Origin of the sequence: Ferribacterium limneticum (assembly GCF_020510625.1) — a bacterium.
Classification (GTDB): domain Bacteria; phylum Pseudomonadota; class Gammaproteobacteria; order Burkholderiales; family Rhodocyclaceae; genus Azonexus; species Azonexus limneticus_A.
Map to the genome: position 1 here is coordinate 782,889 of NZ_CP075191.1, position 54,443 is coordinate 837,331.

62 protein-coding genes and 1 pseudogene (2 of these 63 cut by a window edge) are annotated in these 54,443 nt (G+C 60.0%); 38 read left to right on the forward strand and 25 right to left on the reverse strand.

All coding sequences use genetic code 11. The annotated features are described in order from the left end of the window. Together KI617_RS03730 and KI617_RS03735 are read right to left on the reverse strand one after the other, a co-directional pair. Positions 1-162 carry the 5' end (the start) of a phasin family protein gene (locus KI617_RS03730; RefSeq protein ID WP_226450683.1) on the reverse strand. The gene continues 432 nt to the left of window position 1, outside the view, so the window shows 162 of its 594 coding nt (coding positions 1-162); it begins with the start codon at positions 160-162; its stop codon lies off the left edge, out of view. A gap of 78 nt (positions 163-240) precedes the next feature. After that, the gene (locus KI617_RS03735) at positions 241-804 is read right to left on the reverse strand and encodes a phasin family protein (RefSeq protein ID WP_226450684.1); all 564 of its coding nucleotides are present in this window, start codon (positions 802-804) and stop codon (positions 241-243) included. Between KI617_RS03735 and KI617_RS03740 the strand changes: the two genes are divergently transcribed. After that, a complete protein-coding gene (locus KI617_RS03740) occupies positions 803-964 on the forward strand; it encodes a hypothetical protein (protein ID WP_226450685.1) in 162 nt (53 codons plus the stop codon). The two genes, KI617_RS03735 and KI617_RS03740, sit on opposite strands and share 2 nt — an antisense overlap. Positions 965-1,037: 73 nt before the next feature. Here the strand turns inward: KI617_RS03740 and lptA are convergent, their stop codons facing one another. From lptA to KI617_RS03760, 4 genes are read right to left on the reverse strand one after another with little or no spacing between them, the layout of a single operon-like run. After that, the gene (gene lptA, locus KI617_RS03745; protein WP_226450686.1) at positions 1,038-1,640 is read right to left on the reverse strand and encodes a lipopolysaccharide transport periplasmic protein LptA; all 603 of its coding nucleotides are present in this window, start codon (positions 1,638-1,640) and stop codon (positions 1,038-1,040) included. After that, on the reverse strand, positions 1,637-2,218 hold the full coding sequence (gene lptC, locus KI617_RS03750) for an LPS export ABC transporter periplasmic protein LptC (protein WP_226450687.1): 582 nt from the start codon (positions 2,216-2,218) through the stop codon (positions 1,637-1,639). Before lptC ends, lptA begins: the two co-directional genes overlap by 4 nt. Next, a complete protein-coding gene (locus KI617_RS03755) occupies positions 2,215-2,742 on the reverse strand; it encodes a KdsC family phosphatase (RefSeq protein WP_226450688.1) in 528 nt (175 codons plus the stop codon). The genes lptC and KI617_RS03755 overlap by 4 nt, the downstream gene beginning before the upstream one ends. After that, positions 2,742-3,740 carry a KpsF/GutQ family sugar-phosphate isomerase gene (locus KI617_RS03760; protein WP_226450689.1) on the reverse strand — a complete coding sequence of 333 codons (999 nt, stop codon included), beginning with the start codon at positions 3,738-3,740 and terminating at the stop codon, positions 2,742-2,744. The genes KI617_RS03755 and KI617_RS03760 overlap by 1 nt, the downstream gene beginning before the upstream one ends. A 53-nt stretch (positions 3,741-3,793) precedes the next feature. Here KI617_RS03760 and KI617_RS03765 point away from each other — a divergent pair, with 53 nt between their 5' ends. After that, positions 3,794-5,752: a monovalent cation:proton antiporter family protein gene (locus tag KI617_RS03765; protein ID WP_226450690.1), complete on the forward strand. Its 1,959-nt coding sequence runs from the start codon at positions 3,794-3,796 to the stop codon at positions 5,750-5,752. A 42-nt stretch (positions 5,753-5,794) separates the two neighbouring features. Here KI617_RS03765 and KI617_RS03770 read toward each other — a convergent pair whose 3' ends face one another. After that, positions 5,795-6,457 (reverse strand): type II secretion system protein, encoded by a 663-nt coding sequence (locus KI617_RS03770; protein ID WP_226450691.1) that lies wholly within the window; start codon positions 6,455-6,457, stop codon positions 5,795-5,797. 130 nt (positions 6,458-6,587) lie between these two features. Between KI617_RS03770 and KI617_RS03775 the strand changes: the two genes are divergently transcribed. After that, on the forward strand, positions 6,588-8,270 hold the full coding sequence (locus tag KI617_RS03775) for a histidine kinase (RefSeq protein WP_226450692.1): 1,683 nt from the start codon (positions 6,588-6,590) through the stop codon (positions 8,268-8,270). Here the strand turns inward: KI617_RS03775 and KI617_RS03780 are convergent. The 12 genes from KI617_RS03780 to KI617_RS03835 all read right to left on the reverse strand — a co-directional run bounded on the left by KI617_RS03780 (position 8,248) and on the right by KI617_RS03835 (position 22,696). Beyond that, positions 8,248-9,537: an adenylate/guanylate cyclase domain-containing protein gene (locus tag KI617_RS03780; protein ID WP_226450693.1), complete on the reverse strand. Its 1,290-nt coding sequence runs from the start codon at positions 9,535-9,537 to the stop codon at positions 8,248-8,250. The genes KI617_RS03775 and KI617_RS03780 overlap by 23 nt on opposite strands. 82 nt (positions 9,538-9,619) lie before the next feature. Continuing rightward, a complete protein-coding gene (locus KI617_RS03785) occupies positions 9,620-10,354 on the reverse strand; it encodes a type II secretion system protein (RefSeq protein ID WP_226450694.1) in 735 nt (244 codons plus the stop codon). Next, entirely contained in the window at positions 10,345-11,274 is a 930-nt protein-coding gene (locus KI617_RS03790; protein WP_226450695.1) for a hypothetical protein, read from the reverse strand. The genes KI617_RS03785 and KI617_RS03790 overlap by 10 nt, the downstream gene beginning before the upstream one ends. 2 nt (positions 11,275-11,276) lie before the next feature. Then, a complete protein-coding gene (locus KI617_RS03795; RefSeq protein ID WP_226450696.1) occupies positions 11,277-11,681 on the reverse strand; it encodes a hypothetical protein in 405 nt (134 codons plus the stop codon). After that, complete coding sequence (locus KI617_RS03800; protein ID WP_226450697.1) at positions 11,645-12,247, reverse strand: hypothetical protein; 603 nt, start codon at positions 12,245-12,247, stop codon at positions 11,645-11,647. The genes KI617_RS03795 and KI617_RS03800 overlap by 37 nt, the downstream gene beginning before the upstream one ends. Beyond that, positions 12,244-13,749 carry a hypothetical protein gene (locus KI617_RS03805; RefSeq protein WP_226450698.1) on the reverse strand — a complete coding sequence of 502 codons (1,506 nt, stop codon included), beginning with the start codon at positions 13,747-13,749 and terminating at the stop codon, positions 12,244-12,246. Before KI617_RS03805 ends, KI617_RS03800 begins: the two co-directional genes overlap by 4 nt. Then, on the reverse strand, positions 13,746-14,945 hold the full coding sequence (locus tag KI617_RS03810) for a type II secretion system F family protein (RefSeq protein WP_226450699.1): 1,200 nt from the start codon (positions 14,943-14,945) through the stop codon (positions 13,746-13,748). The genes KI617_RS03805 and KI617_RS03810 overlap by 4 nt, the downstream gene beginning before the upstream one ends. Positions 14,946-14,952: 7 nt before the next feature. Continuing rightward, complete coding sequence (locus KI617_RS03815; RefSeq protein ID WP_226450700.1) at positions 14,953-16,659, reverse strand: GspE/PulE family protein; 1,707 nt, start codon at positions 16,657-16,659, stop codon at positions 14,953-14,955. A gap of 7 nt (positions 16,660-16,666) precedes the next feature. Continuing rightward, the gene (locus tag KI617_RS03820; protein WP_226450701.1) at positions 16,667-17,920 is read right to left on the reverse strand and encodes a tetratricopeptide repeat protein; all 1,254 of its coding nucleotides are present in this window, start codon (positions 17,918-17,920) and stop codon (positions 16,667-16,669) included. Positions 17,921-17,929: 9 nt separating this feature from the next. Then, complete coding sequence (locus KI617_RS03825; RefSeq protein ID WP_226450702.1) at positions 17,930-19,726, reverse strand: type II secretion system protein GspD; 1,797 nt, start codon at positions 19,724-19,726, stop codon at positions 17,930-17,932. 106 nt (positions 19,727-19,832) lie between these two features. Then, the gene (locus KI617_RS03830; protein WP_226450703.1) at positions 19,833-21,212 is read right to left on the reverse strand and encodes an ExeA family protein; all 1,380 of its coding nucleotides are present in this window, start codon (positions 21,210-21,212) and stop codon (positions 19,833-19,835) included. Further along, positions 21,209-22,696, reverse strand: a complete 1,488-nt coding sequence (locus tag KI617_RS03835; protein ID WP_226452042.1) for a sigma-54-dependent transcriptional regulator — start codon at positions 22,694-22,696, stop codon at positions 21,209-21,211. The genes KI617_RS03830 and KI617_RS03835 overlap by 4 nt, the downstream gene beginning before the upstream one ends. Before the next feature lie 38 nt (positions 22,697-22,734). On the opposite strand from KI617_RS03835, the gene KI617_RS03840 reads away from it, so the two are divergent. The 15 genes and pseudogenes from KI617_RS03840 (at position 22,735) to KI617_RS03910 (ending at position 33,099) form a co-directional block, all read left to right on the forward strand. Then, complete coding sequence (locus KI617_RS03840; RefSeq protein ID WP_226450705.1) at positions 22,735-23,547, forward strand: ABC transporter ATP-binding protein; 813 nt, start codon at positions 22,735-22,737, stop codon at positions 23,545-23,547. Next, positions 23,540-24,331 (forward strand): lipid asymmetry maintenance ABC transporter permease subunit MlaE, encoded by a 792-nt coding sequence (gene mlaE / locus KI617_RS03845; RefSeq protein ID WP_226450706.1) that lies wholly within the window; start codon positions 23,540-23,542, stop codon positions 24,329-24,331. Before KI617_RS03840 ends, mlaE begins: the two co-directional genes overlap by 8 nt. Continuing rightward, the gene (gene mlaD / locus KI617_RS03850; RefSeq protein ID WP_226450707.1) at positions 24,331-24,801 is read left to right on the forward strand and encodes an outer membrane lipid asymmetry maintenance protein MlaD; all 471 of its coding nucleotides are present in this window, start codon (positions 24,331-24,333) and stop codon (positions 24,799-24,801) included. Before mlaE ends, mlaD begins: the two co-directional genes overlap by 1 nt. A 59-nt stretch (positions 24,802-24,860) precedes the next feature. Continuing rightward, the gene (locus KI617_RS03855) at positions 24,861-25,523 is read left to right on the forward strand and encodes an MlaA family lipoprotein (RefSeq protein WP_226450708.1); all 663 of its coding nucleotides are present in this window, start codon (positions 24,861-24,863) and stop codon (positions 25,521-25,523) included. 15 nt (positions 25,524-25,538) lie between these two features. Continuing rightward, positions 25,539-26,153, forward strand: a complete 615-nt coding sequence (locus tag KI617_RS03860) for an MlaC/ttg2D family ABC transporter substrate-binding protein (RefSeq protein ID WP_226450709.1) — start codon at positions 25,539-25,541, stop codon at positions 26,151-26,153. Further along, positions 26,150-26,431, forward strand: coding sequence for an STAS domain-containing protein (locus tag KI617_RS03865; RefSeq protein WP_226450710.1), 282 nt, complete (start codon positions 26,150-26,152; stop codon positions 26,429-26,431). The genes KI617_RS03860 and KI617_RS03865 overlap by 4 nt, the downstream gene beginning before the upstream one ends. Before the next feature lie 10 nt (positions 26,432-26,441). Beyond that, positions 26,442-27,104: pseudogene (locus KI617_RS03870) on the forward strand (ABC transporter ATP-binding protein); the annotation flags it as partial. 53 nt (positions 27,105-27,157) lie between these two features. After that, positions 27,158-27,910, forward strand: coding sequence for an ABC transporter permease (locus KI617_RS03875; protein ID WP_226450711.1), 753 nt, complete (start codon positions 27,158-27,160; stop codon positions 27,908-27,910). A gap of 2 nt (positions 27,911-27,912) precedes the next feature. After that, positions 27,913-28,158 (forward strand): BolA family protein, encoded by a 246-nt coding sequence (locus KI617_RS03880; protein WP_226450712.1) that lies wholly within the window; start codon positions 27,913-27,915, stop codon positions 28,156-28,158. Beyond that, positions 28,151-29,404, forward strand: coding sequence for a UDP-N-acetylglucosamine 1-carboxyvinyltransferase (gene murA, locus KI617_RS03885; RefSeq protein ID WP_226450713.1), 1,254 nt, complete (start codon positions 28,151-28,153; stop codon positions 29,402-29,404). Before KI617_RS03880 ends, murA begins: the two co-directional genes overlap by 8 nt. Positions 29,405-29,623: 219 nt before the next feature. Beyond that, complete coding sequence (locus KI617_RS03890) at positions 29,624-29,830, forward strand: cold-shock protein (protein WP_011289117.1); 207 nt, start codon at positions 29,624-29,626, stop codon at positions 29,828-29,830. Positions 29,831-30,060: 230 nt separating this feature from the next. Further along, positions 30,061-30,705 carry an ATP phosphoribosyltransferase gene (hisG, locus tag KI617_RS03895; protein ID WP_226450714.1) on the forward strand — a complete coding sequence of 215 codons (645 nt, stop codon included), beginning with the start codon at positions 30,061-30,063 and terminating at the stop codon, positions 30,703-30,705. After that, complete coding sequence (gene hisD, locus KI617_RS03900) at positions 30,706-32,007, forward strand: histidinol dehydrogenase (protein ID WP_226450715.1); 1,302 nt, start codon at positions 30,706-30,708, stop codon at positions 32,005-32,007. It begins immediately after the preceding gene. A 19-nt stretch (positions 32,008-32,026) separates the two neighbouring features. Then, a complete protein-coding gene (locus tag KI617_RS03905) occupies positions 32,027-32,584 on the forward strand; it encodes a chromate transporter (RefSeq protein WP_226450716.1) in 558 nt (185 codons plus the stop codon). Further along, complete coding sequence (locus tag KI617_RS03910) at positions 32,581-33,099, forward strand: chromate transporter (protein WP_226450717.1); 519 nt, start codon at positions 32,581-32,583, stop codon at positions 33,097-33,099. The genes KI617_RS03905 and KI617_RS03910 overlap by 4 nt, the downstream gene beginning before the upstream one ends. Positions 33,100-33,106: 7 nt before the next feature. Here the strand turns inward: KI617_RS03910 and KI617_RS03915 are convergent, their stop codons facing one another. Both KI617_RS03915 and hisC read right to left on the reverse strand, forming a co-directional pair. Then, positions 33,107-33,313 (reverse strand): hypothetical protein, encoded by a 207-nt coding sequence (locus KI617_RS03915; protein WP_226450718.1) that lies wholly within the window; start codon positions 33,311-33,313, stop codon positions 33,107-33,109. A 5-nt stretch (positions 33,314-33,318) separates the two neighbouring features. Next, positions 33,319-34,404: a histidinol-phosphate transaminase gene (gene hisC / locus KI617_RS03920; RefSeq protein WP_226450719.1), complete on the reverse strand. Its 1,086-nt coding sequence runs from the start codon at positions 34,402-34,404 to the stop codon at positions 33,319-33,321. 78 nt (positions 34,405-34,482) lie between these two features. On the opposite strand from hisC, the gene hisB reads away from it, so the two are divergent. From hisB to tatC, 10 genes are all read left to right on the forward strand, one after another. Beyond that, positions 34,483-35,070 (forward strand): imidazoleglycerol-phosphate dehydratase HisB, encoded by a 588-nt coding sequence (gene hisB, locus KI617_RS03925; RefSeq protein WP_226450720.1) that lies wholly within the window; start codon positions 34,483-34,485, stop codon positions 35,068-35,070. Between the two features lie 38 nt (positions 35,071-35,108). Further along, a complete protein-coding gene (gene hisH, locus KI617_RS03930) occupies positions 35,109-35,714 on the forward strand; it encodes an imidazole glycerol phosphate synthase subunit HisH (RefSeq protein WP_404826809.1) in 606 nt (201 codons plus the stop codon). Positions 35,715-35,748: 34 nt separating this feature from the next. Further along, positions 35,749-36,489, forward strand: a complete 741-nt coding sequence (hisA, locus tag KI617_RS03935) for a 1-(5-phosphoribosyl)-5-[(5-phosphoribosylamino)methylideneamino]imidazole-4-carboxamide isomerase (protein WP_226450722.1) — start codon at positions 35,749-35,751, stop codon at positions 36,487-36,489. Continuing rightward, on the forward strand, positions 36,489-37,247 hold the full coding sequence (gene hisF, locus KI617_RS03940) for an imidazole glycerol phosphate synthase subunit HisF (protein WP_226450723.1): 759 nt from the start codon (positions 36,489-36,491) through the stop codon (positions 37,245-37,247). The genes hisA and hisF overlap by 1 nt, the downstream gene beginning before the upstream one ends. A gap of 56 nt (positions 37,248-37,303) precedes the next feature. Next, entirely contained in the window at positions 37,304-37,642 is a 339-nt protein-coding gene (gene hisI / locus KI617_RS03945) for a phosphoribosyl-AMP cyclohydrolase (protein WP_264180072.1), read from the forward strand. After that, the gene (locus tag KI617_RS03950; RefSeq protein WP_011289102.1) at positions 37,639-37,965 is read left to right on the forward strand and encodes a phosphoribosyl-ATP diphosphatase; all 327 of its coding nucleotides are present in this window, start codon (positions 37,639-37,641) and stop codon (positions 37,963-37,965) included. The genes hisI and KI617_RS03950 overlap by 4 nt, the downstream gene beginning before the upstream one ends. Continuing rightward, positions 37,962-38,312, forward strand: coding sequence for a histidine triad nucleotide-binding protein (locus KI617_RS03955; RefSeq protein ID WP_226450725.1), 351 nt, complete (start codon positions 37,962-37,964; stop codon positions 38,310-38,312). Before KI617_RS03950 ends, KI617_RS03955 begins: the two co-directional genes overlap by 4 nt. Before the next feature lie 10 nt (positions 38,313-38,322). Next, positions 38,323-38,553 (forward strand): Sec-independent protein translocase subunit TatA, encoded by a 231-nt coding sequence (gene tatA / locus KI617_RS03960; protein ID WP_226450726.1) that lies wholly within the window; start codon positions 38,323-38,325, stop codon positions 38,551-38,553. A 75-nt stretch (positions 38,554-38,628) separates the two neighbouring features. Then, positions 38,629-38,991 (forward strand): Sec-independent protein translocase protein TatB, encoded by a 363-nt coding sequence (gene tatB, locus KI617_RS03965; protein WP_404826786.1) that lies wholly within the window; start codon positions 38,629-38,631, stop codon positions 38,989-38,991. Next, the gene (gene tatC, locus KI617_RS03970) at positions 38,988-39,815 is read left to right on the forward strand and encodes a twin-arginine translocase subunit TatC (protein ID WP_226450727.1); all 828 of its coding nucleotides are present in this window, start codon (positions 38,988-38,990) and stop codon (positions 39,813-39,815) included. The genes tatB and tatC overlap by 4 nt, the downstream gene beginning before the upstream one ends. An 8-nt stretch (positions 39,816-39,823) precedes the next feature. On the opposite strand, the gene KI617_RS03975 is transcribed toward tatC, so the two are convergent. Together KI617_RS03975 and KI617_RS03980 are read right to left on the reverse strand one after the other, a co-directional pair. Further along, positions 39,824-40,630, reverse strand: coding sequence for a class II glutamine amidotransferase (locus KI617_RS03975; protein WP_226450728.1), 807 nt, complete (start codon positions 40,628-40,630; stop codon positions 39,824-39,826). A gap of 3 nt (positions 40,631-40,633) precedes the next feature. Continuing rightward, positions 40,634-41,785: a Do family serine endopeptidase gene (locus KI617_RS03980; RefSeq protein ID WP_226450729.1), complete on the reverse strand. Its 1,152-nt coding sequence runs from the start codon at positions 41,783-41,785 to the stop codon at positions 40,634-40,636. 14 nt (positions 41,786-41,799) lie between these two features. Between KI617_RS03980 and KI617_RS03985 the strand changes: the two genes are divergently transcribed. Continuing rightward, complete coding sequence (locus tag KI617_RS03985) at positions 41,800-42,546, forward strand: Nif3-like dinuclear metal center hexameric protein (protein ID WP_226450730.1); 747 nt, start codon at positions 41,800-41,802, stop codon at positions 42,544-42,546. Between the two features lie 5 nt (positions 42,547-42,551). On the opposite strand, the gene KI617_RS03990 is transcribed toward KI617_RS03985, so the two are convergent. Continuing rightward, positions 42,552-44,324 carry a type IV pilus assembly protein FimV gene (locus tag KI617_RS03990; RefSeq protein WP_226450731.1) on the reverse strand — a complete coding sequence of 591 codons (1,773 nt, stop codon included), beginning with the start codon at positions 44,322-44,324 and terminating at the stop codon, positions 42,552-42,554. A 119-nt stretch (positions 44,325-44,443) separates the two neighbouring features. Here KI617_RS03990 and KI617_RS03995 point away from each other — a divergent pair, with 119 nt between their 5' ends. Further along, positions 44,444-45,145, forward strand: coding sequence for a fumarylacetoacetate hydrolase family protein (locus KI617_RS03995; protein WP_226450732.1), 702 nt, complete (start codon positions 44,444-44,446; stop codon positions 45,143-45,145). A 113-nt stretch (positions 45,146-45,258) separates the two neighbouring features. On the opposite strand, the gene paaK is transcribed toward KI617_RS03995, so the two are convergent. Continuing rightward, positions 45,259-46,554 carry a phenylacetate--CoA ligase PaaK gene (paaK, locus tag KI617_RS04000; protein WP_226450733.1) on the reverse strand — a complete coding sequence of 432 codons (1,296 nt, stop codon included), beginning with the start codon at positions 46,552-46,554 and terminating at the stop codon, positions 45,259-45,261. 148 nt (positions 46,555-46,702) lie between these two features. Between paaK and KI617_RS04005 the strand changes: the two genes are divergently transcribed. From KI617_RS04005 to KI617_RS04040, 8 genes are all read left to right on the forward strand, one after another. Further along, positions 46,703-48,043 carry an MATE family efflux transporter gene (locus tag KI617_RS04005; protein ID WP_226450734.1) on the forward strand — a complete coding sequence of 447 codons (1,341 nt, stop codon included), beginning with the start codon at positions 46,703-46,705 and terminating at the stop codon, positions 48,041-48,043. Positions 48,044-48,179: 136 nt separating this feature from the next. Continuing rightward, a complete protein-coding gene (gene sucC, locus KI617_RS04010; RefSeq protein ID WP_226450735.1) occupies positions 48,180-49,340 on the forward strand; it encodes an ADP-forming succinate--CoA ligase subunit beta in 1,161 nt (386 codons plus the stop codon). A gap of 11 nt (positions 49,341-49,351) precedes the next feature. Continuing rightward, positions 49,352-50,245 (forward strand): succinate--CoA ligase subunit alpha, encoded by an 894-nt coding sequence (gene sucD, locus KI617_RS04015; RefSeq protein ID WP_226450736.1) that lies wholly within the window; start codon positions 49,352-49,354, stop codon positions 50,243-50,245. Positions 50,246-50,309: 64 nt separating this feature from the next. Then, the gene (locus tag KI617_RS04020; protein ID WP_226450737.1) at positions 50,310-51,011 is read left to right on the forward strand and encodes a TerC family protein; all 702 of its coding nucleotides are present in this window, start codon (positions 50,310-50,312) and stop codon (positions 51,009-51,011) included. Between the two features lie 11 nt (positions 51,012-51,022). Beyond that, positions 51,023-51,976, forward strand: a complete 954-nt coding sequence (locus KI617_RS04025) for an ornithine cyclodeaminase family protein (RefSeq protein ID WP_226450738.1) — start codon at positions 51,023-51,025, stop codon at positions 51,974-51,976. A 206-nt stretch (positions 51,977-52,182) separates the two neighbouring features. Beyond that, positions 52,183-53,007, forward strand: coding sequence for a Stp1/IreP family PP2C-type Ser/Thr phosphatase (locus KI617_RS04030; protein WP_226450739.1), 825 nt, complete (start codon positions 52,183-52,185; stop codon positions 53,005-53,007). Between the two features lie 16 nt (positions 53,008-53,023). Continuing rightward, positions 53,024-53,728, forward strand: coding sequence for an FHA domain-containing protein (locus KI617_RS04035; RefSeq protein ID WP_226450740.1), 705 nt, complete (start codon positions 53,024-53,026; stop codon positions 53,726-53,728). Positions 53,729-53,947: 219 nt separating this feature from the next. Then, on the forward strand, positions 53,948-54,443 hold the 5' portion of the coding sequence (locus KI617_RS04040; RefSeq protein WP_226450741.1) for a 3',5'-cyclic-nucleotide phosphodiesterase. It continues 272 nt past the right edge of the window; 496 of the gene's 768 nt are visible here — the first part of the coding sequence; it begins with the start codon at positions 53,948-53,950; its stop codon lies beyond the right edge, outside the window.

Below are 54,443 nucleotides of genomic sequence, written 5' to 3' on the forward strand. Positions count from 1 at the left end.
CTGGGAGTTGGCGACGGAGTTGTTGAAGAATTCGCGGGATGCGGCGACGTTCAATGCGGTCAGGCGCTCGACGCTGTTGAAGGCGGTGCGCAGCAGGGCCAGCAGAACTTCAGCGTTGGCTTTTTGGGCGGCGGCCAGTTGTTCGATATTCGGGTTGCTCATCTTTTTCTCCTCGAGATTGGTGGGGACAGCGGATGAAACAAATACCCCCGCCGAAGCGGGGGTATGGGGTAAGGCGAATTACTTGCGCTTGGAAGCGGCGGTAGAGGCGCTGACAGCCTTGACGGTGGCGTTGGTGGCAGCAGCAACATTGGCTTCGGTGATTTCAGCAACTTGCTTGGCAGCCTTGTTCAGGTTGTCGAAAGCGGAGTTGGCAGCAGCGATGGCGCTCTTGACGGCAGCAACAGCAACGTCAGAACCGGCCGGGGCAGACTTGGCAGCCTTGTCCAGCAGATCAGCAACTTGCTTCTGGAAACCGCCGAATTGGGCTTCGATGCTCTTGGACAGTTCTTCCTGAGCCTGAGCGGATATTTCATAGACGCTACGCGAGTAGGCAACAGCCTTCTCGACGTTCGGCTGGGCCAGGGAAGCCTGGATGGACAGGGCTTCCTGGGCATCCTTGGCACCCATCAGGGCCTTGGCGCCGGAGACGGAATCTTCCAGAACGGAACGGGCGGTGTTCAGGTTCAGGGCAGCGATGCGCTCGGCGGAAGCCAGGGCAGCGTTGGCAACGGACAGCAGGGAATCAACGGTTGCCTTGTTGGCAGAGGCGAATTGTTCCGGGGTGGTGAAGTTGAAAGCCATGGGATATCTCCTGAATGAATTTGTGACGAACTGGGAAAAAACCGTTGCAGCGCGCTTTCATCAAGCAATGTTGCACCGCACCATGACCTTTATTATAGGGATGATTGTCATGTTGTCAACAATATTTTTGTGCAGTGCACAAAAATTAATTAAGCCATGAAAATCATGTGCTTGTCAGGTGCTGTGGGGCCTGTTCTGCTGCGGTTTTGCAGCAGTGCACGGCGCAAGATGCACTACTGGGGTGCGGTTTGCAAATCCAGCCCGCCAGAGCCCTTGAGCTCCAGGCGTTCGCCGCGGGTGGCCGGGCGTTGTGCTTCGCTATCCTTGTTCTTCGGTTGGATGACGGCGCGAACGCGGGGCGCCGGGCCTTTCGGGTCGCGGGTTTCGCCGGCGGTAACCAAATACTTTTCGCTAACGGCGTCGTACCAGATGTAGTCGCCCTTGACCTGGTCCTCGCCGCTCTTGACCCAGGCGCGGTGGAACAGTTCGGCGATTTCGCTGTTGGTGTTGTACTCGATGCGCTCTGCTTCGCCCTCGACGTACTCCTCCTTGCCTTCCCGCTTCTGCCTGAAAGTGGCGAGGCCTTTCTTGCCGCTGAAGGCGGTGCCCTTCTGGAAGCCGTACTGGTCTTCGGTGATGACGACGCGGTCGGCCTTCAGGACCATCGTCCCCTTGGTGATCACGACATCGCCTTCGAGGATCTGGATTTTCTTGGCGTCATCGATCGAGACGCGACTGGCTTCCAGCAGCATCGGCTTGTCGCGGTCGGCGCGCTCGGCGTGGGCGGGCAGCGTGGCGAACAGGCAAAGGGTGAGCGTGGCGAGGCGAATGATCATGGCGTGGCTCTGGGTCGGATGTATTGGCCTTTGACCTGCGATTGCAGAACGAAGGTGGAGTTGTTGTTGTCGATCTGGGCGCCAACGCCCGTCATCCATGACTGGCCCTGGGTAATCTCGACCGGGCTGTTGGTGAAGGCAAATCCGGCATCGGGCTGGGCGGTCAGGTCGGGCATCCGCGCCACCATTGCCAGGCGATCGGCGGCGCCGGCACGGGTGACGCTGACGTTATCCCAAAGATAGACGGTTTCGCCCTTTGAGGTGACTTTGGCGTGGTCGCCCTTGACGGTGATCGAGGGGGCGTCAGGACGGTAGCTGATCAGTGTTGGTGACTTGAGTTCCGACGAGTCGTCATCCGGGTAATGTTCGAGATAGGGGGCCGTCAGGCGATATTTGACCTGCCCGGTTTCGTCAAAACGACGAACCACGAAATTTTCGGCGATGGCATCCGGATCGTGGCGGAGCTTGCCGTTCGGTTTCCCGTTGCCGGCGTCGATCGTGCTCTGCAACCAGAAAGTCAGCCCGGCCAGGACGGCCAGCATGATGATCGGAAAGAGTTGGCTGGGCCAGTGCTTCATTGCGGATCGAGATAGGGCGCGAAAGCGGCGTCGAGCTTGCCCTGGGCGGCGAGGATGAATTCGACGGCTTCGCGCACGGCGCCATGTCCGCCAGCCGCTTCAGTGACGGCGTGGGCGCGTTCCTTGACGATGGGGCGGGCATTGGCCGGGGCAATGGCCAGGCCGCATTGGGCCATGGCCTTCAGGTCGATCAGGTCGTCGCCCATGAAGGCGAGTTCGGACCAGTGCATGCCGAGTTGTTCGAGCAGCTTGCCGGCCACGGTGCGCTTGTCGCCGACGCCATGGAAAACGTGTTCAATGCCGAGGTCTTTGGCGCGGCAGCTGACGACGTTGGAGGTGCGGCCCGTGATGATCGCCACTTCGATGCCGGCACGCTTCATCAGGACGATGCCGAGGCCATCCTGGACGTTGAAGGTTTTCAGTTCGTGACCGTCGTCGGTGTAGTGCAGGCCACCGTCGGTCATCACGCCGTCGATATCGAAAACGACCAGCTTGATGCGGGCGGCGCGGGCTTTGGTGTCCATCAGATGACCTTGGCAGTGAAGAGATCGTGCATGTTCAACGCGCCGATCAGGTGATTTTCAGCATCGACGACGAGCAGAGCGTTGATGCGCAGGCGTTCCATCATTTCGACGGCTTCGACGGCGAGGCGGTCGGGGCTGATCGTGCGCGGCTTCGGGTGCATGACCGAGGCGATGTCGCCCTGCTGCAGGTCGATGCGTTGTTCGAAAGCACGGCGCAGGTCGCCGTCGGTAAAGATGCCGAGGACGACATTGGCCGGATCGGTAATCGCGACCAGCCCGAGGCCGCCGCGCGACATGGCGATGATCGCATCGGTAATGGGCGTGGCTGGTGTTACGGCGGGAACCCTGTCGTCGGCGCGCATGACGTCGCGAACATGAGTCAGCAGGCGGCGGCCGAGCGAACCGCCGGGGTGCGAGCGGGCGAAGTCTTCCGGCCCGAAACCGCGGGCGTCGAGCAGGGCGACGGCGAGGGCATCGCCAAGTGCGAGCGCCGCCGTGGTGCTGGCGGTTGGCGCCAGATTGTGCGGGCAGGCTTCCTGTTCGACGCCAGCATCGAGGTGGATGTCGGCTTCGCGGGCCAGCGTCGAGGTCGCCACGCCGGTCATCGAGATGATCTTGGCGCCCTGGCGCTTGAGGGCGGGCAGGATGCTGAGCAGTTCGCCGGATTCGCCGGAGTTCGACAGGGCAAGCAGCACGTCATCGCGGGTGATCATGCCCAGATCGCCATGGCTGGCTTCGGCCGGATGGACGAAGTAGGCCGGGGTGCCTGTGCTGGCCATGGTGGCGGCGATCTTGCGGGCGATATGGCCGGACTTGCCCATGCCGCTGACGATCAGTCGTCCGTGGCTGCTGAGGATCAGCTCGACAGCATTGGCGAAATCACCGTTGATTCGGCTTTTAAGTGCCTCGACGGCGGCAGCCTCGATGCTCAGGGTCTGGCGACCCAGTTCCAGAGCGCGTTCCGGGGAAAAGCGATGGGGTGTAGGGCTTGGGTTCATGGGCTGGCTGCGGTTATGATGTTCCAAGTATACCTGAATCGCGAAAACGGCCCTTGAGCGCACTTTCCCTAGTCCTTCTGTTACTTGGCGCCTCGGTCCTGGCCGTGGTCATCTGCCGGCGCATCAATCTGCCACCGGTCCTCGGTTACCTGTTCGTCGGCAGCGTCATCGGGCCGCATGCGCTGAACCTGATGAACGACATGTATCGCGCCGAATATCTGGCCGAATTCGGTGTCGTTTTCCTGATGTTCTCGATTGGCCTCGAATTCTCGCTGCCCAAGCTGTATGCGATGAAGCGCATCGTTTTCGGCCTGGGCTTGTTGCAGGTTGTGCTTAGCATGGTGTTGATCGCCGGCCTGGTCATGCTGTTTGGTGTCAGTTGGCAGGTTTCCATTGCCCTTGGCGGCGTCTTTGCCATGTCATCGACTGCCGTGCTGACCAAGTTGCTGGCCGAGCGCATGCAGCTCGATTCGCCGCACGGCCGGGACATCATGGGGGTGCTGCTGTTTCAGGATTTGGCCGTGGTCCCCTTGCTGGTCATCATTCCGTCGCTGACCCAGCCGCCGGAAAAGCTGGCCATGTTGCTTGGCGTCGCGCTGATCAAGGCGATTGTCGTGCTCGCGATCATTCTCGTCTTTGGCCAACGCCTGATGCGCAAGTGGTTTCACTTCGTCGCCCGCGCCAAGTCGTCCGAAGTGTTCGTGCTCAACGTGCTGCTGATTACGCTAAGTCTTGCCACCATCACCGAGCTTGCTGGCCTTTCCCTGGCGCTTGGTGCTTTCGTCGCCGGCATGCTGATCTCGGAAACCGAATACAAGATGCAGGTGGAAGAGGACATCAAGCCCTTCCGTGATGTGCTGATGGGTCTCTTCTTCGTGACCATCGGCGTCAAGCTGGATATGCACATTCTGGTCGGCTTGTGGTGGCAGGTGCTGCTGGCTTTGGTCGCGCTGCTGGTCGTCAAGTCGCTGGTTGTCGGTCTGCTCTCCTGGCGGCTGGGCGCTTCCCCCGGGAACGCCATCCGTTCGGCCTTGTGGTTATGTGCCGGTGGTGAATTCGGTTTCGTGCTGCTCGGCGAAATTGTTCACCTGCCCCGCGAAATCCAGCAGATCGCCCTGACCGTGCTGGTCCTGTCGATGCTGATAGCGCCTTTCATCGTCCAGTACAGCGAGCGGCTCGTCATGCGCTTCGTGGCCAGTGAATGGTTGGTGCGTTCGATGCAACTGACCCGGATCGCTGCCCAGTCGATGGGGTCGGAAAAGCACGCCATTCTTTGCGGCTTCGGGCGAAATGGCCAGTATCTGGCGCGATTCCTGGCGCAAGAAGATATAAATTATGTCGCCCTCGACCTTGATCCTGATCGGGTCAGGGAGGCTGCGGCTGGTGGCGAAAACGTGGTTTACGGCGACGTCGGCCGCAAAGAGGCGCTGATGGCAGCCGGCTTGATGCGAGCCAGCGTGGTGATTGTCACTGTCAGTGATACGCCCTTGGCTGAAAAAGTGCTGCATCACGTTCAGGCGCTGCGTCCGGAGGTGCCGGTGGTTGTCCGTACGGCCGACGAACGCGACATGGAGCGCCTGACCCGGGCCGGCGCGGCCGAGGTCGTGCCGGAAACGCTGGAGGCCAGCCTGATGCTGGCTTCGCACGCGCTGGTGCTGGTCGGCATCCCGATCAACCGGGTGCTCAAGCGCGTCCGCCAGACCCGCTCAAAACGGTACAGCCTGCTGCGTGGCTACTACCGCGGCATGTCGGACCGCGATCATGATGAAGAGGACGAGCATCAGCCTCGCCTCCATTCGGTCTTGCTGGCATCCGGTTCATCCGCCATTGGGCGGACCCTGGATGCGTTGAATCTCGAAGCGCTGGGCTGCGAGGTCAGCGCCATCCGCCGGCGCGGCATCCGGGCCCTGGAGCCGGCGCCGGAAACCCGGCTGGAGGAAGGCGATGTCGTCGTCTTGCTGGGTGTTCCCGAGGCGGTGACAGCGGCCGAGGAAAGACTGCTGCAGAAATGAGAAAGCCCGCCGAAGCGGGCTTTCTCATTGGTCACTTTGCTATTAGAAAGTCATGCAAACGGTATAGCCTGTCGTGTCGAAATTGGCTGTCGTTGCTGCTATGGCTGCTGCCGGGGCTGCAACCGTCCCGCCAGTGACCAAGGCTCGCACTCGAAGCGACCCTGTCTCTGTGTTGTTATCGTCGATGGTGGCATCAAGCTGGCGCGCAAATTTTCCCAGAATGCCGCTGGAACAAAAAACGTAGGTTCCCGTCATGCCGGTAATCGGAATTTGCGAGGTGATCGCCCCGGTCAGGCCAATGCGCCCGCCTTCAACATTGATCGGATAGTACTCGGCCTGGGCCATATCGGTCGGTCCGGCCAGAAAATTGGTAAGACGAACGGCCCGCCAGTACTTTGCGGATTCATCGGTGGCTGTTTGGGAATTCCATTCACCGTCGATACGGCCGTTTCCGTTTCCGGCATCCGATGCAAGGCCACCGGGGAGATTGGTCTGGGCGCGAAGATCATCTCCCGGTACCGCACGGAAACGATCCTGATAACCATAGATTGCCAGTGAGGCATTCTTGAAATCATTCGCTAGATTTTTGACCTTCGCGCTGTTGATCAGCTCCTGCCCCTTCAGTACGCCGCCCATCAACAGGCCAATAATGACCAGAACGATGGCGATTTCGACCAGGGTGAAGCCTTTTTGGCTGTTTTTCATGGCATGCTCCGATAAATGTTTCTGGGCAGATATGTGCAAATTCCGTGCCTGTGACTTTGGGCGGGTATTTGCCAATTCTTGGTAATCAATCGATTGAATAGTGTCGAAAAATGAACAGGGTGTCTGAAAGATGAACGCCGGCGCTTCCGACAAATTGACAGTTCGGCTGGCGAATTGGCCGCACTTGCTGCTGGCCGCTCATTTGTTGATGCTGCACGCCCTGGCTTTTGGCGGCTGGCAGATCCCTGCAGTCAAACTGCTTTGGCTGGTGGCCTTGGGGCTTTTCCTGATCTGGCAGCCGTTTGTTGCCGGCGAGCAGCGGATCAGCCTGCGCCAGAGCGCCGTGCTGCTGGGGGCGGTGCTTGCTTCAACCCTGTTGCTGGGGCCGTGGCTGATGTTGATCTGGTGCGGCGCGCTGGCGGCTTCCATTGGCGGGCGGGGGTTGTGGGCCGAGAACCGGCGCGAGCGTTTCGGCTATCTGCTGGCCTTCGGTTATCTGATCGGGCTGACTGTGCTGGGGGTGGTGCCGGAGCTTTCGCCGGCGACCCTGATCGATCCTGACTTGCGCGGCTGGGTGGCTCGCCTGATGCCGGTGGCCCTGCCGGTGTTGTTGCTTTTTCCGGCCCGGGAGCCGCGGCGCCGCTCGGGAGAGGCTTTCGACCTGTTTTACGGGATGCTGGTCTTTCTCGTGCTGGCTGTTTTCGTGCTCGGTGCGCTGGCCAATATGCTGGTCAGCGGCGGCTCTTACATCGAGTCATTGTTCAAGACATCGATGGCCGTGGCTGGGGCGCTGCTGCTGGTGGCCTGGGCGTGGAATCCGCGGGCCGGTTTTTCGGGAATCGGCTCGGCGATTTCGCGTTACCTGCTGTCGCTGGGCATGCCGCTGGAACAATGGCTGATTCAGCTTTCCGAAGAAAGCGAGAGACACACCGAGCCGACGCGTTTTCTCGGTGCGGTCATGTCCCGCCTGGGGGCGTTGCCCTGGGTGCTCGGTGCCTCCTGGACGGCCGGTGAAATCGAGGGGCAGATGGGCGAGCAGGCGACGCATCGTCACACCTGCCAGGTCAATGATGTTGCCTTGTCGCTGCATTTTCGCCAGGCACCGTCGCCGGCCATGCGCTGGCATGTCGAGTGGTTATTGCGCCTGGTGATCGAGTTTTATCTGGTCAAGCGGCAAAGCGAGCAGTTGCAGCGCCTGGGCTATGTCCAGGCGATTCACGAAACCGGGGCGCGCGTTACCCACGACGTGAAGAATCTGTTGCAGTCCTTGCAGGCGCTTTGTTATGCCGCGACCCAGCCGGGCGATCCGGCCGAGGTGGCGGGTTTGCTTGGCCGGCAGTTGCCGCAGATCACCGATCGCCTGAAGGCGACCCTCGACAAATTGCAGTCGCCGCGGATGGAGGTGGTCGGCAGTGTAGCGGCGGATATCTGGTGGGCCAGACTGAAGGATCGCTATGCCCATGTGCCGGTCGAATGGTCTCAGCGCGGCGGTGCCGGCTGCATGGTGCCGCTGGGCTTGTTCGACAGTGTGGCGGAAAACCTGCTGCAGAATGCAATGGCCAAGCGCCAGCGCGAACCCGGCTTGAACATTGGCGTGGCCTTTGTCGATGGCAGCTTGAGCGTCAGCGATGATGGCTCGGCCATTGAGTCGCCGAGAGCCAAGGCCCTGCTCAACGAGCCTGTCAGTTCAGAGGATGGCCTTGGCATCGGGCTCTATCACGCCGCGCGTCAGGCCGAGGGGATGGGTTATCGCCTGTCTTTGGCCGAAAACAGGCCGGGGCGGGTGGCTTTCAAGCTCTCGCCAGGCGCTTAGATTCGTCCTGCGGGCCGATCAGGCGATAGACCGCGGTATTGCCTTTGCCCTTGAGGTGCAGCGTCAGGGGGGCGTCGAAGATAAAGTGCCCGGCCAGGCGATGGTAGGTGGTGGCGTCGAGCTGGATCATCCCCGGCGTGCCTTCGCTGGTGATGCGGCTGGCCAGATTGACGGTGTCGCCCCACAGGTCATAGATGAATTTTTTCTTGCCGACGACGCCGGCGACGACCGGACCGGTGCCGATGCCGATCCGCACATCGAGGTGCATGTCGTTGACCGTGAAGTCGCGATGCAGCAGGTCGCGCATGGCAATGGCCAGTTCGGCGATGGATTGCGTGTAGTTGTTTTGTTCGTTGTTCAGGCCGCCAGCCACCATATAGGCATCGCCGATGGTCTTGATTTTCTCCATGCCGTATTGCTCGGCCAGTTCGTCGAAAGACGAGAAAATCCGGTTGAGCATGGCGAACACCTGCTGCGGGGTCATGCCCTCGGCGATGCGGGTGAAATTGACGATATCGACAAACATCACCGTGACATCGGCAAAACCGTCAGCGATGGCCTGGCTGTCGTGCTTCAGTCGTTCCGCGATGGGGCCGGGCAGGATGTTGAGCAGTAGGCGTTCCGAACGATCCTGCTCATCCTGCAATAGCCGATGCGTTTCTTCGAGGCAGGCCTGCGCCTTGGCCTTTTCCTGCACGGCATAACGCAGGAGCAGATAAACGATGCTGGAAATGGCAGCGAAATTCAGCGCAAAGAAGAAGACGCTGGTTCTGGTCGACACCTTGGGGCTATTGCTGGCCAGGCTGTCGGCCAGGAAATAATCGAAAAATCCGGAGAGTGCCGTCAGGAATATGTAGGCGAAGAACCAGGCCAGCGATTCGCGGACGCCGAAGAAGAGCACCGCGCCGATTGGCGCCAGCAAACCCCACAGACTGGTGCCGCTGGCCGTGATGAAGTTGCCGATGCTCCACTGCACGGCAAAGGGGGCGAAAAGGAAAAGCGCCAGTTGCGTGTAGCGGAATAGATCGAAATTGCCGCTACGGAAGTAATAAAGCAGGTTGCCGACCAGAAGCAGTTGGAAAACGAAGGGAGCATTGGCCGAAAACTGCGGCCCCATCTGGCCGTACAGGAAAAGCCAGAGCATGGAACCGAGACAGACGAGGCCCGTGGCAAAAATCAGTAAGGATTTTTTCAGCCGCGTCTCGGCGTCATCATTCGGGTTGATGCCGGCGGTACGGAGAGACTGGAGGAAAGGCTGCTGGCTCACGACAGGACAGGGTCAGGCTCATAACGATTGCATGATGCAGTCTGGCAGTCGGGGGGGCGAAGGTCAATACGCCAGCATGCCCCTAAGGAAGGCGGCCGGCCGCGATCAGGCGGTTATAGAGGATGTTTGGCGAGAGCCAGATGACGAGATCGTCGAATTCGTTGGCGCCCGCCGGGGTCGGGGTGTGGGAAACGAATAGCCGGTCTGCATTGCCGTTGGCCTGCTCATCGGTGCTTGCCGGGGCGGCGGCACCATTTCTGCCGCGGGAATAGATGACGGCGACAGCGTTGTTCGCCAATGCGCTACCGGCCGCACAGCCTGCGCCGGCGCCACTGCCGGTAATCCCGACTGCAGTGCTGCAGATTTGCAGGTCTGCAGCAAGAGGCCCTCCTGCATTCCAGGCTGCCCTGATCTGGTTGGCGGTCGAAACCTGTGATGAAACGGCTTTGGTGATGGCGTAGCGTATTGGGTTGCTCCATCCGTCGAGGGCGTAACCTGTTTCGTTGGTCGGACTGATGCCAAGGGTTACCGCAGGGAGAAAGCCATCCCAGTTATCGTTACAGGAGCCTCCGCCGAGCGGTGATTCCACCCCTGTTGCTCCGCCAATGGCAGGACAGGGCAGGCGCCCGTTGGCCGCCACGTAGCCCAGCAAGGCATCGCGCGCATCGTTGAGCCGACGCTGGGTTTCCGAGCTTGCGATTGTCTCCATCTGCGCACTCACTGCCATCATCAGTCCTCCCGAAAGCAGGGCTACGATAACCAGCACGATAGCCAGCTCGACAAGGGAGAAGCCTCGGTTATGACTGCTCAGGGACATGGTGTTGTCGTGCAGGGGGTCACGTTCATGATTCTTGTGCCAAGACTTAATCGTGACGAGGTGGAGGAGAGATTGGTATAGCTGACGCTGGCGAACCATAGATTCGGGTTGGCTGCAGGAGAAAGCCACCCTAAGGTTTGCGCGTCGAACAGAAGGCTGTTCAGGCTTGTTCCAGTCGGAGGAAAGCTTCCGTTGTCATTGTAGTATCGCCTTAGGCCATTTTGCAGACCGAATGCCCCGCGAATTTCTGCAAGAACCCTGAAGGTCATGGCCTGAAATATTTCCTGCGATGTGATCGAAAGGACTTGGTCGTTGAAAGTTGCGTTTGGGCCGGTGCTGACGAACGCACTGCCACTGGCATTGCCCATATCCAGATAATTGGCGCGAGAAGGCGGAGAACCTGCGCTGGGGGTAGTTCGATTTTGCCCGGCAAGCGGCGTACCCGGTGCGATGATGATGGCCGCAGTGCTGTTGAGGATGCCGTCCAGTTGTAGTTGTCCTGTACTGACGCCGACGCTGCCGAGAGGAGGGACGCCGCGAAAGCCTGGGGAGAGGACATACCAAAGAGTCTCGCCCGAGGCGTCGCGCGGATTCGCTAAACCAAGCGTCCGCCAAGGAATTCGGCCAATCCGGAATACTGCGTTGGAGCAAGAACTAAGCGCGGTCCCTTCGTTCGCGCTGCCTATTGCAGCCGTGTCCTCGGGACAGGGCAGTCTTCCCGGTGTGGTGTTGTGGGTAACCGACCAGGCGATAAGTGCTTCCTTGGCCTGACGCAGGGTGATTTGGGTATTGGCATCCTGATCCAGTCGTTGCCTGGATGCATTGGTGGCCGACATTAGCAGGGTGGCTCCGATTCCCAGGGTCAAAAACAGGAATAAAAGCAGCGCAATTCCTGACTGCGAACGCTGGGTACGGAGCATCTCTAAGGTTCTCGGCGAGATGGCTTTATCAGGATCTTGCCGTCGCCCAGCACGCTCTGATGCTCGCCGCTACCTGGACGGTAGGTATCGCCGACTGGAACGCGGGGGGCTGGGGCGGAGTTTGCCCAATCTGCTTCGCCATTGATCCAGCGGGTGCGGCGGCCGGTGCTGCTGCGTACTTCGCCGTTGATGGTCAGGCCGGCATCGCTATCAACGGGTTCGTGCTGCAGGCCAGGGTTGCGCTGGCGTTGGAGATCGAGCTTGGCGCGCTGTTGCGGGTCGAGGAAGAGCCGGCCGAGCGGGGCGGGGTCGGCCTGGCAGGGGGCCATGGTGAGGAGGAGCAGCACGATGACGGGAAGTTGGCGCATGTTCATTTCTTCCCGGATGGCTGGCGGACGGTCAGCCATTGCATCTCGCATTCGGCCGCCAGCAGGGCCATGGCCGTTTTTTCCTGTCCCTGTTCGGGCAGAGGGCCGAGTTTGCAGGAGCGGACGATGACCAGGGATTTTGCGTTTTTCTCGATACGGCCCAGCGTGTTCAGCAGGTCTTCTTCATGCAGCAGGCGAAGCTGGATTTTCAGGGGGCTGCTGTACCAGCCGGCATTGGCCCCATCGTTGCCATCCAGGGCTGTGCGGGCGCCAAATTCGTATTTCATGCCGGGGATGCGCAAATCGCGCTGGGTGTCGCGCAGCGTTTCCATCCAGTCCAGTCGTTTTTCTTCACCGGCAATGCCTGAACGTTGCAAGCGTTGCAAAATCTGCGTGCGCTCCTTGATATCCATTTCTTCGGTGCGAACCTGACGCAGACGTTGTTCGATCTGGCCTTTCGCGGTTGCTGCGGCATTCCTTTCGTGCTCTGCCTTGCGTACGTCCTGTTGGGCGGCATTGCCGAGCAGGAGGGCAATGACGAAAAGCGCGAGCATCACCGCCAAAGGCAGGCCAAGTTTCCGGAAGTCAGCGCTGGTCCAGGTCATGGCGCGTGGCTCCGGACGATTTCGACGGAAAACTGGTGTGGCTTGGCCTCTTCATCGATGCCGTCGCCGCCACGCAGCGAGGTGCTCGATTCGATGTCGAAGGGGCGTTGCAGGATATTGACCGTGACATTCGGCTCGCCGCGCAAGGCTTCGACAAACTGATCAAAAATGGCAAGGGTTTGCCGGGTATCCGCGCCCTGCTGCCGAATTGAAGCGCGCAAGGTGGTGATTTCAAGGTTGCCCGGGAGCTTGCTGGTGGGGGATAAATCCCCGTTTTTCCAGTCAATGCCTTCCAGGACGATGCTTGGCATGCGGTCGAGAATACGGCTGACCATGCCAAAGGCTGCGCCGGGTTGGCGTTGCTGGCTCGCTAGTTGAGTGTAGCGGTTGGTCAATTGGCGCAGTGTCTCGTTGTCGATGCCCAGTTGCGGAAAGGTGGCGGATATTTCCTGGTAGCGGCGGCTGAAGTCCGCTTCGCTGGCAGCCAGTGTGCTGACTTCTTCGCGGAGCGTGTGGGCGTCATAGGTTTGCTTGGCGGAAAAGAGCACGCTGCCCAGCAAGGCGACCAGGCCGGCGGCAATCAGGCCGTGGCGGATCTGCGACAAGCGGTAGTGGTGACGATGCGTTTCGCCGGCAAATTGTTGCCGGGGCGGGGCGGTGGCCAGCAATTGCAGAAACAGCAGGTCGCTGCGGTTGTCGCCGGGCAGGGTGTGCAGCTTCAGTTTAGCCGCCGCCAGGTGGCTGTCGATGATGTTGAAGCTGAGTTGGCCGCGGTCGGGGCAGGCTTTTTCGATGGCGGGGATGCTCATCGGATGGGCGACGATAAAGACTGGCAGGTTTTCGTCACGTCCGATCAGACGCTGGCCGATCAGGTATTGATGCAGTTTGCCCGCTTCGGCGCCAAAGGCGCTGGCGATGCCGGCGATGCTGCTGTCGGTGAGTGGCGCCATGCGGGAAAAATGGGCATGGCCATCGACCAGGTAGCTTTCGCGGATCGAGTGGTCCTGCACCGTCAGCAGCAGGCTGCGACCGCCGCCGAGCCCGAGTTTTTTGACGAGCAGGCCGCCGAGTTGGGCTACCGTGTAGATGCCGGCCAGCGGGGCTTCGGCGCTGTTGATGCGCTGCAGCCAGGGCTCGAAATGGGCCGGGTTGGTGAGTGCCGAGAGCAGCAGCTTTTCATTCTTGCGCTGGGTTTTTTCGTAGCCGAGCGAAATGGCCGTGGCGAGCGCCGTGCCGAGAAAATGCTGGCCGATCTTGCGGGTGATCAGGGTTTGCCTATCCTGGCCGCGCAGGAAAGGAATGGTTTCGTGGACGTGGCCTTCTTCGGCGATGTTGGCGAGCAGCGAGAAATGGCTCTTGCTGTGCTCGGCCAGGTACTGGGCGAATGTTCTCAGCCCGTCTTCGTTGTTTTCGAAGCTGCCCTCGGGCTGCAACTCGCCGCGCTGGCGGGCGAAGGCCTGCACGCGGTGGGTGTTGAGGTAGAGAAAGCGGCGGGTGATCACGTTTTGATCTTGCTGATGACGTCGTAGATGGGGCCGATGACCGAGAGCATGATCCAGCCGAGCAGGGCGCCCATGAACAGGGTCAGCATCGGTTCGATCAGGGCCTGGGCCTTGCCGACGGATTCCCTGACGTCGCGGTTGTAGAAGTAGCTGACGTTGATCAGCGCCTTGTCGAGTCCGCCGGTGCTTTCACCGATCCGCAGCATGCGGACGACCAGCGGCGGAAACAGCCCGACGTCGCGGAAGGCGCCAGCCACGTTCTGGCCTTCGCGGATCGATTGCTCTACCCGCTCCAGCGCGCGGCGGACAACCCGGTTGCCGACGACGTTCTGGGTCGAGCGGATCGATTCGAGCACCGGGATGCCGGAGGCGTAGAGCATGGCGAAGGTGCTGGCGAAGCGTGACAGGATGATCTTTTTCAGGATCGGGCCGACGACCGGCAGGCGCAGCTTGATGCCGTCGAGACGCAGGCGGGCCAAGGGGTTGCCGCGCAGGATCAACTGCCCGACGATAACGGTGATGATCGGCAGCAGCAGGAAAACGTACCAGAAGTCGACCAGCAGGTCGGACACAAAGAACAGGAGCTTGGTGTGCGGCGGCAGCACGTGGCCCATGTTCTTCACGAACAACTTGAGCTGCGGGACCATGTAGATCATCAGGAAGAAGGTGGCCGACAGCACGATGGTGGCCACAAAGGCCGGGTACATCAGCAGTTTCTTGGTTTGCGAGGCGAGTTCGTCTTCCCACTTCAGCGATTCGCTCAGGCTGGCCAGCACGTCAGGCAGTTGCCCGCTTGATTCGCCGGCCCGGATCAGGTTGCCGAAAACCTGGCTAAAAACATCCGGGTGTTCGGCCATGGCTTGTGACAGGGTCAGCCCGCCCTCGATGCTTTCGATCAGTCCGGCCATGACTTCGCGAAAGCGCGGGTGCTCGACGGAGTCACGCAGATCGGTCAGCCCTTCAAGGATGGGAACGCCAGCCCGGGTCAGCTGTTCGAGGTGGAAACAGAAATTGATCAACTCCGGACGCGGCACGCTCCGGTTGCCGAAAAGGGCGCGGTGCTGGATCGGTGTGCCTGTCACCAAGTCCAGATTCATGCGCTTGAGGCGCATTTCGAGGTCGACCAAGTTGATGGCGTCGAGTCGCCCGTAAGTCATTCGCCCCTCCACGCTGACCGCCTTGTAGTCGAAAAGCATGGCGCGGCTACATCCGGTCGGTCAGGTCGACGACGCGGGCGAGTTCTTCGAGCGAGGTCGTGCCGTTCAGCACGCGGTGCATGCCGTCATCGGCCAGAGTGGTAAAGCCCTGGAGCAGGGCGCGGGCGCGGATTTCGTGGGTGGTGGCGCGGCGGGCGATCAGTTCGTCAATGCCGGCGTCGATGCGCAGCAGTTCCATGATCGCCAGGCGCCCGCGGTAGCCCTGGAAGTCGCACAGCTCGCAGCCGGTCGGCCGGAACAGCACGGGGCGCGGCCCTTCACCCTGCGACCCGAGCAGGCGGATTTCGTGCGGTTCGGCGTGGTAGGGCGACTTGCAGTGCTCGCACAGGCGGCGGATCAGGCGCTGGGCCACGATGCCAATAATGTTGCCGGCCATGATGTCGGGCAAGACGCCGATGTCGAGCAGGCGAGGCACGGCGCCGATGGCTGAATTGGTGTGCAGGGTCGTATACACCTGATGACCGGTCATTGCAGCGCGGAAGGCCATTTCGGCCGTTTCGGCATCGCGCACCTCGCCGACCAGGATGACGTCCGGATCCTGCCGCATCATCGAGCGGATGCCGTTGGCGAAATCGAGCTTGGCGGTTTCGGAGACCGAGGTCTGGCGCACCATCGCCATCGGGTATTCGACCGGGTCTTCGAGGGTCATGATGTGGATGCCCTCGGAATTGATATGGTTCAGAACCGAATAGAGCGTCGTCGTCTTGCCGCTGCCGGTCGGGCCGGTGACCAGGATGATGCCTTCGGGCCGGGCAATCATCAGCTTCAGCTGGTGCAGGTGTTCCTCGGCCAGGCCGAGCCCTTCCAGCGGGACAATTCCCTTTTGCCGGTCGAGAATCCGCAGCACGATGTTTTCGCCGTGGATGGTCGGCTGGCTGGCGACACGAAAATCGATCGGCCGGCCGGAAACGGTCAGGCTGATCCGGCCGTCCTGCGGGGCGCGCATTTCGGCGATGTTCATCCCGGAGAGTACCTTGATGCGCACGGTCATCGCCGGCCAGTAGGACTTATGCAGGGCGCGGATCTGGCGCAGCATGCCGTCGATGCGATAACGGATGCGCAGGAAATTGGCTTCCGGCTCGAAGTGGATGTCCGAGGCTTCGCGCTTGACGGCATCGGTCAGGATCGAGTCGATCAGGCGGACGACCGGCTGGCTGTATTCGTTGTCGGTGGCCGAAAGGCTGTGCCAGTCGATCTCGCCGGTTTCGATTTCATGCAGGATGCCGTCGATCGACAGTTCGTGGCCGTAGTACTGGTCGATGGCGTGGTCGATTTCGGATTCGCCGGCGAGCAGCGTCTCGATCTCGGTGCCTTCCTCCAGTTGGGAGCGCACGCGGTCGAGGCCGACGATGTCGTTGATATCGGAAATGGCCAGCGCCAGCCGGCGATTGGTCCGGTCGTAATCGAGTGGCAGCAGATGGTGGCGCTTGGCCAGATCGCGCGGCACCAGCTTCAATGCTTGCGGATCGATGACAGCATGCGACAGGTCGATGCTCTGCTTGCCGAGGTTTTCCGACAGCGCCTGGCGCAAGGTCGCTTCGGTGACGAAGCCCAGCGAAACCAGCAGTTTGCCGATCGGCTGGTTCTGCTTCATCTGCTCCAGCAGGGCAATGCGCAGCTGATCTTCCGACAGGATGCCTTCGGAGATCAGGATTTGCCCAAGGGGGCGGCGCTGGAGGGCGGCGGTGCTCATGATGGTCTTAGCGTTGAGGCCCGGTTTGCAATTCCCCGACTCGCTGCTCGACCCTGCTGCGGTCGAAGGCGGCCGGCCGTTTGGCCGCGGCCTCAAGGGCGAGTCGGTAATGCTGTGCGGCCAGGCGGTTCTGCCGCAGGTGATCGAGGCTGACGGCCAGGTTGAACAGGTAATCCGGGTTGTCGCCATCGGCCGCGACAGCGTTGAAATAGACCTGCTGCGCTTCCGGCCAGCGGCTCTGGCGGCTGTAAAGATTGCCCAGTGCGAAATTGAGCGGCGCCGAGTCGGGCTGTGATGAGAGCAAGGTTTTCAGACGGCTTTCGGCCGTTTGCGGATCGGCCTCGGCAGATGGCCCGTTCAAGGCTGCTGCCTGGGCAGCCGGGTCGCTCGGGTTGGCGACCAGTGCCCGTTGCCGAAGATTTTCCGCGTCAGCCAAGCGGCCCTGGCGATGGGCGATGGCCGCCAGGGCAAGCAGGGCATCGGTATTGTTCGGGTCGCGCTGTAGCGCCTGCTCGAAATCGCGGCGTGCCGATTCGGTCTCGCCGCGCTGCAGGCTGCTGTGGCCGCGCGCGAGGTTGGTGTCAGGTTCCGGACGTGTGCGAATCAGGCGGATCGGTGCATCGCTCGATTGCTCGTCATAGGCTGCTGGCGTTCGGCTGGGGGGCGGGGCGTTACGAGGTGCGAAGAGTGTTGTTCCGGCCGATTGGTCTGTATTCCCCGTGGCCACTTGCTCGGGAGGTGCCGGCAAGATGTTTGGCGTGGCAGGCGACATCGGCATCGGGGCGTTGCTTCCGGGAGGCGATGGGAGCGGACGAGGGCTTGTCGCCAGAGAGCCTTGGTTCATGGCGTTTAACTGATACCAGACGTAACCGCCAATGGAGATTCCCGCCAGCCCGAGGGTGCCTAATGCCAGCCAGAGCGGCAGGCGGGATTTCGGTTCAGGCGTCTGCTTGGCGGTGAAGGCGTTGCGTACGGTTTCCCGATCGCGAACTTCCGTTGCGGCCACAGGGGCGGCTGCCTTGGCTTGGCTGGTAGCGGGGCGTGCCGCGGGAAGTGGTGTGCTTGCCAGATCAGCGTCCACCGCATCCTGATAGATGGCCAAGTCAGGGAGCGGGCCGGAGGCGCCGTTCGCCGGATCTCTGGCGATGGGCTCCAGGCTGAGACTGTCGACAGCCTCTGTCGGCGCGTTTCCGAACTGAACCCGGGCTGCTCCCTGTTTGGTTGTTTCCGCTCTTTTCAGAGCATCCATCAACAAGCTCATGCTCGGCCCTCAGCGGCTCGGAACAATGTTGAACGGCTGGGCTTCATTCGGCTGGGCGAAGAAATTGTCGCCGGGCAGGAATCCTCGCATGTTGGCGTAGTCACCTTCCAGGCTGGCATCCTTGATGACCACGGGGCGCAGGAAAATGACGAGCTCTGTCTTTCTCGCCAGATTGTCGCGATTGTTTGCCACCTCTCCGATCAGAGGGATTTGGCCAATCAACGGTACACGCTGGTTCTGGTAATCGATCTTGTCTTCCATCAGTCCTCCCAAAACGGCGGTGTTGCCGCTGGTGACACGCATGACCGACTCGATCTCCCGCGTACGAATCTGCGGAACCTTGTTCAGTCCATTGAGGTCCGGGTTGGGATCGGTAACGTAGCCACCGAGGGCAGTGATCGTTGGCCGAACGTTGAGCGTGACCACGTCGTTGTCGCTGATCTGCGGCGTGACGCTCATGACCAGGCCGACGCTGACGGTTTGCGGTGTGGTCGTGTAGGAGCGAATGGGTGTGCCGCCGACAAGATTGGTATTGGCGATGGCTAATTCGGATTTGACATTAAAAAAGACGATGTTTTCGACCACCTTCAGCAGTGCGGTCTGATTGTTCATGACCGATAGGCGTGGGCTGGACAGCACTTTGGTCGTGCCGAACTGGTTGAGCATGGTGATGGCAGCGCTCGGGGCACCACCGGCGCCGGTGTACTCCAGATTCTTGACGGTGGCGGCAGTCAGTGTGTTGCCGATGAAGCGGAAGGTTGCGCCTCCGCTGGTAATCTTGGTCCAGTCGATACCTTGCTGATAGCCATCGTTCAGCGTGACCTCGACAATTGTCGCCTCAATCAGCACCTGGCGGCGGGACGAATTGACGACGCGGTCGACAAACTCCTGAATCCTGTCGTGCTGGCGCTGAGTGGCGCGTACTGTGATGACGCCGGTTTCGGCATTCATGATGACCGAAGCGGCTTCCCGGAAGGTGCTGTGGCGAACGAGTGTAGTGCCGGCAGTCTGACTGGCCGAACTGGGCGATGGATTGCCCTGGAGTGCGTTGGCGATGGCCTGGGCTGCCTTCTTGCCAGTTTGAGGCAGGGCGGCGGCACCGGTTGCCGTCTGTTCGTTGTTTTGCTCGTAGCTGGTTTCGCTCGAGCCTTCCGGCAATACTTTGTCGGTTTCGCGCAGGATGTCCTTGATGTTCTTTTCCAGGGATTCCCAGAACTGATTTTTCGAGGAATTCTCGATGCGTGTGTTGGAAATGTTGCCGCCACTGGCGCCGGTGGCAGCGGCGGCGCTTCCGCCACTAGGTACGCCGGTCGCAATCTGCGTGTTGGCTGATATGGTGCCTGTCACGCTACGCGCCATATTCACGTAATCGACCTTGTAGTGCTTAAGAAAGGGCGAGTCCGGCATCACGGCGAGGTTGGGGCCATCCAGTTCAAAGCGCATGTCGACCTGCTTGGATATGCGGGTCAGCAATTGCGGCAGGGTCTGGTCAATGGCGTTCAGTGTGACGTTGCCGGTGATGCCGGGATGGATGTCGACATTGACCTTGGCGTCGCGGGCCAGCGCGAACAGCAGGTCACGGACCGGCACGTTATTGACGACCACACTATAGGTTTCGGCCTTGCGGGTAGCTTTGGGCTTGGGAAGGGAGAGCGTCTGCTGCACGGGGGCCGGGATGTTGCCGCTGGCAACGGGTGGGGCGTTTTCAGTGTTCAGATGCCCCTTCAGTGGTTCGCGAGGCGTAGGGGCCGCACAGGCGGCTAGCAAGAGGGCGGCGAACGTTGCGCTGATAAAACCGATTTTCATCGGGTTATGCCTTGTCTGAGCAGAGTGGTCACGTATTGATTGGTTTTCACTATGATGCTAGCACGTTAATTGGCCGGGCTGCATGCTTTGCCGCCTGTGGGTAAGGTTAGCGCAACTTGCTGACCTGTCTGGGGAAAGGCTGAACGGCCTTGATCGATTCTGGCAGGGTTTGCATGGCCGAAACTGCTTCCTCCCGACTGTCAAAATCACCAAAAATGACGCCCACCCTGTCGCGTCCGGAGAGGCTGGAGCGATAGACGCGAATGTGTGCCGGTTCGAGTACATTGATCGCCCGGGAAAGAAAACCCTCGACTTCGCCCGTATGGTTGGCATCGGTCGCCAGTAGCTGGATGAAATAGTGATTGCGCGGGGCGTCCTTGATCCACTCGTCATACTGGGCGAGGTGCTGACGGGTCAGGGCGCCAAACCGGATCTTGTCTGGTGTTGCAGTTGCTGTTGAGTTCTCTGCTTCGCCACGGGGCGGTATCGCTTGCAGGCGCTTGCTGCTTTGCGGTGCTTGCGCCTTGGCCTGCGCTGGTGGTGCGCTGTCGTTGGGCGGTATCGGGGGGCGGGAGCCGAGGCCGATGGTCATCGCGATGAGCAGGGCGGCAATGCCGGCGCCGGCTAGTCCCCAGAGTAGCGGCCTGGGGTTGAACGGCGCTTTCGGTTGCAAGGGTGAAAAGCGGGCGTCCTGTTCCGCGATCCTGATCTCCTTGCTGTCTACTTGGTGGCTGCCGCTGGAATAAGCCGCCAGCAGGGCCTTGTCGGCGAGGATGTTGATGCGGCGGGATAGCCCTTCGGAAATCCGGGCAATCATCTGGATCGCCTCGCCCGTAAACGGGTTGGGGCCATGGTAGCCGGCAGCACGCAGGCGAAACTCGATGTAGGCGGCAACGTCGTCCTGCTTGAGCGGCATCAGATTGAAGTGCTGGGTGATGCGCTCGCGCAGTTGCCGCATGTCGGTTGCCAGCAGGCGTTCATCGAGTTCCGGCTGGGCGAAGAGGGCGATTTGCAGCAGCTTGGTCGCCTTCGACTCCAGGTTGGACAGAAGGCGGATTTCTTCCAGCGATTCGGCGGGCATGGCATGTGCCTCGTCGATCAGTAGCACGACGCGCTTGCCTTCGGCGTAACGTGCGATCAGGGCGTCCTGCAGGGCGCGGGTCAGCGAATGCGTGGCCTTGCCGTCGGCTGGAATGCCCAGTTCGTCGGCGATGGCGCCAAGAATTTCCTGGCGGGACAGCGACGGGTTGGCCAGGTAGAGCGTTTCGACGTTTTCCGGCAGTCGTTCGAGCAGCATGCGGCAGAGCATGGTCTTGCCGCTGCCGACTTCGCCGGTGACTTTGACGATGCCTTCGTCCTGAGTGATGGCGTAGATCAGCGCGTCGAGCGTCGGCCCGCGGTTGGCGCCGGTGAAGAAGAAATCGGTGTGGGGCGTGATGCGGAAGGGGGGCTCACGTAGCCCGAAGTGCTCGAGATAAAGGCTCATCGGCGGTTCCAGCCTTCCATGCGGTTGTAGAGTGTGGTGCGGTTGATGCCGAGGCGGCGGGCGGCTTCGCTCATGTTGCCGCCGCTGAGTTCGATGGCCGCCTCGATGTAGCCGCGCTGCCAAAGCTCCAGCGTGGCATCGAGGTTGAGGCGGGATGATTTTTCGAGGTGCTGGCGGGCCGCCTGCTTGACGTCGGCCAGGTCGTTGGCAAGCAGGCTGGCAACGCCAGTAGGCTGTTCCGGGCTTTCGAAATGGTCGAATTCTGCCCTCAACTGGTCGGCGCTGACGGTTTGTCCGGCATAGCGGGTGGTGAGGCGGATGATGATGTTGCGCAGTTCGCGAACATTGCCCGGAAAGCCGTAATCCAGCCACAGCGATTGGGCCGCCGGCGCCAGCAAGAATGGCTCGGCATGTACGCCTGCGGCGCAGGTTTTCCGAAAATGTTCGAGCAGGAGCAGGCGATCAAGTCCGGTTTCACGCACGGGAGGGACGGCGATCGTGAAGACCGAGAGTCGGTGGAAAAGGTCGGCCCGGAAGCGTCCGGCCCGCATTTCCTGTCGGAGGTCACGATTGGTTGCGGCGATGATACGAGCGGTCGATGTCCGTGTCTGGGTCTCGCCAACGCGCTGATACTCGCCGTTTTCCAGGACGCGCAACAGCTTGGGCTGCAAATCCAGTGGCAGTTCGCCGATTTCATCGAGGAATAGGGTTCCGCTGTCGGCATCTTCGAAATAACCTGCCTTGGCGGAAGCGGCGCCCGTGAAGGCGCCCTTGGCGTAGCCGAACAGCGTGGGTTCGAGGAGCGTTGGCGAAATGGCGGCGCAATTCAGGGCCAGGAAAGGCTTGTCTCGACGTTCGGTCAGGCGATGCAGGTAGTGGCTGGCGACGATGTCCTTGCCGCTGCCCGATTCGCCTTCGATCAATACCGGGTAGGCGAGGTTGGCATATTGGCCAAGTTGCAGGCGTAGGCGCTGCATAGGCAGGCTTTCGCCGATCAGTCCTGAGGCTTGTGCTGCCTGGTTGTCGTGGCCGAAACGCAAAGCCTGGCGGAAAAGCTCGGCCAGGCGGCCCGGGTCGCAGGGCTTGGCGATGAACTCGACGGCACCCAGTGTTCGGGCATGGCGGGCGTTGTCTTCATCGCTCTGGCCGGAGAGAACGATGATTTTCATGTCCGGCGACAGGGCAAGCAGGTCGCCGATCAGGGCAAAACCCTCATCGGGGCGGTGCGGCAAGGGGGGCAGGCCAAGGTCGACCAGGGCGACTTGGGGTGGATGGCGGAGTTGTCGCAGCATGGCCAGAGCGTGCGCGCGGGAGTGACTTGTGAGAACGTCATATTCCTGGGCGAAGGCGAAATTGAGCGATTCGCTGATTAGTGAATCGTCATCAACAATCAGCAGGAGTGGCTTGGCAACTGGCAAGAGCGCAACATTCCATGTGAAATATTTCCGATTATAGCCTTGTCGTTTCCCGGCGACCGTTGGCATTTCTGTTAAAATCGCCAGTCTTTTTTGAGGAATGTACTTTGTCGGACGACATCCTGGTCGATATCGAGGACCTCCACTTCAATTATGACGGCAGGCCTGTGCTGCAAGGAATCAATATGAAGATTCCGCGCGGCAAGGTGGTGGCGATCATGGGTGGTTCCGGTTGCGGCAAAACCACGCTGTTGCGGTGCATCGGTGGCCAGTTGCGGCCGACCGGCGGGCGCGTTCGGCTGGAAAAACACCAGGTGTGCGAAATGTCCGAGGCCGAGTTGTATCGCTTGCGGCGCCGAATGGGTATGTTGTTTCAGTTTGGCGCCCTGTTTACCGATATGTCGGTTTTCGACAATGTCGCGTTTCCGATGCGCGAACACACGGACATGTCGGAAGAAATGATCCGTGATCTGGTGCTGATGAAGCTCGAAGCGGTCGGCTTGCGTGGTGCGAACAAATTAATGCCGGGTGAATTATCCGGCGGCATGGCGCGGCGAGTCGCCCTGGCGCGTGCGCTGGCACTTGATCCGATGCTGGTGATGTACGACGAGCCGTTCACCGGTCTTGATCCGATTGCACTCGGCGTGATTGGTCAGTTGATCCGCAAATTGAACGATGCGCTGGGCGCGACGTCGATCATGGTGACCCACGATATTCATGAGTCCTTGCTAATCGTCGATTACATCTATTTCCTGAACGGCGGCCAGGTGGTTGCCGAAGGGACACCGGACGAAATCCGCGCGTCGAAGGATCCATTCGTCCATCAGTTCGTTTATGCCGAGCCGGATGGCCCGGTGCATTTTGATTACCCGGCCCCATCGGTGCGCGAAGAATTCCTGAGTGGGGTCGTGCATGCTTGACCCGGTATCCCTGGTTCGGAAAATTGGCCATGTGACGGTTGAGCGCATCTGGCGGCTTGGTTTCGCGGCGCGTTTCTTCTGGGCCGTGCTCATGCATTCCGGCTCATCGTTCCGTCGCTTGCCGCTGACCTTGCGTGAAATTTATTTCAGCGGCGTTCTGTCGCTGTTAATCATCATGGTTTCCGGCTTGTTTGTCGGGCTGGTGCTCGGCCTGCAGGGCTACGAAATCCTGCAGCGTTTTGGTTCGACCGAAGCCCTGGGGACGCTGGTTGCCCTGTCGCTGACCCGCGAATTGGGGCCGGTGCTGGCCGCGATTTTCTTTGCCTCACGGGCCGGCTCGTCGGTGACGGCTGAAATCGGCCTGATGAAGGCGACCGAGCAACTCAAGGCCATGGACATGATGGCGGTCAATCCGATTGCCCGTGTCGTGGCGCCGCGTTTCTGGGGCGGTGTCATTTCGATGCCGCTGCTGGCTGCAATTTTTTCCGCCATGGGTGTGCTTGGCGGATGGCTGATCGGCGTTGTCTTCATTGGCGTCGATGATGGTGCTTATTGGTCGCAGATGCAGGCAAGCGTCGATTTTCGCTACGACATCTGGAATGGCGTCATCAAAAGTTTTGTCTTTGGTATCGCGGTTTCGCTGATTGCCGTTTTTGAGGGCTACGATTCGGTGCCGACTGCCGAGGGTGTCTCGCGCGCCATCACGCGAACTGTGGTGACTTCGGTGCTGACCGTGCTGGCGCTGGATTTCGTCTTAACCTCGTTCATGTTCCGGGGAGCTTAATGAACCGTACCGTACTCGACCTGTGGGTCGGATTTTTCGTGGCACTTGGCCTTGCTGCCTTGCTTTTTTTGTCGCTCAAGGTCGGCAACTTGGCGTCATCTCACTTGTCTGAGACCTACGAGCTGCAAGCCAAGTTTGATAACATCGGCGGTCTGAAGGTGCGTGGCCCGGTCAAGAGCGCTGGTGTCGTGGTCGGACGGATCATTGATATCCGGTTTGATGCAGCGACCTATGAGGCTGTGGTCAGCATGACCATTGATGGGCGTTACCGCTTTCCCAAGGATACGTTTGCCTCGATTAATACGGCCGGTCTGCTCGGCGAGCAGTATGTCGGACTGGATGCCGGTGGTGACGAGAAGATGTTGCAGGCGGGTGAGACGATAGCAAAGACTCAATCGGCAATCGTTCTTGAGAAATTGATCAGCCAGTTTTTATTTAGCAAAGCGGCAGACGGACAGGACAAGAAATGACGAAAAGTCTCGGCTTATCTGGAATGCGCAGTGGAAGGCGGTGGGCCCTGGGGGGGCTCATGGCGCTCTCTTGCGTCGGCAATGTGTTTGCCGAAGAAAATCCGCGTGACCCTTACGAGGGCTTCAATCGCTCGATGTTTGCGGTCAATGAAGCCATCGATAAATATGCGGCCAAGCCGGTTGCCCAAGCTTATGACAACGCCGTGCCCTTGCCAGTCAAGGCCAGTGTCGGCAACTTCTTTGGCAATGTCGGCGACCTGTGGATTGGCGCAAACAGTGCTCTGCAGGGCAAGTTCGGTGATGCCGGCGTGGATATCAGCCGTTTGCTGATCAATTCAACTGTCGGGATTTTCGGGCTTTTCGATGTCGCCAGCGAACTTGGCCTGGAGAAGCATGAAGAGGATTTTGGCCAGACCCTGGCTGTATGGGGCGTGGGTAGCGGTGGCTATCTGTTCTGGCCGGTGATTGGGCCGCGCAATGTGCGCGATACGGCCGGTTTTGGTGTGGATTCCTACATCGATCCGGTCTGGCGCATCAGTGCTGTTCCGGTGCGCAACAGTATGGTTGTCTTGCGCTTCGTCGATGTCAGGGCCAGTCTTTTGCCGGCTGACAAGGTGGTCGAAGAGGCCGCTCTCGACAAGTACGCCTATATTCGCGACGCCTATCAGCAGCGTCGTCGCAACCAGATTTTCGATGGTCGCCCACCGCGCCTGGATGATTGATTTTTTAAGTAACAGATGATGAAAAAGCTATTTGCCCTGTTGTTTGCCGGTTTCGTGTCCTGTGCAGTGTTCGCCCAGGAGGCGCCGGATGTCATGGTGCAGCGTGTGACCGAGGAAGTTTTGGAGATTATTCGCAAGGATAAGGACATCCAGAACGGTGATACGCATAAGGTTATTGAACTGGTCGACAAGAAGGTGTTGCCCAATTTCAACTTCACGCACATGACCGCGCTGGCGCTTGGTAAGGAGTGGCGCAAAGCCTCTCCGCAGCAGCAGCAGCAGCTGACTGCTGAGTTCAAAACCCTGCTGGTCCGTACCTATTCCAATGCTTTGACCAGTTACAAGAACCAGAAGGTGGTTTACAAGCCGATCAAGATGGCGCCGACCGATACTGATGTGCTGGTTCGGACCGAGGTTCACCAACCTGGCAACAAGCCTGTGCAGCTTGATTACAGCCTGGAAAAACTGGATGCGAACTGGAAAGTTTACGATGTTGTTGTTGCCGGGATCAGCCTGGTGACCAACTATCGTGACCAGTTCGGTCAGGAAGTTCGTAACGGCGGGATTGACGGCCTGATTGCTTCGATCGCCGCCAAGAACAAGTCGCTGGAAGCCAATTCGAAGAAATGATCGAACGCGAAGCCGGGCGCCTGCTGGTCAAGGCGCCATTGATCATGGCCAATGCTCGCGGCCTGCTTGAGGCAGGCCGTTCTGCTTTGCTGGCCGGCGAGCAGGTCTTCGATTTCTCCGGGGTGACTGAAGCGGATTCGTCTGCCATTGCCGTCATGCTCGGTTGGCTGCGCGCTGCCAGTCAGACGCAGTCGACCGTCAAGTTTGCCCATATTCCGACCGGCGTTCGCGCGCTGGCCGAACTGTACGGCGTTACCGAACTGCTGCCCCTCGCCTAAGGGGCATTCCATGATTCCTGCGGTTTCCATCGTTGACGTCGTCAAGCATTTCGGTTCACTAAAAGCACTGGCCGGGGTCTCTCTCGATATCGAACAGGGTGAGTTTTTTGGCTTGCTTGGTCAGAATGGCGCCGGCAAGACGACGCTGATTTCTTCGCTGGCCGGCTTGGTGCGACCCGATTCCGGAACGTTGAAAGTGCTCGGTCATGATGTGATAAAGGATTTTCGTGAGGCGCGCCGGTTGCTCGGGGTGGTGCCGCAGGAACTGGTCTTCGACCCCTTTTTCAATGTTCGCGAGACATTGCGCATCCAGTCCGGTTATTTCGGCATTCGCAAGAACGACAACTGGATTGATGAAATTCTCGAAAACCTCGATCTGACCAGCAAGGCGAACGTCAACATGCGCCGTCTTTCGGGCGGTATGAAACGGCGCGTGCTGGTGGCGCAGGCGCTGGTGCACAAGCCGCCGGTCATTGTCCTGGACGAGCCGACTGCCGGCGTCGATGTGGAGTTGCGGCAAGGCTTGTGGCAGTTTATCCGTCGCTTGAATGGCGAAGGACACACGATCATCCTGACCACCCATTATCTGGAAGAGGCTGAAGCCCTGTGTAATCGCATCGCGCTGATGAAGCAGGGCAAGGTTGTCGCGCTCGATACGACGGCCAACCTGATGGCGGCTCATCCGGGCGGAACGCTTGAGGACGTCTTTGTTCGGGCGATGAACCAATGATCGGCTTCCTGACCCTGTTCGAAAAAGAGTTCCTGCGTTTCTGGAAGGTCAGTTTCCAGACTGTCGCGGCGCCGGTGTTAACGGCCTTGCTCTATCTGCTGATTTTCGGCCACGTGCTTGATGAGCATGTTCTGGTCCATGGCGTTCGCTACACCAGCTTCCTGATACCCGGTCTGGTCATGATGCAGGTGCTGCAGAACGCCTTTGCCAATTCGTCATCCAGCCTGATTCAGGCCAAGATCACCGGTTCGATTGTCTTTGTGCTGCTGCCGCCGATTCCCTACAGTGCCTTCTTCGCTGCCTATGTGCTGGCGGCCATGGTTCGTGGCTTGCTGGTCGGTGTTGGCGTGTTGGTGGCGACCGTCTGGTTTGCCGAGTTGAGGGTGGTGGCACCACTTTGGATTCTGGTCTTTTCCATCCTGGGCGGCGCGCTGTTTGGGGCGCTCGGCATGATTGCCGGCATCTGGTCCGAAAAGTTCGACCAACTGGCCGCCTTCCAGAATTTTCTGATCATGCCGCTGACCATGTTGTCCGGCGTTTTCTACTCGATTTACACCTTGCCTACATTCTGGCAGCGCGTGTCGCATTACAATCCCGTCTTTTACATGATCGACGGCTTCCGTTATGGTTTTTTTGGCGTCTCTGATGTGGTGCCTGAAATCAGTCTGGCGGTCGTCGTTACCTGCTTCGCCGCCGTGTCCGTAGTGACTTTGAGCCTGCTGAAGCGGGGCTGGAAGCTGAGAGGCTGAACATGATGCATCCCGACCATATCAAGGAGCTTATCCTTGCCGGCATGGCCTGTGAACACCTGGAACTTGATGGCGATGGCCAGCATTTTCAGGCGCTGGTGGTAAGTAAGGAATTTGCCGGGAAGAGCCGCGTGCAGCGTCAGCAGCGCGTGTATCAGACCCTGAAGGAAAAGCTGGATACCGGGGAATTGCATGCCCTTTCCTTCAAAACCCTGACCCCGGAAGAATGGAGCGCACAGCGTGGATAAGTTGTTGATTGAAGGGGGCAAGGTCCTCTCTGGTGAAGTGGCCATGTCTGGTGCCAAGAATGCTGCGCTGCCGATTCTATGTGCCTCGTTGCTGACCTCGGATCCGGTGCATTTCACCAATGTGCCGCACCTGAACGACATCTCGACCATGCTCCGTCTGCTGGGTGACATGGGCGTCGGCGTGACGATGGATGGTGTCGACGGCATTGTTCTCAACGGTGGTGGCCTGAATAATCCGGTGGCTTCGTACGAAATGGTTAAGACCATGCGCGCCTCCATTCTTGTGCTCGGCCCACTGGTTGCTCGTTGCGGCGAAGCGCGTGTCTCTCTGCCTGGTGGCTGCGCCATTGGTGCCCGCCCGGTTGATCAGCACATCAAGGGGTTGCAGGCGATGGGTGCCGAGGTCAAGGTCGAGCAGGGCTACGTGCACGCCAAGGCAACCCGCCTGAAGGGCGCTCGCATCTGTACCGATATGGTGACCGTGACCGGCACCGAGAACCTGATGATGGCTGCCTGTCTGGCCGAGGGTGAAACAATTATTGAAAATGCTGCGCGTGAGCCGGAAGTAGTCGATCTGGCCAACTGCCTGGTTTCCATGGGCGCCCGTATTTCCGGCGCCGGTACTGACGTCATCCGGATTCAGGGCGTCGACAAACTGCATGGTGCAACGCACGCGATCATGCCGGACCGCATCGAGACCGGCACCTATCTGTGCGCTGCGGCGGCGACCGGTGGCGATATCCGTTTGCTGAAAACTTCGGCCGCCTACCTCGATACCGTCGTCGACAAACTGATGGACGCCGGCTGCGAAATCACCGTCGAACGCGATGCGATTCGCCTGGTCGCTCCCAAGCGCCTGAAGGCAGTCAGCCTGCGCACGGCGCCGTATCCGGCCTTCCCGACCGACATGCAAGCTCAATTCATGGCTATCAACTGCATTGCCGACGGCGTGGCGACCATCCGCGAAACCATCTTCGAAAACCGTTTCATGCACGTCAATGAGTTGATGCGCCTTGGTGCCAACATCCAGATCGAAGGCAATAACGCCATCGTGCGTGGTGTCGACAAGCTCGAAGGCGCGACGGTGATGGCCACCGATCTGCGTGCCTCGGCTTCGCTGGTGATCGCTGGTCTGGTCGCACAAGGGGAAACGGTGATCGATCGTATTTACCATTTGGATCGCGGCTATGAGCGAATCGAGGAAAAGCTGGCCAAGCTGGGTGCGGCTGTTCGCCGAGTCCGCTAAGCAGGGGCGTAGCGGGGGCTGATTTGTCTATTTTCTGCGGTCGACCGCAGAAATATGCAAAAAATGCTTGGCGTATTTGAAATGCTGGCCCATACTCCAAGGCTCGGGATTTCCAGGCAGTGTTTTGTTCCTGCGCCGTACCACGGTTTGTCAGCTCCTCGGTCTTGGTTCTCGTATTTTTGTGGCGCAAGCCCGTATATTTTTTAAGGATGCTTTCAAATGGCAAACGGTACCGTTAAGTGGTTCAATGATTCCAAGGGTTTTGGCTTTATCTCCCCGTCCGAAGGTGGTGAAGACCTCTTCGCTCACTTCTCCGCAATTCAAGGCAACGGTTTCAAGACCCTGGCCGAGAACCAGAAAGTGACCTTCGACGTCGTGAATGGCCCGAAGGGCAAGCAGGCTGCAAACATCCGCCCGGCTGAATAAGTCGCGGATTAGTCTGTATCGAGAAAGCCCGGTTCGCCGGGCTTTTTTGCGTTTACGCGGCAGTCTTTTTGTTGGCGGCTATCGCCCCCTTGATTGCCGTGGGTGTGCTTGGTTGGCGTGACGTCTCTGCGGACTTTTGTGCCGGAATTGGTGCTTTGCGCGCCGCGTCACGCCGGGTATCTGTAGGGGTCTGCTAAAATGGCACTTTCGCCTTTTCAACAAGCTACCCCGTGACGACCATCACCATTGCCCTGTCCAAGGGCCGCATTTTTGACGAAACCTTGCCACTGCTGGCGGCAGCAGGGATCGTTCCGACCGAAAACCCGGAGACTTCGCGCAAGTTGATCATCGAGACCAACCAGCCGAATGTGCGCGTCGTGATCGTTCGCGCTACCGATGTGCCAACTTACGTCCAGTACGGCGCCGCCGATATCGGCGTGGCCGGCAAGGATGTGCTGATCGAGCATGGTGGCGAGGGGCTCTACGCACCGCTGGATCTGAAGATTGCCAAGTGCCGGATGATGGTCGCCATTCCCGAGGGTTTCGATTACGACAACGCCGTACGCCAGGGCGCTCGCCTGAAAGTGGCTTCGAAATATACCAAGACGGCACGGGAGCATTTCGCCAGTAAGGGCGTTCATATCGATCTGATCAAGCTCTATGGCTCGATGGAACTGGCTCCGTTGGCCGGTCTGGCCGATGCCATCGTCGATCTGGTGTCGACCGGTGGTACGCTGAAGGCCAACAAGTTGGTGGCCTGCGAACACATCATGGATATTTCGTCGCGGCTGGTGGTCAACCAGGCCTCGCTCAAGGTCAAGCGCGAAACCCTGCAACCGATTATTGACGCCTTTGCCCAGGCGGTGGAGAAGTAAATGCTCGCCATTAAACGCCTTTCTACGGTCGACGCGGATTTCAAGGCAAAAATGGATGCGCTGCTCGCCTTCGAGGCGGCGGCTGATGAAGGGATAGAGCGTACCGTCGCCGGCATTCTGGCTGATGTGAAAACGCGCGGCGATGCTGCGGTGGTTGAATACAGCAACAAATTTGATCGTCTGAGCGTTGGCAGCATGGCTGACCTCGAATTGTCGCAGGCTGAAATGCAGCAGGCCCTCGACAGCCTGCCGGCTGATCGTCGTGCTGCACTGGAAGCAGCGGCTGGCCGTGTGCGTGCCTACCACGAGTGTCAGCGTCTCGAAGGCTGGTCCTACACCGAAGCCGACGGCACCATGCTCGGCCAGATGATCACGCCGCTTGATCGCGTCGGCCTCTACGTGCCGGGCGGCAAGGCGGCGTATCCCTCTTCCGTGCTGATGAACGCGATTCCGGCCAAGGTGGCTGGCGTCAAGGAACTGATCATGGTCGTCCCGACCCCGGACGGCGAAAAGAACCAGCTCGTGCTGGCCGCTGCTTGTCTGGCTGGCGTTGATCGCGTGTTCACGATGGGCGGGGCGCAGGCGGTTGGTGCGCTGGCCTACGGTACGCAGACAGTGCCGCAGGTGGACAAGATCGTCGGTCCGGGCAATGCCTACGTAGCGACGGCCAAGCGCCGGGTGTTTGGCATTGTCGGCATCGACATGGTGGCCGGTCCGTCCGAAATTCTGGTCGTCTCCGATGGCTCCGGTAATCCTGACTGGGTGGCGATGGATCTGTTCTCGCAGGCCGAGCACGACGAACTGGCGCAATCGATCCTGATCTGCACCGATGCCGCCTATATCGACCGCGTGCAAGCCAGCATTGAAAAACTCCTGCCGACCATGCCGCGTCGCGAAGTGATCGAAACCTCGTTGGCCAATCGCGGCGCTTTCATCCACGTGCGCGATATGGACGAAGCTGTTGCCATCGCCAATCGCGTCGCGCCGGAACACCTTGAGCTATCGCTGGCTGATCCCGATCCGTGGGTGGCCAAGATTCACCACGCTGGCGCCATCTTCATTGGTCACTACACTTCTGAGTCGCTTGGCGACTACTGTGCCGGTCCGAACCATGTGCTGCCGACCTCCGGCAGCGCCCGCTTCTCGTCGCCGCTCGGTGTCTATGACTTCCAGAAGCGGACCAGCCTGATCAAGGTTTCCCGGGCTGGCGCGCAGACCTTGGGCAAGATTGCCTCAACGCTGGCGCATGGCGAAGGTTTGCCGGCGCATGCCAAGTCGGCCGAGTTCCGACTCGACAACTGAGCGAAATTCTCGGTTGATCGTGGATATCTCCGAATCTCAAAAACGCCCGGATCTCCGGGCGCTTTTTTTCGGCTTTTCATCGGTCGGACTATCCGGTTTCGGTGGTGTGCTTCCCTTCGCCCGGCGCATGCTGGTCGAGGAGCGCCAGTGGATGAGCGCCGAGGAGTTCAACGCCCAGCTCGGTCTTTGCCAGTTTTTGCCGGGGCCGAACGTGGTCAACCTGGCCGTGGTTGTTGGCAAGCGCTACTGCGGCCTGCCGGGGGCGGTCGTCGCGCCGTTCGGCCTGCTTGCCGGGCCGTTTGTCATTGTGCTCTTGCTGGCAATGCTCTACGACCACTACGGTAGTCTGTCGCATGTCCAGTCCATGCTGCGCGGCATCGCCGCTGTTGGCTGCGGCCTGCTCGTTGGGATGGCCTGGCGCATGGGGGCGGTGATCAAGGACAAAGCTTTTTTCCTGCCTTTTACGGCCTTGACCGTAGCAGCCATCGCCGTTCTGCGTTGGCCGATGCCCATCGTCATGGTCGCCGGGCTGTTTTTGTCTGGTGGCGTGGCTTATTGGAAGCTGGGCCGGAAATGATCGTGGTCGAGCTCTTCCTCGAGTTCGGGCTGCTCTCTTTCGTCGCGTTTGGCGGAGCAACAGCGCTTTTGCCGGAAATGCATCGTGTCGTCGTCGAAAATCATCACTGGCTCGACGATACAACTTTTACACATCTCTACGCCATCGCCCAGGCGGCGCCCGGTCCAAACGTGCTGGTGGTAACCCTGATCGGCTGGGAGATTGGTGGCCTGCTCGGGGCGTTGGCCTCGACGCTGGCCATGTGCCTGCCGATGAGTGTGCTAATTTATTTGCTGATTGATCGTTGGGAAAGTTTCTCCGGCAAGCGCTGGCAGAAAGCGATCAGCATCGGCGTCGCGCCGCTCGCTGTCGGCCTGATCTTCTCAGGCGCCACCCTGATTGCGCAGGCTGCCGCCTTTGGTTGGGCTGCCTGGTTGCTGGTGGCGGCAACCCTCGTTGCCAATTTGCGGACGAAACTGCACCCGCTGTGGTTTATCGGTGTGGGTGCGGTGCTCGGGCTGCTCGGTTGGGTCTGATTGGGTATCAGGCTTTGTTATACGGGTTTTCCAATCCGGCGATCAGCTCCTGAAATACCGTACGGATCTGGTTCTCCTCGCACTCCATCAATAGCGCGTCCTCGAAGGCATCTTGCGCCATCTGGCGGAGTTCTTCGAGGTTTTCGCGCAGCACCTTGATCTTCTCGGTGCAGGCCACGATGCTGCCATCGGGCCGTTTCCAGACTGGCTCCATACCAATCAGGCGGTGATTTGGCTCAGGGCGTCAGTCAGTGCTTTGCATTCGCCATCGGTGCCGACGGTGATGCGCAGGAACTGATCGATGCGCGGCAGTTTGAAGTGACGGACGATGATGTTTCGTTCGCGCAAGGCCTTCGCCAGTTCGGCCGCATCGTATTGGGGGTGGCGGGCGAAGATGAAATTGGCGGCGGAGGGCAGGACTTCGAAGCCGAGCTTGGTCAGGTCTGCCGTCAGGGTGTCGCGGGTGGCGATCACGGACTGGCAACACTGCGCGAAATACGCTTCATCTTCCATCGCCGCGACGGCGCCGACAATGGCGAGGCGGTCGAGCGGATAGGAGTTGAAGCTGTTCTTGACCCGTTCCAGCGCTTCGATCAGCGCCGGATGCCCGACCGCGAAACCGACGCGCATGCCGGCCAGCGAGCGTGACTTGGACAGCGTATGGACGACCAGCAGGTTGTCGTAGCGGTCGACCAGTTTGATCGCCGTCTCGCCACCGAAATCGACATAGGCCTCATCTACCACGACGACGGCTTCCGGATTGGCCTTGAGTATTTTCTCGATGGCGGCCAGCGGCAGCAGGCGGCCGGTCGGGGCGTTTGGATTGGGGAAGATGATGCCGCCACACTGTTCGCCGTTCCACATCTGGCCGAGGTAGTCGTCGGGATTGATGGTGAAATCCTCGGCCAGCGGTACCTGGATGTAATCGACGTCGTACAGCCCGCAATACACCGGGTAGAAGCTGTAGGTGATGTCCGGAAACAGAATCGGCGCCTCGTGCTTGAGCAGGGCCATGAAGACATGAGCCAGCACCTCATCCGAGCCGTTGCCGACGAAGATTTGCTGTGAGGTTACGCCATGATGTTTGGCGATTGCAGCCTTGAGCAGGTCGGCATTCGGGTCCGGGTAGAGGCGCAGGCGCGCCGCGTCATCGCCGAGTTCCGCCTGAATCGCCGCCAGCACCTTGGGGGAGGGCGGGAACGGGTTTTCGTTGGTGTTCAGCTTGATCAGGTTGGTGATCTTGGGCTGCTCGCCCGGTACGTAGGGGGTGAGGTCGCGGACGACCTGGCTCCAGAAGCGACTCATGGGTTTTCACGAAAGGCGTAAAAGTAGGCCGAAATGGTATCATGGCCCTCCGTTAAAAGCCTTTTGCAGCCTTAAACCATGCGGCAAGCCGAAATCACTCGCAACACGCTGGAGACGCAGATCACCGTGCGCCTCAATCTCGATGGCACTGGTCAGGGCAAATTTGCCACCGGCGTCCCATTCCTTGACCACATGCTCGACCAGATCGCCCGTCATGGTCTGATCGACCTCGACATCGAGGCCAAAGGTGACCTGCACATCGATGCGCACCACACTGTCGAGGATATCGGCATCACCTTCGGCCAGGCGCTGGCCAAGGCCTGGGGCGACAAGAAGGGCCTGACCCGTTACGGCCATAGCTACGTGCCGCTCGACGAAGCCCTGTCGAGGGTGGTGATCGATCTTTCCGGTCGTCCGGGGCTGGAACTCAATGTTGAATTTACGCGTGCCGTCATTGGCCAGTTTGATGTCGACCTGGTCAGCGAATTCTTCCATGGCTTGGTCAACCACGCCGGGATGACGCTGCACATCGACAACCTGCGTGGCAAGAATGCCCACCATCAGGCCGAAACCATCTTCAAGGCCTTTGGCCGCGCCCTGCGCATGGCGGTGACGCCTGATCCGCGCATGGCCGGTGCCATGCCATCGACCAAGGGTTCGCTGTGACGGTGGCTGGCAAAACCATTGCCGTCATCGACTACGGCATGGGCAACCTGCGCTCGGTGTCGAAGGCGCTGGAGCACGTAGCCGGTGACAGGCAGGTTATCGTGACCGCTGACCCCGCTATCGTCGCTGCTGCCGAGCGCGTCGTATTTCCCGGTCAAGGGGCAATGCCAGACTGCATGCGCGAGCTGGATGCGCGAGGCTTGCGCGCCGCCGTGCTGGCCGCTGCGAAGGACAAGCCTTTTCTTGGCATCTGTGTCGGCGAGCAAATGCTGTTCGAGCATAGCGACGAAGGCAATGTTCCGGCGCTCGGTGTCTTTCCCGGCAACGTCAAACGTTTCCCGGATGAAAAGATGTATTTGCCGACCGGCGAACGCCTGAAAGTCCCGCACATGGGCTGGAACGAGGTGCGCCAGAAGCCGCATGCGCTGTGGAATGGCATTGCGGATGGCTCGCGCTTCTATTTTGTACACAGCTATTTTGTCGAGCCCGCCGATTCGGCGCTGGTGACGGGCACTTGCGAATATGGCGTGCCCTTTACCTGTGCAGTAGGGCGGGATAATATCTTCGCGGTTCAGTTCCACCCCGAGAAAAGCGCTCGCGACGGCCTGCAACTTCTGAAGAACTTCGTTGAGTGGCAACCCTGATTCGCTTCTGTCGAATTTAATCTCCTAGACTCCCATGCTGATTATTCCTGCGATTGACCTCAAGGACGGCCAATGCGTCCGTCTGAAGCAGGGCCTGATGGAACAGGCCACTGTTTTTTCCGATAGCCCGGCCGAACAGGCGCGTCACTGGCTGAACCAAGGGGCGCGTCGCCTGCATCTGGTCGACCTCAATGGCGCCTTTGCCGGCAAGCCGAAGAACGCGGCGGCGATCAAGGCCATCCTGGCTGAAGTTGGCGACCAGATTCCGGTCCAGCTCGGCGGCGGCATTCGCGATCTCGATACCATCGAAGCTTGTCTGGATGGCGGTCTTTCCTACGTCATTATCGGTACGGCGGCAGTCAAGAACCCTGGCTTCCTGCACGACGCCTGCGTCGCCTTTCCCGGCCACATCATCGTTGGCCTTGATGCCAAGGATGGCAAGGTCGCAACCGATGGCTGGTCCAAACTGACCGGTCACGATGTCGTCGATCTGGCCAAGAAGTACGAAGACTACGGCGTCGAGTCGATCATCTACACCGACATCGGCCGCGACGGCATGCTCTCTGGCTTGAATATCGACGCCACCGTGCGTCTGGCCCAGGCGCTGACCATTCCGGTAATTGCTTCCGGCGGCCTGACCAACTTTGACGACATTCGCGCCCTGTGCGCAGTTGAAGGTGAAGGCATCGTCGGCACCATCGCCGGTCGTGCGGTTTACGACGGCTCTCTCGACTTCAAGGCGGCGCAGGAACTCGCTGATCAGTTGGGCGCCTGATGCTCGCCAAACGCATCATCCCCTGCCTTGACGTCACGGCTGGCCGCGTCGTCAAGGGCACCAACTTTGTCGGTCTGCGCGACGCCGGCGACCCGATTGAAATCGCCCGTCGCTACAACGAGCAAGGCGCCGACGAGGTCACCTTCCTCGACATCACCGCTTCCAGCGACCAGCGCGACATCATCCTGCACATCATTGAAGCCTGCGCCGAACAGGTCTTCATTCCGCTAACCGTTGGTGGTGGCGTACGCAAGGTGGAAGACGTCCGTCGTCTGCTCAATGCCGGTGCTGACAAGGTGTCGATGAACACGGCGGCCGTACAGAATCCGGATCTCGTTTTCGATGCCTCCAGCAAGGTTGGCTCGCAGTGCATTGTCGTCGCCATCGACGCCAAGCAGGTCGCACCCGGCCAATGGCATGTCTTCACCCATGGCGGCCGCAACGATACCGGCATGGATGCCATTGAATGGGCAAAGAAGGTCGATGCGCTGGGCGCTGGCGAAATCCTGCTGACCAGCATGGACCGCGACGGCACCAAGAACGGTTTCGACCTGGCGCTGACCCGTGCCGTGTCCGATGCCGTAAAGATTCCGGTCATCGCCTCGGGTGGCGTCGGCAACCTGCAGCATCTGGCTGATGGCGTCACCGAAGGCCGCGCCGATGCCGTGCTGGCTGCCTCCATTTTCCATTTCGGCGAATACACCGTGCGTCAGGCCAAGGAATACATGGCTGCCCGCGGCATCGAAGTCAGGCTGTGAGCGATCTCGACAATTCCCTGAACTGGCTGGAAGCGCTGAAGTGGGACGCCGACGGCATGATCCCGGCCATTGCCCAGGATGAAAACGGGCGTGTCGTGATGTTTGCCTACATGAACCGCGAGTCGCTTCAGGAAACGCTTAGCTGTGGCAACGCGGTATACTGGTCGCGTTCGAGAAAGCGTCTGTGGCGCAAAGGTGAAGAGTCGGGCCATTTTCAGAAGATCAAGGCCATCCGCACTGATTGCGACGGTGACGTCTTGCTGCTGAGCATTGAACAAGTGGGCGGGATTGCCTGTCATACCGGCCGCGAAAGCTGTTTTTTCAATGAATTGAACGGGGACCGCTGGGTTCCTGCTGATCCGGTTCTGAAAGACCCGAAGGAAATTTACAAATGAGTACCCATGACATCCTGCACCGCCTCTCCGAGACGCTGGCTTCCCGTCGCCATGCCGACCCGGAAAAGTCTTATACCGCCAAGCTGTTTTCCGAGGGGCCGGATTCGATTCTGAAAAAGATCGGTGAGGAATGTGCCGAACTGATCATGGCGGCCAAGGATGGCAAGCGTCTGAACATTGTCTGGGAATCGACCGACGTGATCTATCACGTGCTGGTCCTGCTCGCTTTCTACGGCTTGAGCATCGAGGACGTTTCGCAGGAAATGCGCCGTCGCGAGGGCATTTCCGGCATCGACGAGAAGGCTTCACGGGGCACCAAGTGAGCGATTGCATCTTCTGCAAGATCGTCGAGGGCAAGATTCCTGCTGCGAAAGTCTATGAGGACGAGGACATTCTCGCCTTCAACGACATCAACCCGGCGCGCCCGGTTCATGTGCTCGTAATCCCGAAGCGGCACATTACGTCCTTGGCGACGGCGAGTGCCGATGACACGCCGGTGCTTGGCAGGATTCTGGCCAAGGCCAACGAAATCGCAGTCGCGCAAGGCAGCCCGGACGGTTTCCGGGTAATCATCAACACAGGACGTGTGGGGCAGCAGGAAGTGCCGCACCTGCACGCGCACATCGTGGGTGGACCGGACCCGGTCGGCCCCATGCTCAAACGCATCTAGGAGACAAACCATGGGCAGTTTTTCCATTTGGCACTGGCTGATCGTTCTGGTCATCGTCATGCTTATTTTCGGCACCAAGAAGCTGCGCAACGTCGGCCAGGATCTGGGCGGCGCGGTCAAGGGTTTCAAGGACGGCATGAAAGACGCCAATGCCGACAAGGCAGCCGAAGAGGCTCAACCAACCCAGCAGGTTGGTGGCCAGACCATCGACGTCGAAGTCAAGGAAAAAACGAAGAGCTAGTGTTCAGTCGTTAGTCGATAGTTGCTAGTCGCTAGCAATGGCCGGCTAACAGCTAATAACTAACTACTAACAACTATGTTTGATATCGGCTTTTCCGAATTGATGGTGATCGGCATCGTGGCGCTGATCGTCATCGGCCCCGAGCGCCTGCCCAAGGTGGCACGCACGCTCGGGCATTTGCTCGGCCGCGCCCAGCGTTATGTCAGTGACGTGAAGTCCGACATCAACCGCGAAATGCAGCTTGATGAACTCAAGAAGCTGCAGACGCAGGTGACCGATTCGGCGCGCGCCATGGAGGCCTCGGTGCGCAGCGAATACGAAACTGCGCGCAGCGCCATCGAGGCACCGGCCAAGGAGGCCGTGGCCGAACTCAATGAAACCGCGAAGCTGGCTGAAGGCTTGCCGACCATCGACACCACCGGCAAACCACTGGCATGAGTGAAGCACCCGAAGACTCGTTTATCTCGCATTTGGTCGAATTGCGCGACCGCCTGATGCGCAGCCTGATCGCCGTTGCGGCCATTCTCGGCATCCTGTGTCTTTACCCGGGGCCGGGCGAAATCTACGACATCCTCGCTGCGCCGCTGACCAGTGCATTGCCGGAAGGCACCAAGATGGTCGCGATTGGCGTCATCACGCCGTTCATGGTGCCGCTGAAGGTCACAGCGATGGTCGCCTTCATATTGGCGCTACCGTTCATTCTTTACCAGGCCTGGGCCTTCATTGCACCGGGCCTCTATGCCCATGAAAAGCGCCTGGGTATTCCCCTGATCATTTCCAGCACGCTGTTGTTCGTGGCTGGCATGTCCTTCTGCTACTTCTTCGTCTTCGGGCAGGTGTTCGGCTTCATTAACAGCTTTGCCCCGAAGAGCATTACGCCGGCGCCAGATATCGAGGCTTACCTGTCGTTCGTGATGACCATGTTCCTGGCTTTCGGTATCGCTTTCGAGGTGCCGGTGGCCCTGGTGGTGCTGGTCAAGCTCGGTGTGGTGACGGTCGAGAAACTGAAGGAATGGCGTTCCTACTTCATCGTTGGTGCCTTTGTCGTCGCTGCCGTGGTCACGCCGCCGGATGTGGTTTCTCAACTCGCGCTGGCCATCCCGATGTGCCTGCTTTACGAGCTGGGTATTCTGGCCGCGCGCTTCGTCTCGGTCCGTGCCCCGGTTGAAGCGCCGGTTGAGGCTCCTGCGGAAAACACCGCAGACATGGATGCCGAAATGGCCAAGGCGGAAGAAGACTTCCGCAAGCTGTCAGACCGCTGATCAGCCAATCAGGCCGGTTTTTTGACCGGCCCCGGACGCGTCGGCAAGGTCTTGATCGGCGCGCCTTCCTCGAACCACCAGAGCGTTCCCGGCGGCATGTCGGTCCAGGCTTCGTTGTCGGTCAGCGGTAGCGTGGCAATGACGGCGACGCGATCGTTTGGCGAGGTGACATCGCTGAAATCGACGGTCACGTCCTGATCTTTCAGATGCGCCTGGGCGAACGGCGCCTGGCGAACGATGTGGCTCAGTTTGGTCGAGGCATGGGCGAACAGGCAGTCGCCATTCGAGAGCAGGAAATTGAATTCGCCGTGCCGGGAAATTTCCAGCGTCAGCGTGTGAACGGCGTCGAACAAGGCGCCGCGTTCCGGTGTCTCGCTGCCAAAGCGGCGGCGCAGTTCCTGCAGCAGCCAGCAGAAGGCGCGCTCGCTGTCGGTCAGGCCGACGGGGACGAAACTGCCGTCCAGTTGCGGTGTGAAGTCGAACAGGTTGCCGTTATGGGCAAAAATCCAGTACCGCCCCCACAGTTCGCGCATGAAGGGATGGGTGTTTTCCAGTCCGACCGAACCTTGGGTTGCCTTGCGGATATGGGCAATGACGTTCTTCGAACGGATCGGGTAGTGGCGTACCAGTTCGGCGACTGGTGAGGTGCTGGAGGGCTGCGGGTCAAGGAACAGGCGGGTGCCCTTGCCTTCGAAGAAGGCGATGCCCCAGCCATCGGAGTGCACATCGGTACCGCCACCACGGGCCTGAAACCCGCTGAATGAAAAGCAGATGTCCGTCGGGACATTGCAATTCATTCCTAGCAACTGGCACATCGCTTACTCCTGTTCGGCCCGCATGGCCGGGCGCTTGCCGATCTTGACCTGGAGCTCGACGATGTTCTTGTCGCGGCGCAGGCGGAAGGCGGAGCGTTCATCCGGGGTCAGCGCGGCGATCAGGTCGAGCATGACCTGCGGATCCTTGACTGGCTTACCATTGACCGAGAGCAGCACATCGCCGGGGCGGATGCCGGCCACGTCGGCCGGGCTGCCGCGCACGACGCCGGCAATCAGCGAGCCATCGGTGTCAGGCAGGCCGAACGATTCGGCCAGTTCTGGGGTGATTTCCTGGGCTTCGACGCCGATCCAGCCACGAGTCACAGTACCGGTACGGATGATCTGCTCCATGATGCTGCGGGCGCTGGACACCGGGATGGCGAAGCCGATGCCCAGCGAGCCGCCGGTACGCGAGTAGATGGCGGAGTTGATGCCGACCAGGTTGCCGTGGATGTCGATCAGGGCACCGCCGGAGTTGCCGGGATTGATCGCCGCATCGGTCTGGATGAAATTCTCGAAGGTGTTGATGCCGAGGTGCGAGCGGCCAAGGGCGGAGACGATGCCCATGGTGACTGTCTGGCCGACGCCGAAGGGGTTGCCGATGGCGAGCACGACATCGCCGACGCGCAGGCTGTCCATCTGGCCGAAGGTAATGGCCGGCAGCTTTTCGGCCTTGATCTGCAGGATGGCGAGGTCGGATTCGGGGTCGCTGCCGACGATCCTGGCCTTGTAGGTTTTGGTGTCGTTGAGCGAGACCTGGATGTCGTCGGCTCCTTCGATGACATGGTAGTTGGTCAGGATGTAACCATTGGCGCTGACGATGACGCCGGAGCCGAGGCCGGAGTTGCGCTGCGGCTGGCCTTCCGGGCGGTCGCCGAAGAAGTGGCGGAAAATCGGGTCATCGAACAGCGGGTGGCGTTGCTGCTTGATGGCTTGCGTGGTGTAGATATGGACGACCGAAGGCAGCGCCGCCCGGGCGGCATCGCGATAGGAGCCAGGGGTGCTCTTGATGTCGTCGCCGGTGAGCGGCGCTTCCTGGAGTGCAACGACGCCTGGGCGCTGCGGCAGCCATTCCGGTTTTAGTGTGGAAACGACGAACAGAACGGCGAGCGCAACGGTCGCCGTTTGTGCAAAAATCAGCCACAACCTCTGCATTGGAAATTGTCTCGATGAAGCGTGAAGAATTGGTGGGCTATCTGGATGGGCTGCTGGCGCCCGGAAGGTTCCGGGATTATTGCCCAAACGGACTGCAAGTGGAAGGTCGTGCCGAGATCACCCGTATCGTGGCTGGTGTCTCGGCCAGTCAGGAATTGCTGGACGCCGCGGTCGAGCGTCATGCCGATGCCATTCTGGTGCACCACGGCTATTTCTGGAAAGGCGAGGATGGCCGGGTGACAGGCATCCGGCGCAAGCGGCTGGCCAGTCTGTTGGGCAGTGACATCAACCTGCTGGCCTATCACCTGCCGCTGGATGCACACCCGGAACTGGGCAACAACGCCCAATTGGCGCGCCTTTTGGGCTTTGTGCCCGAGGGGCGTTTCGGTGAGCAGGATATTGCCTGGCTGGGCGCGTTGGCCGAGCCTTGTGATTTGGCTTCGCTGGCGGCCAGGGCGGCGGGTGTTCTTGGTCGGCAGCCGCTGGTGATTGCTGGTGACGATCGGCCGATTCGACGTATCGGCTGGTGTTCGGGCGGGGCGCAAGGCTACTTCGAGTCGGCCATCGCGCTCGGCGTCGATGCTTATCTGTCTGGCGAGATTTCAGAGCAGACGGTGCATCTGGCCCGGGAGAGTGGTGTGGCTTATCTGGCGGCTGGCCATCACGCTACCGAGCGTTACGGGGTGCAGGCGCTGGCCGGGCATCTGGCGCAGCAGTTCGGCATCGCCTGCGAATTCGTCGATCTCGACAATCCGGTTTGAGCCTCTCAGCCCTGCCGTTTCAAAGCGTAAGCATCTTCCAGGATGGCCATGAGCAGGGCGATTTCCTCGACAACTTCAAGGGGGAAACCATTGCGCTGCCCGGCTCGCGTGTCATGGACGAGGCTTAACAGATAATCGAGGCAGGCTTGGGTGCCCCAGCGAGCGCCTGCCTTCTGTATAACGTGAGGGTAATCCTCCAGGGACTTCAGGCCGGATATCGGCGTGCCGGAATCGTTCCAGGCCGGAATGCTGGCGTTGAACCGACTACGCATTTTTTCGGCCAGAGCCTCGAACTCCTGGCGCATGCCGCCCCGGCGATAGAGGTCGAGCAGCATGCTCCACGGTTGAATGCTTTGCGGCATGTGCTGGTCGATGTGTTCGGCCAGCGTTTCGGCAGCCCCACGTACGCGACCGAAAGAAAGCATGATTTCCGCCAGGGCGAGCACCGAGTGTTCATCCTCTGCCTGCATTTCGACGGGCTCGGGCGCGGCCGTCGGTTCGAAGCTTTCTTCCGGCGACGGTGCCGGTACCTGCTGGGCGCTCTGGGGCGGCGATGGCGGGGTGGCGAATTCGTCGAGTTCAAAGGCATCGGGCGTTGCCTGTTTGGCGGGAAGGGCCTGGCTGCGATGGCTGGCGAAAGCGAGCGGCGTTTCTTCCTCCCCCGGGTAACGATGACGACGCCCCAGATATTGAGCCAGACCGATGGAAATCGCTGCGCCGACGGCAGCACTCAGCAACAGTTCCTGCCAGTTGGCGGTGCTTGAGGTCTCGGCCGGCTGGGCGGGGGCGTTGGTCGTCACGGCGACAGGTGCCTGGCTGGCCGGCAGTGTCTGCGCCATCTGCAATTTGTTTTGTATTTCTATGGCCCTGGTTGCCAGATCCAGGGCTTGGTCCATTTTTTCAACTTCCTGCGTCAGCAAATGCAGGGTGGTTTCAAGCCTCAGCAGGCGCTGCTCGGTTTCGGCCAGGGATTGGAGCGCAGCATTATTTTTTTCGCGCGGCCTGATTTCTTCGGGTGCCGCGCCGACGAGTAGCTGATCCGCCGCTTTCGTTGGCGCCGGGTTGTCAGGCCTGGGCTTGCTGCGCGGGGCGGCTGGTTTTTGGGGCGCACCCTCTCGGGCGACGGCCTGAGTCGATGTTCGAGTCGATTTTTCTTTTTTCTCGGCGCTGGCTTGCTTGCGTGTCGGAATACGGACGACGGTGCCTTCGCCGAGCATGCTGTCTGGTGCGAGGTCTGGATTGGCCCGTTTCAGGGCGGCAATCAAGCGCTGGCGTTCAGCCAGGCTGGCTGGCGTCTGGGCATCGGCAATATCTTCAAGCGTTTCGCCCTCGCGGGCATGCCATTCAGTGAATTTAGCCGGTTTTCCGGTTGCTATGGGGCTCGGGACCGGCGAGGTTTCTGCGGGCATGAATGGCGCGTCAGGCATCAGTACGTAGTCGCGCACGACGTCATAACCACAGCCGGCATGCAAGGCAATGGTAAAAACGGGATCGCTGACCGGCCGGGTGCCAAAAACCTGCAGCACGTGGTTCTGGCCGCGGCGGACCAGTCGCGTCTTGGCGGCGGTGATGACCGGTAAATCGGAACTGCGGATTGGTGCCAGGGAAAAGCAGGCGGTGACAGGTATTTCTTCAGGGCTCAACAGGATAGGCACTTCAGCCATGAGCGCTTCGCCGATACGGGATTGAAGGGTGATTTCTCCGAATCCAATCGCGTTGCCAAGAGCCGGAGCAAGGGCGGCGGTCAGTGCGACAATGCTCGTCAGTTTGTTTCTCATGATGCTTCTCGCTGTTTGGCTTGTTTTTCACAGTTTTTTAAAATTTAACACTTGGGCGGGAGGTCTGGGGTGAAATATTCCACACTTTCGTTCAGCCCCGTTTTTACGAAGGCCGATTCATGAATTTCGTTTTTGCTCCCCACCCTGTTCCTGCGCTGCCTGTGCTGGGTACTGAACAGCGTTTTCCGGTGCGCCGGGTGTTCTGCGTTGGCCGTAACTACGCTGATCACGCTCGCGAGATGGGGGCGCTCGATCAGGCCGAGGGGCGCGAGCCACCATTCTTCTTTACCAAGCCAGCCGATGCGGTCGTTGCTGGGGGTGGCGAGTTGCGCGTCAAGTACCCGCCGCAGACCAGCAATCTGCACCATGAGGTCGAGATGGTCGTCGCCTTGGGCGCGGGTGGCGAGAATGTTTCGGTTGAGGCAGCAAAGAGCCTGATCTTCGGCTACGCCGTCGGTCTTGATCTGACGCGGCGCGACATGCAGGCGAAGGCCAAGGAGAAGAGCCACCCGTGGGACATGAGCAAGGGCTTTGACCAGTCGGCGGTGGCCGGCGAAATCTGCCCGGTGTCGGTTAGTGGTAATCCGGAAGCTGGGCGCATCTGGCTGAAAGTGAATGGGCAACTGCGTCAGGAGGGCGACCTGTCGGCCATGATGTGGAAGGTGGCTGACATCATTGCCAACCTGTCGACGCTGGTCCGGCTGGAAGCGGGTGATCTGATCTACACCGGCACGCCGGCTGGGGTCGGGGCGATTGTGCAGGGTGATCTGCTGGAGGCGGGCGTCGACGGTGTTGGAACGCTGCGCGCCCGGATCGTTTAGCGGAAAACTGAAGCTGCCATTCCCGCGAAAGCGGGAATCCAGTCATGCCGCGGCTTCATGGACTCCCGCCTGCGCGGGAGTGACATCTTTTTACTCGAGCAATGCCTTTCTGCTTACTTCGGTCGTTTGTCGATGACGCGCCTGGCCTTGCCGACCGAGCGTTCGATGCCACCAACCTCGACGACTTCGATCTTGGCCGAAACACCGATGTAGGACTTGATGTGATGCTGCAGGTCGTGCGCCACGAATTCCTTTTCCGGGCCGCTGGCGAATTCGAACTCTGCCTTGATCTCGACATTGACCTTCATCGAGTCGAGGTGGCCGTCGCGGCTGACTTCGATCAGGTAATGCGGCGACAGCTTCGGCTGCTTGAGGATCAGTTCTTCGATCTGTGACGGGAAGACATTAACGCCGCGGATGATCAGCATGTCGTCGGAGCGGCCGGTGATCCGGTCGATGCGGCGCATGGAGCGGGAGGTTGGCGGCAGCAGGCGGGTCAGGTCGCGGGTGCGGTAGCGGATGATCGGCATCGCCTCCTTGGTCAGCGAGGTGAACACCAGTTCGCCCTTGCTGCCCTCGGGCAGAACTTCGCCGGTGACCGGATCGATGATTTCCGGGTAGAAGTGGTCTTCCCAGATCACCGGGCCATCCTTGCTTTCGGTGCATTCGTTGGCGACGCCCGGGCCCATGACTTCCGACAGACCGTAGATGTCGATGGCGTCGATGCCGAAGACGTTCTCGATTTCAAGGCGCATGGCGTGCGTCCATGGTTCGGCGCCGTGGATGCCGATGCGCAGGTCGGTGCTCCGCGGGTCGATGCCTTGCCGGCGGAATTCGTCGGCAATGTTGAGCATGTACGACGGCGTGACCATGATGATGTTGGGCTTGAAGTCGCAGATCAGCTGAACCTGCTTTTCAGTCTGTCCGCCTGACATCGGGATCACTGTACAGCCCAGCTTTTCGGCCCCGTAATGGGCGCCCAGGCCGCCGGTGAACAGGCCGTAACCGTAGGCGACATGAACGATATCGCCGGGCCGGCCGCCGGAAGCGTAGATCGAGCGGGCGATCAGGTCGGCCCAGGTGTCGATGTCCTTCTGCGTGTAACCGACGACAGTCGGCTTGCCGGTCGTGCCGCTGGAGGCGTGGACGCGGACCACTTTTTCGCGCGGCACGGCGAACATGTTGTAGGGATAGTTGTCGCGGAGATCCTGTTTGGTGGTGAACGGGAATCTGGCCAGATCGGCCAGCGACTTGAAGTCATCCGGATGAACGCCGGCGGCGTCAAATGCTGCTTTGTAGTGCGGCACGTTCTGGTAGACGTGGTTCAGCGTCCACTTCAATCGTTCGGTCTGCAGGGCGACGATTTCGTCGCGGCTGGCATTTTCTATGGCGTGTAGGCCTAGGCTCATTATTCACTCCCTCCTGAACCATCGATTTTCATATTGTGGAAAAGCGGGCTGCTTGAGCCAGATCAATTCTGTTGGTATTTCCCGCCAGGGCGCCGTCTCTATCGCTTGTGCAGGAGCAAATCACGGCGACATGCGACAATCCTGCCTCATGTTCGCAACTGCCGTCCGTGGCCTGATCGCCCACGCTTTCCCCATTCTGATTGCCCAGTTGTCCTCCATCGGCATGATGGTGGTCGATACTGCCGTGCTCGGCCACGTCAGCTCGCTCGATCTTGCCGCCGTGGCAATCGGTGGCGGCATTCATGTTTCCGTGGTCTTCGCGTTGGTTGGCGTCCTGCAGGCGGTGGCGCCCGTTGTGGCGCATTTGCATGGGGCCAAACGCGACGACGAGGTCGCGGGCATCCTGCAGCAGGGTTTCTGGCTGGCCTTGCTGCTCTCGGTGCCGGGCATTCTTTTTCTGACGCATCCCGGCGCGGCGCTCGGCATGGCCGATATGGACGCTGCAGTCGAAGCCAAGGTGCGGCAATACCTCGGCCTGCTTGCCTGGAGCTTGCCGGCATCGCTGTGCTATCGGACTTTCTGGGCCTTCTGCAATGCGCTAGGCAAGCCGCGGGTACTGATGGGTATCGGATTTTTCAGCCTGTGTCTGCATGCCGTGCTGGCCTGGGGCCTGGCCTTGGAGGGCTGGCTGGGCGAACCGTTCGGCGTGGCCGGCTGCGCTCTGTCGAACGTGCTGATCGGCTGGCTGGCCTGCCTGAGCGGCGGTGCCTATCTGGCTTTCGGGCCGCTCGGCCGGCGCTACCGGCCGTTTGCCGATTGGCAGTCGCCTCGCTGGCCAATCTGGCAGGAATTGCTGCGCATCGGCGTGCCGATGGGTTTGTCCAATCTGGTCGAAATCACCTCATTCACGTTGATCGCCTTGTTCGTTGCCTCGCTGGGCGCGCCTGTGGTGGCCGGGCACCGCATCGTCGCCAATATCTCGGCGTTGATCTACATGTTGCCGCTGTCGCTGGCCATTGCGACGATGTCCGCGCTCGGCCAGGCGGTCGGGGCGCGTGACCCGCTGCGGGCCAGGGCGACCATTCGGGCCGGGCTGGTGCTTGCGGCATGCTCGTCTTCTCTGCTTGGCCTTTTGCTCTGGCTGGGGGCGCAGCCGTTGATCAATGCCTATACCGATGATCCCTCCGTTCGCGCTGTGGCCATGGGACTGGTCGCCTACATCGCCATCTACCAGTTCTTCGATGCGCTGCAGACGATCGCTGGCCACTGTCTGCGCGCCTATCGGGTCACTTTCGTGCCGATGCTGGTCCAGACTTTCTGCTTCTGGGGGATTGGCCTGCTCGGCGGTGCCTGGCTTTGCTATCGCTGGCAACCACCGCTTGGTGTGGCCGGGTTCTGGCTGGCTTCGGTGATCAGTCTGGTCTTCGCGGCAGTCTTGTTGCTGCCGCTGTTGGGCAAGGCGATTCAGGCGGCAGAATCGACTCCATAATTATGAATTTCGGGCTGCAATTGTTTTTGCTGTCTGTGGTAAGATTTTGGGCTGAAAACGCTATAACCGGGTGGGGTCGGGGGATCGTTCGGCTACTGCTCATTGCTCGCAACTCAACTAAACGCAAGGAAAGCGCATGAAAATTCACGAATATCAGGGCAAACAAATCCTGAAGAAATTCGGCGTTACGGTTCCGCGCGGGATTCACTGCACGACCGTCGAAGACGCAGTCAAGGCAGCCGAAACCCTGGGCGGCAAGGTCTGGGTCGTCAAGGCCCAGATTCACGCTGGTGGCCGTGGCAAGGGCGGTGGCGTCAAGGTCGCAACCTCGCTGGAAAAAGTCCGTGAATACGCCGGCCAGATTCTCGGCATGCAGCTGATCACGCACCAGACCGGTCCGGAAGGCCAGAAGGTCCGTCACCTGCTGATCGAAGAAGGCGCTGACATCAAGCACGAGTACTACGTTGCTGCGCTGACCGATCGCGCTACCCAGTCCGTCGCCATCATGGCTTCGTACGAAGGCGGCATGGACATCGAGGAAGTTGCCCACAAGACCCCGGAAAAGATCGTCAAGGTCTTCGTCAACCCGCTGGTCGGCCTGACCGACGAGCAGGCCCTGACCCTGGCCAAGGGCATGGGCATGAACGAAGCCTCGATTCCGCAGTGCATCGAAACGCTGAAGAGCCTGTACACCTGCTACATGGAAACGGATGCTTCGCTGGCCGAAATCAATCCGCTGATCCACGAAGGTGACGGCACCGTCAAGGCACTCGACGCCAAGTTCAACTTTGACTCCAACGCGCTGTATCGTCAGCCGGAAATCGTCGCTATGCGCGACCTGGACGAAGAAGATCCGGACGAAGTCGAAGCCTCCCAGTTCGATCTGGCCTACATCTCGCTCGACGGCAACATCGGCTGTTTGGTGAATGGTGCTGGTCTGGCCATGGCTACCATGGACACCATCAAGCTGTTCGGCGCCGAGCCGGCCAACTTCCTGGACGTCGGCGGCGGCGCCACGACCGAGAAGGTCACCGAAGCCTTCAAGATCATGCTCAAGAACCCGAAGGTCAAGGGCATTCTGGTCAACATCTTCGGCGGCATCATGAAGTGCGACACCATTGCCGAAGGCGTTGTTGCTGCAGCCAAGCTGACCCACCTCAGCGTGCCGCTCGTCGTGCGCATGAAGGGCACCAACGAAGATTTGGGCAAGAAGATCCTCAAGGATTCCGGTCTGCCGATCATTTCTGCCGATTCCATGGCCGAAGCCGCCACCAAGATCGTTGCTGCGGTCAAGTAAGGAGCTATTGAATGTCCATTTTCATCAATAAGAACACCCGCATCATCACCCAGGGCATCACCGGCAAGACCGGTCAGTTCCATACGGAAAAGTGCCAGGAATACGCCAACGGCAAAGAGTGTTTCGTTGCCGGTGTGAACCCGAAGAAGGCTGGCGAGTCGATCTTCAACATTCCCATCTACGCCTCCGTCAAGGAAGCCGCGGCCGAAACCGGTGCGACCGTTTCCGTGATCTACGTGCCGCCCCCGGGCGCTGCTGCTGCGATCTGGGAAGCTGTTGAAGCCGACCTCGATCTGGCTATCTGTATCACCGAAGGCATTCCTGTTCGCGACATGCTGATCCTGCGCAACAAGATGAAGGAAAAGGAAGCCAAGGGCGGCAAGAAGACCCTGCTGCTCGGCCCGAACTGCCCTGGCCTGATCACCCCGGACGAAGTGAAGATCGGCATCATGCCGGGTCACATTCACCGCAAGGGTCGCATCGGTGTGGTTTCCCGCTCCGGCACCCTGACCTACGAAGCCGTTGGCCAACTGACCGAAATCGGTCTCGGTCAGTCGTCTGCCGTCGGTATCGGTGGTGACCCGATCAACGGTCTGAAGCACATCGACGTCATGAAGGCTTTCAACGACGATCCGGATACCGATGCTGTCATCATGATCGGCGAAATCGGCGGTCCTGACGAAGCCGAAGCTGCCATGTGGTGCAAGGAAAACATGAAGAAGCCGATCGTTGGCTTCATTGCTGGTGTTACGGCCCCGGCCGGCAAGCGTATGGGCCATGCTGGTGCGTTGATCTCCGGCGGTGCCGACACGGCTGATGCCAAGCTTGAAATCATGGAAGCCTGTGGCTTCACCGTGACGCGCAACCCGTCCGAAATGGCCAAGCTGCTCAAGGCCTTGCTGTAAAATTCGAGCCTAGCTCAACCAAAAAGGCGGGCCGCGTGTCCGCCTTTTTTTCGCCTTGGTTTTTATGGAACTCGATTTAACTTCTGCCGTTTTTTGGGTCGCTGTCGGCCAGATCATCCTGATCGATATCGTGCTCTCCGGCGATAACGCCGTGGTCATCGCCCTGGCCTGCCGCAATCTTTCCCCGGAACAGCGCCGCACCGGAATTTTCTGGGGCGTCGCCGGCGCGGTCAGCCTGCGCGTCGTGCTGACGGTGTTCGCCGCACTGGTCATGAACCTGCCCTGGCTCAAGCTCGTTGGCGGCCTGCTGCTGGTCTGGATCGCCGTCAAGCTGATGCTGCCGGAAGACGAGGAGGGGCATGACATCGAGTCGTCGGCCAATCTCTGGGGCGCGGTCAAAACTATCGTCGTCGCCGATTTCGTCATGAGCCTGGATAACGTGATCGCCGTCGCCGGTGCTGCGCATGGCAGCCTGGCGCTGCTGCTCTTCGGGTTGGCGGTCAGCATTCCGCTGATCGTCTGGTCCAGCCAGTTGATCCTGCACTGGATGGAGCGTTTTCCGTCCATCGTTCTGCTTGGCGCAGCCTTGTTGGGTTACGTCGCCGGCCAGATGATTTTTTCCGATCCAGGGGTTCTGGCCTTGTTGCCACCCTTGCCGGCGTGGTCCGCCAAGCTTGCTGGCGCTCTCGGTGCCTTGCTGGTCGTTTCGGTTGGGCGCTGGCTTGAGCAGCGTATGCTGGCTCGGCAGGATGTAACCATCGTTTAGGAGGCGGAAGCGTGGCCTTGTTTCTTTCGGAAAATGACGTCAAACAGATCTTGACGGTAGAAATGGCGCTTGCGGGCGTCGAGTCGGCGCATCGCGACCTGGCCTTGGGGCAGGCTCTCGATACGCCGCGGGCCCGGACCCGTCTGCCGCAGACCGCGCTGCACATTCTGCAAGGCGGGCTGCCGGCCCAAGGCATCCTCGGCTACAAGGCCTATACGAGCAATCGTTCCGGCAACCGTTTTCTGGTTCATCTCTTCGACGCCGCGAGTGGCCAACTCAAAGCCATCATCGAGGCAGACTATCTCGGCATGATCCGGACGGGGGCGGCGAGCGGTGTGGCGGCCAAATGGCTGGCCAAGCCCGGCTCGAAGATCGCCGGCGTGTTCGGTGCCGGCTGGCAGGCCGAAGGCCATGTCCGGGCGATCTGTGCCGCCTTGCCGCTGGAATGCGTCAAGGTATTCAGTCGCAAGACCGAGCGCCTGCAGGCTTTTTGCGAGCGGCTCAGCCGGATCACCGGGGTGGCGGTTGTCCCGGCCGAGAGCGCCGAGGCAACGGTGCGTGGCAGCGACCTGATCGGCACAGTGACGACAGCGGCGCAGCCCCTGTTCGATGCAGCCTGGCTGGAGCCCGGCATGCACATCAACGCGGCGGGTTCCAATGCGCTGATTCGCCAGGAATTGTCGGAAGCTGCGGTCAGGCGTTGCGATCTGCTCACCGTCGATGCTGTGCCAACGGCGCTGGCTGAGGCGGGAGATTTGCTGCCCTTGCTGGAAAAAGGGCGCCTGCATCCCCGCCAGTTGCTTGAGTTGGGCGATATTATTGTCGGTCGTCATGCCGGGCGTGTTTCAAGCGAGCAGATCACCCTTTTTGAATCCCAGGGCATGGCCATCCAGGATCTGGCTGTGGCGTTGCGGGTGCTGGCTGCTGCCGAGGCGAGCGGTATGGGGTGCGAGCTGCCGATTTAACAGCGTTTGACCGGGCAGTGACTCCGGGTAAGAATGTCAGGGTCTGGTGCCTCCGATAGGTTGCGGGAAGAGCGGTTCAGGGAAATGATAATGACCAGGTGGTTGCTGCCAATGGCAGGTATGTGTCTCGGGCGGGCTGGCGCTTCAGCGCCGGTGTGCCCGGCTGATCACGCCTTGTCGCTGGCGCTCTCGTGGGAACCGCCTCGATGATGCTGCGTGATGCCCTGGAGATCGTGGTACGGACCGATCCGGGCGTGATTCGCTCCCATAACGAAGATGCGGCGTTTGCCGATGCCGGTCTCGGCATCGCCATCCTGGCCGATGGCATGGGGGGCTATAACGCTGGCGAAGTGGCCAGCGGCATGGCGACGACTCGCCTGGCCGATGACCTGACCCGCGTCATTACCTCATGCGTCACGCAAGAGGGGAGCGGGAATTGCGATCCGTCGGTCATCGAGCGGCATATCGTCAATGAGGTGGGCGCCGCCAATTTCGCCATCTTCCATGCCTCACAAAGTGCCTCGCAATATGCCGGGATGGGGACGACGCTGGTTGTCGCCTGGTTTTACGATAACCGGATGAGCGTGGCTCACGTCGGCGATTCGCGTTTGTATCGCCTGCGCGGTGAGGCTTTCGAGCAACTGACGCGGGACCATTCGCTGCTCCAGGAGCAAATCGACAGCGGCATGGTCAGGCCTGAAGATGCGCGGTATGCCGAAAACAGGAATCTGGTCACCCGGGCGCTGGGCGTGGATCCTTCGGTTGATGTTGAGGTCCACGACTATGATGTCTTGCCGGGAGATATTGTCCTGCTCTGCTCCGATGGCCTGAACGACATGGTCGAAGACGAAGAAATGGCCTTGGCGTTGTCCGCCCTGGGAGGCAATCTTGCGCTGGCGGCAGATCATCTGGTTCAGCTGGCCAACGACTATGGTGGGCGGGACAACATTTCGGTGATCCTGATCAAGGTCCTGGGCGACTATTCGGCGCCCAAGGGCTGGTGGCAACGGCTGCTTGGCTGTTTGAAGTGAAACGAGGTAAAGGAATATGGCTAAATTGATCTTGTCGATGGATGGGCTGGTGCTGAAAGAGATACCGCTCAACCAGGAGCGCCTGAGCATCGGGCGCAAGCCGCATAACGACATCCAGATCGACAACCTCGCCATCTCCGGCGAGCACGCCGTGGTCGTGACCATTCTGGCCGATTCCTTCCTTGAGGACTTGAACAGTACCAACGGCACGCTGGTCAATGGCCAGCCGATCAAGAAGCACTTCCTGCGCAACAACGATGTCATCGAGCTTGGCAAATACAAGCTGAAATACATGGCTGACCTGCAGGCAGGGGCTGCGGCCAGCGAGTTCGAAAGAAATGTGGCGACCCGTTCCGGGCAACTCAAGATGCCTTCGGAACTTCAGCTAGAGCCTGTCGACAACCTGACTCGCTCTAGCGTCGGGACCACTTCCCAGCCAAAGGCGCCGGCCCCTAGCCATACGGCGGCGATCCAGCTCCTCAACGGCCCCAATGCCGGCAAGGAGCTTGATCTGACGAAGACTTTGACCACCCTGGGCAAGCCTGGCTTGCAGGTGGCCGTCATCGCCAAGCGCCCGCACGGCTATTTCATTACCCACGTCGAGGGTAGCCAGTTTCCGGTGGTCAACGGGAAATCGCTTGACGCGCAGGCCTATCCGCTCGGTGATCATGACGTCATCGAGATTGCCGGCATCAAGATGGCGTTTTTCCTCAAGGGCTGATCGCGACAAATCCGGGGGCGCTCTTGCGATGGACGCTTATCCCTTCGTCTTTGGCTAAAGTCTGCACCGTTCGTGAATTTTTTCACGCAAACGGTTCGGGCCGAGATATACAATCTGAATAGGCATGGGCTGCCTTTTCGTGGTGAAAAGGCGTGGTGATTCGTGCCCTGATTCATCAATGGTCGTCGGAGTGGCGGCCATTTACCAGGCCAGACAGGCATGAAGCTACGCGTACTTGGCTGCAGCGGCGGCATTGGTGGCAGGCACCAGCGAACCACTTCATTTTTGCTCGACCATGACATCCTGATCGATGCCGGTACCGGGGTGGCCGAATTGTCAATTGCCGAAATGACGGCCATCGACCACGTCTTCCTGACGCACGCCCACCTTGACCATATCGCTTCGCTGCCCTTGATGATCGATGCCGTTGGCGACCGGCGCAGCAAGCCGCTGACGGTCCATGCGATCCCCGCCGTGCTCGACATGCTGCGGCAGCACATTTTCAACTGGTCCATCTGGCCGGACTTCTCGGTGCTGCCCAGTGCCGAGCAGCCATTCATGCGCTACCACGCCATCGAAACGGGGGGTGCCGTCAGCATCGATGGCCGCAGCATCACCGCCTTGCCGGTCGATCATACCGTTCCGGCGGTCGGCTACTGTCTCGATTCCGGTGCGGCCAGCCTGGTCTTTTCGGGCGATACCGGGCCCTGCGATG

Excerpts from the sequence above, each read along its gene's own strand:
- KI617_RS04020 (WP_226450737.1), top strand. The coding sequence starts at position 50,310 with ATGGAACTCGATTTAACTTCTGCCGTTTTTTGGGTCGCTGTCGGCCAG.
- hisH (WP_404826809.1), top strand. The coding sequence starts at position 35,109 with ATGGGCAACCTGCGCTCGGTGTCGAAGGCGCTGGAGCACGTAGCCGGT.
- sucD (WP_226450736.1), top strand. The coding sequence starts at position 49,352 with ATGTCCATTTTCATCAATAAGAACACCCGCATCATCACCCAGGGCATC.
- KI617_RS03810 (WP_226450699.1), bottom strand. The coding sequence starts at position 14,945 with ATGCTTTTCGACTACAAGGCGGTCAGCGTGGAGGGGCGAATGACTTAC.
- KI617_RS03855 (WP_226450708.1), top strand. The coding sequence starts at position 24,861 with ATGGCGCTCTCTTGCGTCGGCAATGTGTTTGCCGAAGAAAATCCGCGT.
- paaK (WP_226450733.1), bottom strand. The coding sequence starts at position 46,554 with ATGAGCCTAGGCCTACACGCCATAGAAAATGCCAGCCGCGACGAAATC.
- KI617_RS03995 (WP_226450732.1), top strand. The coding sequence starts at position 44,444 with ATGAATTTCGTTTTTGCTCCCCACCCTGTTCCTGCGCTGCCTGTGCTG.
- KI617_RS03775 (WP_226450692.1), top strand. The coding sequence starts at position 6,588 with ATGAACGCCGGCGCTTCCGACAAATTGACAGTTCGGCTGGCGAATTGG.
- KI617_RS03760 (WP_226450689.1), bottom strand. The coding sequence starts at position 3,740 with ATGAACCCAAGCCCTACACCCCATCGCTTTTCCCCGGAACGCGCTCTG.
- KI617_RS03875 (WP_226450711.1), top strand. The coding sequence starts at position 27,158 with ATGATCGGCTTCCTGACCCTGTTCGAAAAAGAGTTCCTGCGTTTCTGG.
- hisC (WP_226450719.1), bottom strand. The coding sequence starts at position 34,404 with ATGAGTCGCTTCTGGAGCCAGGTCGTCCGCGACCTCACCCCCTACGTA.
- hisF (WP_226450723.1), top strand. The coding sequence starts at position 36,489 with ATGCTCGCCAAACGCATCATCCCCTGCCTTGACGTCACGGCTGGCCGC.
- KI617_RS03910 (WP_226450717.1), top strand. The coding sequence starts at position 32,581 with ATGATCGTGGTCGAGCTCTTCCTCGAGTTCGGGCTGCTCTCTTTCGTC.
- mlaE (WP_226450706.1), top strand. The coding sequence starts at position 23,540 with ATGCTTGACCCGGTATCCCTGGTTCGGAAAATTGGCCATGTGACGGTT.
- KI617_RS03865 (WP_226450710.1), top strand. The coding sequence starts at position 26,150 with ATGATCGAACGCGAAGCCGGGCGCCTGCTGGTCAAGGCGCCATTGATC.
- KI617_RS03990 (WP_226450731.1), bottom strand. The coding sequence starts at position 44,324 with ATGAGAAACAAACTGACGAGCATTGTCGCACTGACCGCCGCCCTTGCT.
- hisI (WP_264180072.1), top strand. The coding sequence starts at position 37,304 with ATGATCCCGGCCATTGCCCAGGATGAAAACGGGCGTGTCGTGATGTTT.
- lptA (WP_226450686.1), bottom strand. The coding sequence starts at position 1,640 with ATGATCATTCGCCTCGCCACGCTCACCCTTTGCCTGTTCGCCACGCTG.
- mlaD (WP_226450707.1), top strand. The coding sequence starts at position 24,331 with ATGAACCGTACCGTACTCGACCTGTGGGTCGGATTTTTCGTGGCACTT.
- KI617_RS03860 (WP_226450709.1), top strand. The coding sequence starts at position 25,539 with ATGATGAAAAAGCTATTTGCCCTGTTGTTTGCCGGTTTCGTGTCCTGT.
- KI617_RS03950 (WP_011289102.1), top strand. The coding sequence starts at position 37,639 with ATGAGTACCCATGACATCCTGCACCGCCTCTCCGAGACGCTGGCTTCC.
- KI617_RS03795 (WP_226450696.1), bottom strand. The coding sequence starts at position 11,681 with ATGGCTGACCGTCCGCCAGCCATCCGGGAAGAAATGAACATGCGCCAA.
- KI617_RS04030 (WP_226450739.1), top strand. The coding sequence starts at position 52,183 with ATGATGCTGCGTGATGCCCTGGAGATCGTGGTACGGACCGATCCGGGC.
- KI617_RS03825 (WP_226450702.1), bottom strand. The coding sequence starts at position 19,726 with ATGAAAATCGGTTTTATCAGCGCAACGTTCGCCGCCCTCTTGCTAGCC.
- KI617_RS03985 (WP_226450730.1), top strand. The coding sequence starts at position 41,800 with ATGAAGCGTGAAGAATTGGTGGGCTATCTGGATGGGCTGCTGGCGCCC.
- tatC (WP_226450727.1), top strand. The coding sequence starts at position 38,988 with ATGAGTGAAGCACCCGAAGACTCGTTTATCTCGCATTTGGTCGAATTG.
- KI617_RS03830 (WP_226450703.1), bottom strand. The coding sequence starts at position 21,212 with ATGAGCCTTTATCTCGAGCACTTCGGGCTACGTGAGCCCCCCTTCCGC.
- KI617_RS03785 (WP_226450694.1), bottom strand. The coding sequence starts at position 10,354 with ATGTCCCTGAGCAGTCATAACCGAGGCTTCTCCCTTGTCGAGCTGGCT.
- KI617_RS03890 (WP_011289117.1), top strand. The coding sequence starts at position 29,624 with ATGGCAAACGGTACCGTTAAGTGGTTCAATGATTCCAAGGGTTTTGGC.
- KI617_RS04005 (WP_226450734.1), top strand. The coding sequence starts at position 46,703 with ATGTTCGCAACTGCCGTCCGTGGCCTGATCGCCCACGCTTTCCCCATT.
- KI617_RS03820 (WP_226450701.1), bottom strand. The coding sequence starts at position 17,920 with ATGAGCTTGTTGATGGATGCTCTGAAAAGAGCGGAAACAACCAAACAG.
- KI617_RS03740 (WP_226450685.1), top strand. The coding sequence starts at position 803 with ATGGGATATCTCCTGAATGAATTTGTGACGAACTGGGAAAAAACCGTT.
- hisA (WP_226450722.1), top strand. The coding sequence starts at position 35,749 with ATGCTGATTATTCCTGCGATTGACCTCAAGGACGGCCAATGCGTCCGT.
- KI617_RS03790 (WP_226450695.1), bottom strand. The coding sequence starts at position 11,274 with ATGCTCCGTACCCAGCGTTCGCAGTCAGGAATTGCGCTGCTTTTATTC.
- KI617_RS03975 (WP_226450728.1), bottom strand. The coding sequence starts at position 40,630 with ATGTGCCAGTTGCTAGGAATGAATTGCAATGTCCCGACGGACATCTGC.
- hisB (WP_226450720.1), top strand. The coding sequence starts at position 34,483 with ATGCGGCAAGCCGAAATCACTCGCAACACGCTGGAGACGCAGATCACC.
- KI617_RS03835 (WP_226452042.1), bottom strand. The coding sequence starts at position 22,696 with ATGCCAACGGTCGCCGGGAAACGACAAGGCTATAATCGGAAATATTTC.
- KI617_RS03880 (WP_226450712.1), top strand. The coding sequence starts at position 27,913 with ATGATGCATCCCGACCATATCAAGGAGCTTATCCTTGCCGGCATGGCC.
- KI617_RS03735 (WP_226450684.1), bottom strand. The coding sequence starts at position 804 with ATGGCTTTCAACTTCACCACCCCGGAACAATTCGCCTCTGCCAACAAG.
- KI617_RS03755 (WP_226450688.1), bottom strand. The coding sequence starts at position 2,742 with ATGGACACCAAAGCCCGCGCCGCCCGCATCAAGCTGGTCGTTTTCGAT.
- hisD (WP_226450715.1), top strand. The coding sequence starts at position 30,706 with ATGCTCGCCATTAAACGCCTTTCTACGGTCGACGCGGATTTCAAGGCA.
- KI617_RS03800 (WP_226450697.1), bottom strand. The coding sequence starts at position 12,247 with ATGACCTGGACCAGCGCTGACTTCCGGAAACTTGGCCTGCCTTTGGCG.
- tatB (WP_404826786.1), top strand. The coding sequence starts at position 38,629 with ATGTTTGATATCGGCTTTTCCGAATTGATGGTGATCGGCATCGTGGCG.
- KI617_RS04035 (WP_226450740.1), top strand. The coding sequence starts at position 53,024 with ATGGCTAAATTGATCTTGTCGATGGATGGGCTGGTGCTGAAAGAGATA.
- tatA (WP_226450726.1), top strand. The coding sequence starts at position 38,323 with ATGGGCAGTTTTTCCATTTGGCACTGGCTGATCGTTCTGGTCATCGTC.
- KI617_RS03815 (WP_226450700.1), bottom strand. The coding sequence starts at position 16,659 with ATGAGCACCGCCGCCCTCCAGCGCCGCCCCCTTGGGCAAATCCTGATC.
- sucC (WP_226450735.1), top strand. The coding sequence starts at position 48,180 with ATGAAAATTCACGAATATCAGGGCAAACAAATCCTGAAGAAATTCGGC.
- KI617_RS03980 (WP_226450729.1), bottom strand. The coding sequence starts at position 41,785 with ATGCAGAGGTTGTGGCTGATTTTTGCACAAACGGCGACCGTTGCGCTC.
- KI617_RS03915 (WP_226450718.1), bottom strand. The coding sequence starts at position 33,313 with ATGGAGCCAGTCTGGAAACGGCCCGATGGCAGCATCGTGGCCTGCACC.
- KI617_RS03770 (WP_226450691.1), bottom strand. The coding sequence starts at position 6,457 with ATGAAAAACAGCCAAAAAGGCTTCACCCTGGTCGAAATCGCCATCGTT.
- lptC (WP_226450687.1), bottom strand. The coding sequence starts at position 2,218 with ATGAAGCACTGGCCCAGCCAACTCTTTCCGATCATCATGCTGGCCGTC.